Source organism: Lactonifactor sp. BIOML-A5 (assembly GCF_009677585.1).
Taxonomy (GTDB): domain Bacteria; phylum Bacillota; class Clostridia; order Lachnospirales; family Lachnospiraceae; genus Lactonifactor.
This window is the reverse complement of record NZ_WKYV01000007.1, coordinates 50,605-108,275: the sequence shown is the minus strand read 5'-3', so window position 1 is coordinate 108,275 and position 57,671 is coordinate 50,605. Positions and strand designations below refer to the sequence as shown.

The 57,671-nt window shown below is 47.2% G+C and carries 55 protein-coding genes (1 of these 55 running past the window's edge); 11 read left to right on the top strand and 44 right to left on the bottom strand.

Annotated features, from left to right (window positions below; translation table 11 throughout):
* From GKG41_RS07800 to GKG41_RS07770, 7 genes are all read right to left on the bottom strand, one after another.
* Nucleotides 1–1,266: the start of a DEAD/DEAH box helicase gene (locus tag GKG41_RS07800; protein ID WP_154257973.1), read on the bottom strand. Its footprint begins 2,028 nt before the window's first position; only the first 1,266 of its 3,294 coding nucleotides appear in the window; the start codon lies at nt 1,264–1,266; the stop codon falls past the left edge of the window.
* 97 nt (nt 1,267–1,363) lie between these two features.
* A complete protein-coding gene (gene ptsP / locus GKG41_RS07795; protein WP_154257972.1) occupies nt 1,364–2,992 on the bottom strand; it encodes a phosphoenolpyruvate--protein phosphotransferase in 1,629 nt (542 codons plus the stop codon).
* Between the two features lie 309 nt (nt 2,993–3,301).
* Complete coding sequence (gene asrC, locus GKG41_RS07790; protein WP_154257971.1) at nt 3,302–4,267, bottom strand: sulfite reductase subunit C; 966 nt, start codon at nt 4,265–4,267, stop codon at nt 3,302–3,304.
* A 12-nt stretch (nt 4,268–4,279) separates the two neighbouring features.
* Entirely contained in the window at nt 4,280–5,068 is a 789-nt protein-coding gene (asrB, locus tag GKG41_RS07785) for an anaerobic sulfite reductase subunit AsrB (protein WP_154257970.1), read from the bottom strand.
* Nucleotides 5,061–6,077 carry an anaerobic sulfite reductase subunit AsrA gene (asrA, locus tag GKG41_RS07780; protein WP_154257969.1) on the bottom strand — a complete coding sequence of 339 codons (1,017 nt, stop codon included), beginning with the start codon at nt 6,075–6,077 and terminating at the stop codon, nt 5,061–5,063. The genes asrB and asrA overlap by 8 nt, the downstream gene beginning before the upstream one ends.
* A gap of 54 nt (nt 6,078–6,131) precedes the next feature.
* A complete protein-coding gene (locus GKG41_RS07775) occupies nt 6,132–6,821 on the bottom strand; it encodes a Crp/Fnr family transcriptional regulator (protein WP_154257968.1) in 690 nt (229 codons plus the stop codon).
* A gap of 113 nt (nt 6,822–6,934) precedes the next feature.
* Nucleotides 6,935–7,504 (bottom strand): manganese efflux pump MntP family protein, encoded by a 570-nt coding sequence (locus GKG41_RS07770; RefSeq protein ID WP_154257967.1) that lies wholly within the window; start codon nt 7,502–7,504, stop codon nt 6,935–6,937.
* A 385-nt stretch (nt 7,505–7,889) separates the two neighbouring features.
* Here GKG41_RS07770 and GKG41_RS07765 point away from each other — a divergent pair, with 385 nt between their 5' ends.
* The gene (locus GKG41_RS07765; protein ID WP_154257966.1) at nt 7,890–8,303 is read left to right on the top strand and encodes a MerR family transcriptional regulator; all 414 of its coding nucleotides are present in this window, start codon (nt 7,890–7,892) and stop codon (nt 8,301–8,303) included.
* Nucleotides 8,304–8,367: 64 nt separating this feature from the next.
* Here the strand turns inward: GKG41_RS07765 and GKG41_RS07760 are convergent, their stop codons facing one another.
* Together GKG41_RS07760 and GKG41_RS07755 are read right to left on the bottom strand one after the other, a co-directional pair.
* Nucleotides 8,368–9,129 (bottom strand): N-acetylmuramoyl-L-alanine amidase, encoded by a 762-nt coding sequence (locus GKG41_RS07760; protein ID WP_154257965.1) that lies wholly within the window; start codon nt 9,127–9,129, stop codon nt 8,368–8,370.
* A gap of 66 nt (nt 9,130–9,195) precedes the next feature.
* Nucleotides 9,196–9,666, bottom strand: a complete 471-nt coding sequence (locus GKG41_RS07755) for a methylglyoxal synthase (protein WP_154257964.1) — start codon at nt 9,664–9,666, stop codon at nt 9,196–9,198.
* 133 nt (nt 9,667–9,799) lie between these two features.
* Between GKG41_RS07755 and GKG41_RS07750 the strand changes: the two genes are divergently transcribed.
* From GKG41_RS07750 to GKG41_RS07740, 3 genes are all read left to right on the top strand, one after another.
* A complete protein-coding gene (locus GKG41_RS07750; RefSeq protein WP_154257963.1) occupies nt 9,800–10,720 on the top strand; it encodes a diacylglycerol kinase family protein in 921 nt (306 codons plus the stop codon).
* Nucleotides 10,721–10,770: 50 nt separating this feature from the next.
* Nucleotides 10,771–11,586: a glycerophosphodiester phosphodiesterase family protein gene (locus GKG41_RS07745; protein ID WP_154257962.1), complete on the top strand. Its 816-nt coding sequence runs from the start codon at nt 10,771–10,773 to the stop codon at nt 11,584–11,586.
* Between the two features lie 253 nt (nt 11,587–11,839).
* Nucleotides 11,840–12,502 (top strand): phosphatase PAP2 family protein, encoded by a 663-nt coding sequence (locus GKG41_RS07740; protein WP_243140991.1) that lies wholly within the window; start codon nt 11,840–11,842, stop codon nt 12,500–12,502.
* A 43-nt stretch (nt 12,503–12,545) separates the two neighbouring features.
* Here the strand turns inward: GKG41_RS07740 and GKG41_RS07735 are convergent, their stop codons facing one another.
* From GKG41_RS07735 to sfsA, 3 genes are read right to left on the bottom strand one after another with little or no spacing between them, the layout of a single operon-like run.
* Nucleotides 12,546–13,562, bottom strand: coding sequence for a glycosyltransferase family 2 protein (locus tag GKG41_RS07735; protein ID WP_154257961.1), 1,017 nt, complete (start codon nt 13,560–13,562; stop codon nt 12,546–12,548).
* Complete coding sequence (gene mutY / locus GKG41_RS07730) at nt 13,563–14,618, bottom strand: A/G-specific adenine glycosylase (protein ID WP_154257960.1); 1,056 nt, start codon at nt 14,616–14,618, stop codon at nt 13,563–13,565.
* Between the two features lie 12 nt (nt 14,619–14,630).
* Complete coding sequence (sfsA, locus tag GKG41_RS07725; protein ID WP_154257959.1) at nt 14,631–15,323, bottom strand: DNA/RNA nuclease SfsA; 693 nt, start codon at nt 15,321–15,323, stop codon at nt 14,631–14,633.
* Between the two features lie 135 nt (nt 15,324–15,458).
* Here sfsA and GKG41_RS07720 point away from each other — a divergent pair, with 135 nt between their 5' ends.
* Both GKG41_RS07720 and GKG41_RS07715 read left to right on the top strand, forming a co-directional pair.
* The gene (locus GKG41_RS07720) at nt 15,459–16,091 is read left to right on the top strand and encodes an HAD family hydrolase (protein WP_154257958.1); all 633 of its coding nucleotides are present in this window, start codon (nt 15,459–15,461) and stop codon (nt 16,089–16,091) included.
* Nucleotides 16,092–16,301: 210 nt separating this feature from the next.
* The gene (locus GKG41_RS07715) at nt 16,302–18,536 is read left to right on the top strand and encodes a bacterial Ig-like domain-containing protein (RefSeq protein ID WP_173015536.1); all 2,235 of its coding nucleotides are present in this window, start codon (nt 16,302–16,304) and stop codon (nt 18,534–18,536) included.
* Nucleotides 18,537–18,623: 87 nt separating this feature from the next.
* Here GKG41_RS07715 and GKG41_RS23435 read toward each other — a convergent pair whose 3' ends face one another.
* From GKG41_RS23435 to GKG41_RS07650, 13 genes are all read right to left on the bottom strand, one after another.
* Complete coding sequence (locus GKG41_RS23435; protein WP_226903433.1) at nt 18,624–19,025, bottom strand: DUF4190 domain-containing protein; 402 nt, start codon at nt 19,023–19,025, stop codon at nt 18,624–18,626.
* 84 nt (nt 19,026–19,109) lie between these two features.
* A complete protein-coding gene (locus tag GKG41_RS07705) occupies nt 19,110–20,726 on the bottom strand; it encodes a L,D-transpeptidase family protein (protein ID WP_154257956.1) in 1,617 nt (538 codons plus the stop codon).
* Between the two features lie 158 nt (nt 20,727–20,884).
* Entirely contained in the window at nt 20,885–21,781 is an 897-nt protein-coding gene (locus GKG41_RS07700; RefSeq protein ID WP_154257955.1) for a CorA family divalent cation transporter, read from the bottom strand.
* 77 nt (nt 21,782–21,858) lie between these two features.
* The gene (locus tag GKG41_RS07695) at nt 21,859–22,011 is read right to left on the bottom strand and encodes a hypothetical protein (RefSeq protein WP_154257954.1); all 153 of its coding nucleotides are present in this window, start codon (nt 22,009–22,011) and stop codon (nt 21,859–21,861) included.
* A 124-nt stretch (nt 22,012–22,135) separates the two neighbouring features.
* A complete protein-coding gene (locus GKG41_RS07690; protein ID WP_154257953.1) occupies nt 22,136–23,428 on the bottom strand; it encodes a homoserine dehydrogenase in 1,293 nt (430 codons plus the stop codon).
* Nucleotides 23,429–23,463: 35 nt separating this feature from the next.
* Nucleotides 23,464–24,252, bottom strand: coding sequence for a PHP domain-containing protein (locus tag GKG41_RS07685; protein ID WP_154257952.1), 789 nt, complete (start codon nt 24,250–24,252; stop codon nt 23,464–23,466).
* A 48-nt stretch (nt 24,253–24,300) separates the two neighbouring features.
* Nucleotides 24,301–24,990, bottom strand: coding sequence for an MBL fold metallo-hydrolase (locus GKG41_RS07680; protein ID WP_154257951.1), 690 nt, complete (start codon nt 24,988–24,990; stop codon nt 24,301–24,303).
* A gap of 10 nt (nt 24,991–25,000) precedes the next feature.
* Nucleotides 25,001–25,810: an amidohydrolase family protein gene (locus GKG41_RS07675; protein ID WP_154257950.1), complete on the bottom strand. Its 810-nt coding sequence runs from the start codon at nt 25,808–25,810 to the stop codon at nt 25,001–25,003.
* A 9-nt stretch (nt 25,811–25,819) separates the two neighbouring features.
* Nucleotides 25,820–26,617 carry an SseB family protein gene (locus GKG41_RS07670; protein WP_154257949.1) on the bottom strand — a complete coding sequence of 266 codons (798 nt, stop codon included), beginning with the start codon at nt 26,615–26,617 and terminating at the stop codon, nt 25,820–25,822.
* 70 nt (nt 26,618–26,687) lie between these two features.
* Complete coding sequence (locus GKG41_RS07665) at nt 26,688–27,317, bottom strand: DUF4203 domain-containing protein (protein WP_154257948.1); 630 nt, start codon at nt 27,315–27,317, stop codon at nt 26,688–26,690.
* A gap of 5 nt (nt 27,318–27,322) precedes the next feature.
* A complete protein-coding gene (locus tag GKG41_RS07660) occupies nt 27,323–27,730 on the bottom strand; it encodes a zinc ribbon domain-containing protein (RefSeq protein ID WP_347563282.1) in 408 nt (135 codons plus the stop codon).
* A 181-nt stretch (nt 27,731–27,911) separates the two neighbouring features.
* Nucleotides 27,912–30,443 (bottom strand): immunoglobulin-like domain-containing protein, encoded by a 2,532-nt coding sequence (locus GKG41_RS07655; RefSeq protein ID WP_173015537.1) that lies wholly within the window; start codon nt 30,441–30,443, stop codon nt 27,912–27,914.
* Between the two features lie 35 nt (nt 30,444–30,478).
* Complete coding sequence (locus GKG41_RS07650) at nt 30,479–33,532, bottom strand: LamG-like jellyroll fold domain-containing protein (protein ID WP_154257946.1); 3,054 nt, start codon at nt 33,530–33,532, stop codon at nt 30,479–30,481.
* Between the two features lie 364 nt (nt 33,533–33,896).
* On the opposite strand from GKG41_RS07650, the gene GKG41_RS07645 reads away from it, so the two are divergent.
* The gene (locus tag GKG41_RS07645) at nt 33,897–34,841 is read left to right on the top strand and encodes a sugar kinase (RefSeq protein ID WP_154257945.1); all 945 of its coding nucleotides are present in this window, start codon (nt 33,897–33,899) and stop codon (nt 34,839–34,841) included.
* A gap of 82 nt (nt 34,842–34,923) precedes the next feature.
* On the opposite strand, the gene GKG41_RS07640 is transcribed toward GKG41_RS07645, so the two are convergent.
* From GKG41_RS07640 to GKG41_RS07610, 7 genes are all read right to left on the bottom strand, one after another.
* Nucleotides 34,924–36,090 (bottom strand): amidohydrolase, encoded by a 1,167-nt coding sequence (locus tag GKG41_RS07640; RefSeq protein WP_173015538.1) that lies wholly within the window; start codon nt 36,088–36,090, stop codon nt 34,924–34,926.
* A gap of 23 nt (nt 36,091–36,113) precedes the next feature.
* Complete coding sequence (locus GKG41_RS07635) at nt 36,114–36,779, bottom strand: DUF1028 domain-containing protein (protein ID WP_154257943.1); 666 nt, start codon at nt 36,777–36,779, stop codon at nt 36,114–36,116.
* Nucleotides 36,769–37,761, bottom strand: a complete 993-nt coding sequence (locus GKG41_RS07630; RefSeq protein WP_279233615.1) for an oligopeptide/dipeptide ABC transporter ATP-binding protein — start codon at nt 37,759–37,761, stop codon at nt 36,769–36,771. The genes GKG41_RS07635 and GKG41_RS07630 overlap by 11 nt, the downstream gene beginning before the upstream one ends.
* Nucleotides 37,754–38,740 carry an ABC transporter ATP-binding protein gene (locus GKG41_RS07625; protein WP_347563283.1) on the bottom strand — a complete coding sequence of 329 codons (987 nt, stop codon included), beginning with the start codon at nt 38,738–38,740 and terminating at the stop codon, nt 37,754–37,756. The genes GKG41_RS07630 and GKG41_RS07625 overlap by 8 nt, the downstream gene beginning before the upstream one ends.
* Nucleotides 38,741–38,755: 15 nt before the next feature.
* Complete coding sequence (locus tag GKG41_RS07620; RefSeq protein ID WP_154257942.1) at nt 38,756–39,595, bottom strand: ABC transporter permease; 840 nt, start codon at nt 39,593–39,595, stop codon at nt 38,756–38,758.
* A gap of 10 nt (nt 39,596–39,605) precedes the next feature.
* Nucleotides 39,606–40,547 carry an ABC transporter permease gene (locus GKG41_RS07615; RefSeq protein ID WP_154257941.1) on the bottom strand — a complete coding sequence of 314 codons (942 nt, stop codon included), beginning with the start codon at nt 40,545–40,547 and terminating at the stop codon, nt 39,606–39,608.
* Between the two features lie 75 nt (nt 40,548–40,622).
* Nucleotides 40,623–42,227, bottom strand: coding sequence for an ABC transporter substrate-binding protein (locus GKG41_RS07610; RefSeq protein WP_154257940.1), 1,605 nt, complete (start codon nt 42,225–42,227; stop codon nt 40,623–40,625).
* Nucleotides 42,228–42,605: 378 nt separating this feature from the next.
* Between GKG41_RS07610 and GKG41_RS07605 the strand changes: the two genes are divergently transcribed.
* Entirely contained in the window at nt 42,606–43,052 is a 447-nt protein-coding gene (locus GKG41_RS07605; protein WP_154257939.1) for an Lrp/AsnC family transcriptional regulator, read from the top strand.
* A 39-nt stretch (nt 43,053–43,091) separates the two neighbouring features.
* Here the strand turns inward: GKG41_RS07605 and GKG41_RS07600 are convergent, their stop codons facing one another.
* The 9 genes from GKG41_RS07600 to GKG41_RS07560 form a co-directional block, all read right to left on the bottom strand.
* The gene (locus GKG41_RS07600; RefSeq protein WP_154257938.1) at nt 43,092–43,604 is read right to left on the bottom strand and encodes a hypothetical protein; all 513 of its coding nucleotides are present in this window, start codon (nt 43,602–43,604) and stop codon (nt 43,092–43,094) included.
* A 21-nt stretch (nt 43,605–43,625) separates the two neighbouring features.
* Nucleotides 43,626–44,165, bottom strand: coding sequence for a DUF2284 domain-containing protein (locus GKG41_RS07595; RefSeq protein WP_173015539.1), 540 nt, complete (start codon nt 44,163–44,165; stop codon nt 43,626–43,628).
* A gap of 10 nt (nt 44,166–44,175) precedes the next feature.
* Nucleotides 44,176–44,721 carry a M48 family metallopeptidase gene (locus GKG41_RS07590; protein ID WP_154257936.1) on the bottom strand — a complete coding sequence of 182 codons (546 nt, stop codon included), beginning with the start codon at nt 44,719–44,721 and terminating at the stop codon, nt 44,176–44,178.
* Between the two features lie 64 nt (nt 44,722–44,785).
* The gene (locus GKG41_RS07585; protein ID WP_154257935.1) at nt 44,786–45,679 is read right to left on the bottom strand and encodes an HD domain-containing protein; all 894 of its coding nucleotides are present in this window, start codon (nt 45,677–45,679) and stop codon (nt 44,786–44,788) included.
* A 101-nt stretch (nt 45,680–45,780) separates the two neighbouring features.
* A complete protein-coding gene (locus tag GKG41_RS07580; protein ID WP_154257934.1) occupies nt 45,781–46,620 on the bottom strand; it encodes a Cof-type HAD-IIB family hydrolase in 840 nt (279 codons plus the stop codon).
* Entirely contained in the window at nt 46,617–48,140 is a 1,524-nt protein-coding gene (locus tag GKG41_RS07575; RefSeq protein ID WP_154257933.1) for an AAA family ATPase, read from the bottom strand. Before GKG41_RS07575 ends, GKG41_RS07580 begins: the two co-directional genes overlap by 4 nt.
* 19 nt (nt 48,141–48,159) lie before the next feature.
* The gene (locus GKG41_RS07570; protein ID WP_154257932.1) at nt 48,160–49,500 is read right to left on the bottom strand and encodes a VWA-like domain-containing protein; all 1,341 of its coding nucleotides are present in this window, start codon (nt 49,498–49,500) and stop codon (nt 48,160–48,162) included.
* A gap of 21 nt (nt 49,501–49,521) precedes the next feature.
* Nucleotides 49,522–50,496, bottom strand: coding sequence for a leucine-rich repeat domain-containing protein (locus GKG41_RS07565; RefSeq protein WP_154257931.1), 975 nt, complete (start codon nt 50,494–50,496; stop codon nt 49,522–49,524).
* A complete protein-coding gene (locus tag GKG41_RS07560) occupies nt 50,486–51,286 on the bottom strand; it encodes an HAD family hydrolase (protein ID WP_173015540.1) in 801 nt (266 codons plus the stop codon). Before GKG41_RS07560 ends, GKG41_RS07565 begins: the two co-directional genes overlap by 11 nt.
* A gap of 539 nt (nt 51,287–51,825) precedes the next feature.
* Between GKG41_RS07560 and GKG41_RS07555 the strand changes: the two genes are divergently transcribed.
* Nucleotides 51,826–52,155 carry a hypothetical protein gene (locus tag GKG41_RS07555; RefSeq protein ID WP_154257929.1) on the top strand — a complete coding sequence of 110 codons (330 nt, stop codon included), beginning with the start codon at nt 51,826–51,828 and terminating at the stop codon, nt 52,153–52,155.
* Between the two features lie 104 nt (nt 52,156–52,259).
* On the opposite strand, the gene GKG41_RS07550 is transcribed toward GKG41_RS07555, so the two are convergent.
* Genes GKG41_RS07550 through GKG41_RS07540 form a run of 3 tightly spaced genes read right to left on the bottom strand, consistent with a single transcriptional unit; the run spans nt 52,260 to nt 55,789 of the window.
* Nucleotides 52,260–53,015, bottom strand: coding sequence for a glucose 1-dehydrogenase (locus GKG41_RS07550; protein WP_154257928.1), 756 nt, complete (start codon nt 53,013–53,015; stop codon nt 52,260–52,262).
* Nucleotides 53,016–53,034: 19 nt separating this feature from the next.
* Nucleotides 53,035–53,823: an acetoacetate decarboxylase family protein gene (locus GKG41_RS07545; RefSeq protein ID WP_154257927.1), complete on the bottom strand. Its 789-nt coding sequence runs from the start codon at nt 53,821–53,823 to the stop codon at nt 53,035–53,037.
* A 25-nt stretch (nt 53,824–53,848) separates the two neighbouring features.
* Nucleotides 53,849–55,789: an FAD-dependent oxidoreductase gene (locus GKG41_RS07540; RefSeq protein ID WP_154257926.1), complete on the bottom strand. Its 1,941-nt coding sequence runs from the start codon at nt 55,787–55,789 to the stop codon at nt 53,849–53,851.
* Nucleotides 55,790–55,961: 172 nt separating this feature from the next.
* Here GKG41_RS07540 and GKG41_RS07535 point away from each other — a divergent pair, with 172 nt between their 5' ends.
* A complete protein-coding gene (locus GKG41_RS07535) occupies nt 55,962–57,206 on the top strand; it encodes a helix-turn-helix domain-containing protein (protein WP_173015541.1) in 1,245 nt (414 codons plus the stop codon).
* A complete protein-coding gene (locus tag GKG41_RS23730) occupies nt 57,203–57,334 on the top strand; it encodes a hypothetical protein (RefSeq protein ID WP_279233614.1) in 132 nt (43 codons plus the stop codon). Before GKG41_RS07535 ends, GKG41_RS23730 begins: the two co-directional genes overlap by 4 nt.
* The last annotated feature ends 337 nt before the right edge of the window (nt 57,335–57,671 follow it).

Below are 57,671 nucleotides of genomic sequence, written 5' to 3'. Positions count from 1 at the left end.
CAGCATATTAAAGCTCTTGTCCCCATATTCTGACTCCAGGCGGCAGGTAAGCTTCTCCCTTTCCAGATCCAGATAGATGCGTATCTGCACCTCTTCAGGCATATAGGCACCGATATCCCCTTGTAGTTTCACCTCTGCATGCTCCCTGAGCACCGGATATATGGTACTGCAGAATGCGTTCATATCTTTCACAGCGATTTCCAGATGGGCACATTCCCTCCAGTTCCCATACTGACACACCTCTTTCATATCCCTGGCAAAGTCTTCCGAGCAGCAGTACACAGCTTCCCCCATCCGTACAAACAGAGATTCATCCGAGGAGAATACCTCAAGCCGGGGAAGTACCATAAAGCACCCGTCGTCCCGGGCGGTAATTTCAATCACAAGAGGGGGATTGCCCTCAACAACAGACAGTTCGCTGCTGCCCTCAGCGCTGTCCAAAAGGCGGCATTTCTTTCCTCTCATCAGGAGAAAAAACTCTGCCGCCTCTCTTTCTGTGAGATTCAGCTCCTGGGGATTACTCCTGTATCTCTCCCCGGAATAGTAATAAGTTTCCGTTCTAAGTTCCTCTCTGTCTTTATACGCCCGCTCCAAAAAGGAAATAAATTCCCGTGCCTGAGGGGTAAAGGCACTTCTCTCATGTATAAAGGACAGTTTTTTTCCGTATGTTACCTTTTCCCCATTTTCCACTGCTTCAAGAAAGTCTCCGATATTTTTCAGGGCATATTTATAATCCATACCGATGCGCAATGTCAGCTTCCACGTCTGGGAATACTTCTTCAGCGCCGGTTCCAGCTCAACCTTTCCTGCCACAGACGGCTGAAAAAACCTGGCCTTTTCTCTCATAGAATACCGGTAAATTAAGCTTGTAATCTCCGGAGACGACACCCTTGTCCCGGAACCGGCGGGCAGTTCCTCCGGCGCCTGTCCGATGATATCCTTTTGCTTCTGCTCCTGAAGAATAGATTCCCTCCAATAGTGCAGGGCAGCGGCGACGCAATGACTGCACATTCCTTTGTGAATCAGGCTGTCTTCACATTCACAGCTGTAATCTGTGATCTTGTCATTGGCCTCGTCCACGGTAAGCTCTACCATGTATAGCTCCTCATCTTTGCCCAGAACCTCTGCCTTAACTGTAGAGACCCCCTCCCCCTCCCATTCACAGGAACGGCAGGTGATCACCTGTTGATTCGTATAGAGGGTATTTCCCCTTGTGTAAGAGGCAGGGTAAGATTCCTGCCGGATCGCCTTTAACGTAATTGCCATGCTCACTCTTCCTTTCAGCAGATGCGGATACAGACTGCATACCTCTATTATACTGATTTCCGCCGAAAACACAATGTAAAAGGGGTGCTGTCACTGCCTATGGTTTTATTTTGGTCTCCCGAATCTTTTTTCTGAGTCCCAGAATCTCGGAGGGAGATACGGATAATTCATCAACCCCCATAGCGAGAAAGGTCTCCGTCAGTTCCAGATCTGAGGCAAGCTCTCCGCAGATTCCAGCCCAGATTCCATGTTTGTGAGCACTCTCCACTGTCATCTGAATCATCCGCAGCACCCCAGGGTGATGGGCGTCATAATATCTGTCCAGTTTGGCGTTCCCGCGGTCTATGGCCAGTGTATACTGCGTGAGATCGTTAGTACCTATGCTGAAAAAGTCAACCTTTTTTGCCAGTTCATCGCTTACCATAACTGCTGCGGGGGTCTCAATCATTATCCCCAGCTCTGCCTCCCCCATGGCAATTTCTTCCTCCCTCAGCTCTTTTTTTACCTCTTCCACAATCTCAAGGATCTCATCCACCTCCTTTACAGAAATGATCATGGGGAACATAATGGAAAGATTGCCAAAAGCTGAGGCCCGGTATAGTGCCCGCAGCTGCGTTTTAAAAATATCTTTCCTCTCCAGACAGATTCGGATGGCCCGGCAGCCCATAGCGGGATTCTCCTCTTTCTCCATATGGAAATAGTCAACCTGCTTGTCCGCTCCAATATCCAGGGTACGGATAATCACCTTTTTGCCCCCCATATTTTCCAGGGCGGTCTTATATGCGGCAAACTGCTCATCCTCTGTTGGACAGTCCTCCTTCTCCAGATAGAGGAATTCACTTCTGAAAAGACCAATCCCCGACGCATCATTCTTCAGTACACCGGCAATGTCAGAGACACTTCCGATATTAGCATACAGCTTTATCTTTTTCCCATCCAGGGTAACCGTTTCCTTTCCCTTCAGTTCCTGGAGGAGTTCTTTTTTCTGCCGTTCTTCTTCCAGGCGCTTTTTCATTTCCTCCAGCACCTCCAAAGTGGGGTCCAGATATACGATTCCCCGAAATCCGTCCACAACCGCTTCTTTTCCGTCCAGATTTTGTTCCAGATCGATTCCAGTATTGATAATAGCGGGAATATTCATGGTTCTGGCCAGAATCGCCGTATGCGAATTGACAGATCCTCTGCGGGTGACAAAAGCAAGCACCTTGTCTTTGTCCAGCTGTACGGTTTCACTTGGTGCCAGATCGTCTGCCACCACAATCACTGGTTCCGTAAAGTCCCTGTCCCGGCTTCCCTTTCCGCTGAGATTTCGGATCACCCGCTCTGAGATATCCTTTACATCCGCTGCCCTCTCCTTCATATACGCATCATCAATGGCGGCAAACATATTCGCAAAATGATCTCCGGCAGTTCCCACTGCGTACTCCGCATTCACCTTCTGAGTCTGAATCATATGCAGGATAGAAGCCTGGTAATCCCCATCATCCAGCATCATCTGGTGCGCCTTAAAGATCATGGCGCCGGCCTCCCCCACTTCCCTCAGCGCCCTCTCATACAGCTTCTGAAGCTGGTCAGCGGTCTCTTCCTTTGCCTTCCGGAAACGATCGATTTCCCTTTCCGGCTCTTCGATGGGCCTTCTTCTAACCTGCTGTTCTTCTTTTTTATAAACTGCTATTTTCCCCACAGCAATGGCTGCGAATGCACTTTTTCCTCTGATTATTTCCATAAGGTACTCCCTTCCGGCCGGCGGTGCTGCACTTCCTTCTCAAGGATTGCGCTCAGCCTTTCTTTGCTCAGCATAGTAATCCTCCCTTTTTCCTTCCCGATTTATTTTGACTATTTTTGATTGTTTTACTTTGTTATGATAATATTACCGCCATTTTCTTTCATTGTAAATCATTTCCAGTCACGCCGCCCTCCAAAAAGCGGATGCAGCATTTAACACCGTTCTGCAAAAGGGCAGCAAAAAAAGCGGATATTACCGCAGTATCAGCTGCAATATCCGCCTTGCTGTTTTTGATTGTTATTGCCGGTTTTATCTGTAGTGAACACCGTTCCAGTAAACATGGTCCTTAACAATAGTCTCAGGGAGCAGTCTTACGCCCTCCAACGCCCATTTTTTGTATTCGGTAAAGCCTACCCGGTCGATAATATAGCCTACATGCTCCTTTCCGCCGGGTGCATTGGGATCAATGTATTCTTTCACAAACCGATAGGTATTCAGGATTACTTTAATGATCGTATCTTCATCCACCCACACCAGGAAGTCCTCCCCAAGTCTGGGATTCCTTTTTCCTGTTCTGCCCATGATGGTAAGACGATAGTATTTCTGTCTGCTTCTGGTAAATGCCCTGGTGGGACATTTGGTAATGCACACCCCGCAGCCCACACATTTCTCTTCATTGCGCACCACCTTATAGTTTTCCCGGCGAAGAGCGTTCACCGAAAGCTGATCGCACCCTTTTTCACAGGCCCCGCAGTTCACACAGCGGCTGGGATCGTACTGGGGCATAGTCATGCCGATGATTCCGAAATCATGCATCCTTGCTTTAATACAGTCATTGGGGCAGCCGGTCAAGGCTATCTTAAAATGAAGATCATTAGGAAAGATGGCATCCTCTATGCGCTTTGCAAATGCCGCCGTATTATAATTTCCAAAGGGACAGACACGGTTTCCGATACAGGCAGAAACATTTCTTGTTCCGGAAGCCGGATAACCGGTGCCGGGTATCTCCTGGTTGATACCCAGATTTTCAATCACGGGCTGCAGCATTTCATTTACTTTATCCATATCCTCCAGGGAGATTCCTTCAATCTCAAACCCCTGTCTGGTAGTCAGATGTACACTTCCGTTTCCATAGGTCTCTGCAATATCCTTGACCACGCCTAATACCTCTGCGCTGCATTTTCCTCCCGGAACCCGCACTCTGGAAGCTGTGATCCCTCTTTCTTTTGAAATACGGAAGGCATTCTTTTTTACCTTTTTCGTATTGATATCCATACAGTCTGCCTCCTAATCGAATAATTTCTTTCCCTTTGCATAGTTAAATACCGGTCCGTCCAGACAGATATATGTGTCATCCATCTTGCAGTGGCCGCATTTTCCAAGTCCGCAGCACATTTTTCTCTCCTGTGAGATCCAAATCTGCTCTTCCTTTAATCCCCGTTTCAGCAATTCTGCCACTGAAAATTTCATCATTACAGGAGGTCCTACCACAATTGCCGCTGCGTCCTTTAGATTCTCTATGGGAATCTTCGGAATATATGAGGTCACAAGCCCCGTCTTCCAGCCCGGTTCATCTGCCTGATCTACCGTGACCGTAAGATTCATCTGCTTTTCCCACCGCTTCATGCTGTCCTTGAACAGAATGTCCCCGGGGGATTTATAACCAGCAATGACAGAGAGACTTTTCACCTCTTCCCTGTGCTCACCGAAATAGTCTATTACCCCTTTTACCGGTGAAACCCCGGTGCCTCCGGCCACGATTATCAGCTCTTTCCCCCGGTAGAGCTCCAGAGAGAAGCCGTTGCCGTAGGGTCCTCTCATAAACAGGCTCTGGCCCACACGGTTTTCGAATATTTCATTCGTTACCTTACCCACCTTACGGATGGTAAGCTCTACGTCGTCTTCCCCAATTCCGCTCACTGAGATAGGCGCCTCCCCGAACTTGGGAATGGAAACCTGGAAAAACTGTCCCGGCTGTACGTCTCCCACATAAGACATACGGAAGCTGTATTCAATCTCCGTATGTTTCTGTACATCTTTAATCTGAGATAAAAAAGGGATATATTCATTACTCATTATCCTGTCCCTCCTTTGCCGCCCGGCCTAGTTTCTGAAGACAGGCCAGATAAGAGATATATTCCGGACATGCATCCTCGCAGCGGCCGCAGCCCACACACATGTGATATCCGAATCTTTTCTTATAGTCATATACCTTATGTAATACCTTGAAGCGCATTCTCTGCCCCTGATCCTGCCGGAAGCTGATATTTCCCGCTATATCTGTATAGCCGTCCACCTGGCAGGAAGCCCATACTCTGCGTCTCTCTCCCGTCCGGTCATTGTCCTTATAAAAAATATCCTGCATGGTAAAACAGGTACAGGTAGGACAGACAAAATTACAGCGTCCGCAGCCAATACACCTGCCGGTATACTCTTTCCACATATCATGATTCTGGATCCCTGCGGGCAATTCCTCCGGAATTTCGGTCTGAACCGGATTCTTCGTCACATATTCTACGGGTATTTCCGTTTCTTCTCCCTGAAATGCTTTCAGGATTCTGCCCAGCTCCTCATCTCTGCAATCCAGGTAAACCCCCTGTCCATCCATCCTCAGATAGGCATCGTAGTCTGTACTTTTATTGGTTCCCATAGATACACAGATGCAGGAGTCAAAGGATTCCGGGCATCCCATCAGGATAAACCTGGTATTCTCCCGTATCCTTTTATAATAATAATCCTCCGCGCCATTTTTCAAATAGATCTCATCCAGGCGCCTGACACTGTGAAGATCACAGCTCCTTACAAGTATCAGATTTCCTTTCTCCTCCTCTTTTGGAACCTTCATCTCATCTTCTGTGAAATAAAGAATTGTCTGAGAGATGGGAAGCAGCACCTCTTTAAAGCTGTAGTCTGACTTTTTATCCCATACAATCTCGTCCCACCCCTGAATCTCTCCGTACCGGATGCTGTCTGTGTCTGAGAAGCACCCTTCCATAGGAAATACCTTTGGGGCATAAACCCGGTAGGTTTCCCGCAGCCGCTCTAAGAATGCGTCTGCTGTCTCTCTCTGCAATAACGTACCCATTGTTTCCATCCTTTCTGAATATCAGCCATCTCTGCCTGTATCTGTGAGCCTGGATTAGGCCTTATAAAATCCGGCCAGTGCCTCAGGATCCGGAATCCAGAAATGTTTGTTTTTATAAACAATCAAATCCTGGCTGCTGAGGTTTTTACATGCTCTTGAGACATTTTCCCTGGGTGCCCCCACCAGATCCGCCATCAGATTCATAGTCATCTCTATGTCGACCTTCACACCAGCAGGAGTCTGCACACCGAAATCTCTGCCCAGCTTCCACAGCTTAGCTGCAATCTTCCGCTCCAGATACATATTGCCTGTGGTATTTTTCAGCTGATGGCTCAGCCTCCAGATGTACCGCTCATATTCTCTCATAACCGCGCACATCCAGGCAGGTTCCTGTTCCATCAATTTAACAAACAGGGTCTGAGGGATTTTCAGCACCGTCAGCCCACTTGCCGCCTCACAGAAGACTGACGCCTGGGTTTTGCTTATGATATTGTAGTTGAGAAGACTGCCCTTTCCCAGAATGAAAATGACTTTGCGGTTGCCGTGCTTAGTAATATTATAGACTACAGCCTCGCCGGCCAGCACAATATAGACAAATCCCACTGTTTCCTTTGCACGGTATATCATTTCCCTTTTTTCATAGTCAACCATCTGTGCCTGGTTCAGAATTGTCTGAATCAAACTATCCGGAACCTCCTGGAAAATCTTTAGCTTCTTTACTTCATTTCTTACAATATCTCTCATACGGTACACTCTAACTACCCTTTCCTGTCCCGCTTCTTACATCAGTAATTATAACGGATCCAATGCTTATGTTCGGTGACGTTTATCACATTTTCCCTACTTTTTCTTTTTTCTTACAGGAATCCCAGATGTTCCAGAAGAATCTTTCCTCCGATGAGTATCAATATGACTCCGCCGGCCAGCTCTGCTTTTGCTTTATACCTGGTCCCGAAAATATTTCCGACTTTCACACCAACCGCCGAGAGGGCAAATGTCACAATGCCTATGAAGGAAATTGCCCGGATAATGTGCACCTCAAGGAATGCAAAGGTAATGCCTACCGCCAGAGCGTCAACGCTGGTAGCCACTGCCAAAAGAAACATTGTTTTTACATCCAGGGATGCATCTGTATCACCGCACTCTGTACATTCCCCGGACAGGGCTTCCCTAACCATATTCCCACCGATTAAGGCCAGAAGTACAAATGCAATCCAGTGATCCACGGCAGTGATCTTTTCCTTAAACTGCACTCCCAGCACATATCCCAGCAAAGGCATCAGAGCCTGAAATCCCCCGAACCAGAGTCCAACGATTCCGGCTCTCTTTACCGTAATCTTCTGCATAGCCAGCCCCTTACAGACGGACACCGCAAAGGCATCCATAGACAATCCCACTGCCAGCAAAAACAATTCCATTATTCCCATATTCCATCCTCCTGTATTATCCTAGTGTGCCGCCACTGCCATTTTCAGCTTTTGCATGATATTCACACACGAAGGGGCAGATTTTTCAGCAGCGCGCATCCAGCCCGGAGAGCTTTTCTGTGTAATAAAAAAAGACGCATGTACAGTGGGCACCATACATGAGTCTCATTAATTAAGATAAGCCAGGCCGTCACGGCCAGTATGTTGACTTACCACGTATCCACGCCAATTACTCCCTCACGAATTGATAACATTTTATCATCAAGCGGCAGGGATTTCAAGAAATATTTACCTGCTTTTCCAAACTTACTTGACCAGCCCCCGCCTTCAGATGGTATGATATAAGTAAGTAACTAAATGCATTGGTAAAAAGGAGAGATTCCCTATGACGATAACAGAAGTAAGCAAAAAATTCGGTCTTTCGGCAGACACCCTTCGCTATTATGAACGGATCGGACTGATCCCCCCTGTTCCCAGGACTAAAAGCGGCATCCGGGATTATGGAGAAGAATCCTGCGCCTGGATCGAGCTTATGAAGTGCATGCGAAAGTCTGGGGTTCAGATTGACGCCCTGATTGAATACGTAAGTCTTTTTCAGCAGGGAGATTCCACGCTGGAGGCAAGAAAGACATTGTTAGCGGAACAGAGGGACCAGCTTCTGGTGCGTATGAATGATATGCAGGCCTCCCTGGATCGGCTGAATCAGAAAATCGAGCATTATGAGCAGGGGCTGATGCGTGTGGAAAAGAAACTTCTGGATATGAAAGCAGCGAGGAACGGAGAAGAAGCTGTAGGATAGATCAACATACTGAAAACACCTGAGGCCCACAGGCAAATCTGCTGCCTGCGGGCCTCAGCCCCTGTTACGTTGTAATTAAAGTACTGTATCCATCCCTGCGCAGTCTCTGCTCCATCTTGATGGCATTATCCAGCTGTCTGAAGGCACCTACCTGCACCTTATAGTATCCGTCCTCATCCAGCATAAACGCAGGATAGCCTTTATCCAGCAATTCGTACAGCAGATTATCTGCATTGCTCTTTACCCGGAAAAGACCTACCTGTACCCGGTACAGGGAAGGTTCCTCCACGGTCTCCTCATCTAAGGTTCCCATAATAGCTGCAGCAATTGCCTGTGCTATCTCATCAAACTGTGCATCGAACCTCTGATTGTCTTCGTCTGTATTGATAAATCCTGTCTCAATGAGCACCGCAGGCATCTTTGTTCTTCTCAAAACCACAAGCCCCGGTCTGGCCGTCACCCCCAGCTCATTGAATCCCAGTTCTCCAAGAGCGCCGTTGATATTCTCAGCCATATCCAGCTTTTCTCCTGATTTATCGTATACCAGCGTCTCCACTCCGGAATACTGGTTGGGCCGGGGACTGGAATTACGGTGAAATGAAATAAAAAAATCAGCTCCGGACTCATTTGCTATCGTAGCTTTTTCAAAGGGTGTCTGATACACATCTGTGGTTCTGGTATATACTACATCTACTCCGTTATCTTCCAGAATCTGGCCTACCGCAAGTGCCAGGCGAAGATTATCGTCCTTTTCCTGCCGTCCCTGATAAACCGCACCCGGATCCGTGCCTCCGTGTCCGGCATCGATTACTATCTTATATGCCAATTTTAGACTCCTTGCATTGCTTTATAATTAGTGTATGCAGACTGCTGGAATCCGGGCACATAAGATTTACATAGTCTCCGCCCGGTCGTCTACGCTTTTCTTAAAATTAATCACTTCATGGTCATATTCTTCCGCCATATATCTGGAATTCAGCATAAAATCAGCCGTAGCCTTATTAATGGCCATAGGGATATCATAGACCTGGGCAATCCTCATCAGGGCCTTCACATCAGGATCGTGGGGCTGGGCAGTCAGCGGATCTGAGAAAAATACCACAAAATCAATAACTCCTTCTACAATCTTCGCTCCAATCTGCTGGTCACCGCCCAGGGGACCGCTGTTATATCCCTTCACAGACAAGCCCGCTTTATCGGTAATCATCCTCGCCGTTGTGCCGGTTCCGTAGAGAGAATGCTCTTTTAATATCTCATAATTATCTTTACACCATTGGATTAATTTTGGTTTTTCATTATCATGGGCAATCAATGCAATATTTTTTTTCTTACGAATGGTAAATGTCACAAAATCTTCGTTCATGCTTTTCTCCTCTTTCTTAGGCTTTTGTATTTCCTTTTTCATAGTATCACACTTTCCGGCAAATGCAAATTCATTTTTCCTTGTTCTGTATGCATCAAACTGCTACAATAGGAATAGGATAAGGAGAACTATTATGTACTATTTTATAATCAATCCCCGCTCACGCTCCGGGTATGGTGCGGTAATTTGGGATAGGATCCAGCAGGAGCTTGATCCCCGGGGGATTCCCTATGAAGCTTATTTTACGCTATATAAAAAACACGCTGCCCGCCTGGCCCATGAACTGGAAGACAGGCACCACACATGCACCGTCATCGTCGTTGGAGGGGACGGAACTGTCAATGAAGTTCTGAACGGTTTTTCCCACCCTGCCCGCATTACCTTAGGTTACATACCTACCGGCTCAGGGAACGACTTTGCCCGGGGAATGGGCATCCCCTTCGATCCCGGGGAGGCGCTTTCTCTCATACTTTCTTCCCACACCATTGCAAGGATGGACATCGGTACCCTGAAAACCCGTTATCACACCAGATGCTTTGGCGTCAGTGCAGGAATCGGCTTTGATGCAGCCATCTGCCATGAGGCACTTTCCTCCCCCATCAAGGATACATTGAATCACCTGGGACTGGGCAAGCTCACCTACGTGGGGATAGCCCTTCGGCAGCTTCTTTTATTCAAGCCCTGTCAGGCCCGCATATGCCTGGATAAAAAGCGGACACTGCATTTCCCCAGACTTTATTTTACCGCAGTCATGAACCAAAAATACGAAGGCGGAGGATTTCAGTTTGCCCCCGGAGCGAAAAGCAATGACGGAAAGCTTCATATCTGTGTTGTGGGAGATCTGAGCAAACCCAAAATTCTTCTGATGCTCCCCACAGCTTTTTGGGGAAAGCATATCCATCTGAGAGGGATACATATGTTTTCCTGCAGGCAGATAGATATTCATACAGATCGCCCCCTCCCGGTACACAGTGACGGGGAATCCTGCGGTTATGCAGATTCCATTTCCCTGTCCATATCCAGGGAACAGATTTCTGTCATTACCCCAGGCTGAGTCTCCACCCATGATACGGCATTATGACAGAGAGAAAGGTCTGAATAATCATGAAAATACTGACATGCTTACTAATCCTGTTCCTTCTTTACATATTCTGTATTCTTCCAAGGTTTACCCACCGAAGAGAGAGCAGAAGCTTCCGCCATATTCTGTTTGCCCACAGAGGGCTGTTTTCCAATGAAAACGGAATTCCGGAGAATTCTCTTCCTGCGTTTTCCCGGGCGGTAAGCAAAGGCTATGGAATTGAACTGGATGTGCAGCTCACCAAGGACCAGCAGCTGGTAGTCTTCCACGACAGCACACTGAGCCGCATGTGCGGTCTGGATATCCATGTAAGAGAGAAAACTTATGAGCAGCTAAAAGAGCTTACTCTGCTGCATACCAAAGAACAGATTCCTTTGTTCTCCCAGGTTCTGAAGCTGGTGGACGGACAGGTGCCGCTCCTGATAGAGATTAAGCTGCCCTGTTTCAGCACCTCTACCTGTGCGCTTGTAGATCAAGCGATGGCCGGCTACAAAGGCAGCTACTGCATTGAATCCTTTAATTCCCTGGCTCTTTTCTGGTATCGGCTGCACCGTCCGGATGTTGTGAGAGGACAGCTGTCCAGCAACCTCACAAAACCGGTGGCAGAGGGCGGATACCTGTTAAGCTTCCTGGTCAAGAATCTGCTCACCAACGTGCTGAGCCGCCCGGACTTTATTTCTTACTGCTATAAAGACACTAAAAATATAAGCTTTTGCATCCTGCGCCGCCTGCTGGGGACTATGACCATGGTGTGGACTATACGATCTCAGAAGGTATATGAGCGCTGCCTGAACCGGTACGATTCCCTGATCTTTGACAGCTTCATACCCAATTCATAATTCAAGTACGCCTCGGCGTACCTGCTGTGAGCCGCCGGAGGCTTTATCTTGGAAGGAGATTGGACTCCCACCAAAACGATTTTGTTATTTACTCACCACCTATAGCGGCGGGAGTCTTATCTGCTTACAAGATAAATAGCCAGTTTGTGAACGTTTTCTTAAATATAAATGAACTGCATTGTTATCCTCAGATCCCTGTGCTATAATGCAGTTGATTAAAAATATTCACCAATAAATTAAAGAGGTGACCCCTTTGAATATCATTAAAAAATACAAACACGCTTGGATAATTCCTGTTTTCGGCATACTATACATGATGGGATTTACGTACCTGGAGCAGCGGAATAATGTACGTTTTCATATTATCCATATGAAAATTGATGATGCAATTCCCTTTTGCGAATACTTTATTGTACCATACTTCTTATGGTTTGCCTTCATAGCGGCAACCGTATTTTATTTCACCTTTATCAACAAGAATAAAGCCGATTATTACAGGCTCATCACAGCCCTTGGAATCGGCATGACACTGTTTCTGGTAATCTCTTATGTCTACCCCAATGCCCAGGATCTCCGGCCTGTAGTATTCGCCCGGAATAATCTCTTTGTGGATATGGTGAAGCATCTTTACCGGATAGATACGCCGACTAATATACTGCCCAGCATCCATGTTTTTAATTCTGTGGCGGCATGTACGGCCATATTCAAGTGCGAAGGGCTGAAAAAACACAGAGCGGTCAGAGGCGGCACTCTGGTTCTCACAGTGCTGATTGTACTGGCAACCGTGTTTTTGAAACAGCATACGCTTTTGGATGTTATTACGGCCTTTGCCTTATATTTTATCTGCTATCAGGTAATATACAAGCCCAGAACGGCTCCCCAGAAAGCCAAAGCTGCAGAAGCTGCAGCCAAATGAAACTGTTAAAGGTTCCTTCCGATTATCGGCAGGAACCTTTTTATTAGTTAAATCCATAAAACTTCTGTACCATTCGGTAAACGGCAACCGATACTTCCCGGCCGCTCCTGCCCGGAAGATTGACGCACCGCCCCAGCAGTCCGAACCGTAGTCTGCGGTAGAGATGGGCATCTGCCGTCTTCAAATATTTCCAGAGTTCTTTCTTCTTTTCAAAGTTTTCATCAGTCCCGGATCGGATCAGCATAATAGATGAAACCGCCGTGATAATATCCAGGTAGTTCAGCATATATTGACGCATTCTTTTATTGTCGAGACGTTTCAATGCAATAGATTCTATCATAAGCTTATTTACTTTTATCTGCTGATCAATTCTTCGGATCATCACGTCTTCATGGACAGACTGATCTTCCCTCCCTATAAAATAACGGTAAAAATTAACGTTAAGATAATACATTGTCCTTACACTGGGCAGCGGCTGGTATACAAACAGATTATCTACATAAAATGTATGCATGGGAAGCTCCAGTCCGCACTCCCGAAGCAGCTTTGTTCGGTAAATCACCGAATGCATCAAAATGTACTTGCCTGTCCCCATATGTCTCATATCCTCCCAGGTGAAGATACGGTCCTGGGGCAGATACTTGGTGTACTTCATCACCTTCTTCCTCTTGGCACCCTGCTTTTCATATACAAAATTACTGATCAGCATGTCCAGAGTATAAGGTCCCCCTGCAATATCCTTGATGGTGTCAAGGATCTTTTGATATGCCTCCAGATTCACCCAGTCGTCGCTGTCCACGACCTTGAAATACAATCCGGTAGCATTCTTAATTCCCGTATTGACTGCAGCGCCGTGTCCTCCATTTTCCTGATGTACCGTCTTTACAATGTCCGGATATTTCTCTGCGTATTCATCTGCGATCCCGGCAGTACTGTCTGCAGATCCATCATCTACGATTATGATCTCTACCTGCTCTCCTCCCGGCAGCAGGGAATCAATGCACTTGCGCATATAAGCTTCTGAATTGTAGCACGGAACCGCTATTGATAGTAATTTCATCTATATATCCTCCTCAAGATATTTTCTGTAAGCTGCAAAGGCAGCCGGGATGGGGTACTTTCCCTTTGTCTCTCTTTTGTTCACAAAAAGGAGACCATCTGCATTTCTCTTATCCCTGGGCTCTATCAGTACCCGGTACCCCTCCATCTCCCACTCCACATGAGAGAATATATGCTTTGCCTGTGACAGCGGCTGGATGCGCACAGGCTGACAGGACAGTCCCCTGACATACTCCAGAACCTCTTCCTGGCTCTTGTAACCTTCCAGATTGGGGAATTCGTACATACCGGCCAGCAGGCCTTTTTTCTCCCGCTTGCGTATGGCAAAGTCTTCCCCGTCCTGTATAAGCAGGACAGTCCTCTTCTCCAGCCTTCTTTGTTTCTTTTCCGCTTTTTTCGGCAGCTCCATGACCCTGTCATGCTTTCTCGCGAGACACAGCTCTGCCAGAGGACATTCTCCGCATTTGGCCATACCGTTGGGAATGCATATGAGGGCCCCCAGCTCCATCAGACTCTGGTTAAAATCTCCCGGGGCATCCTTCGGCATAATCTCTGCCAGTTCCCTCTCTGTCTTAGTCTTTACCGATTGCCTTAAAATATCCTCTTCATTTTCCGTAATTCTTGCAATTACCCGCAGAACATTGCCGTCTACGGCAGGTCTTGAGATGCCGAAAGCGATAGACGCCACGGCACCTGCCGTATAGCTTCCGATTCCGGGAAGCCCCAAAAGCTTTTCGTAATCCGGGGGAAGCGCTCCCCCGTAATGCTCCACCACTACCCTGGCTGCCTTCTGCATGTTTCTCACTCTGTTATAGTAGCCCAGACCTTCCCAAAGCTTCAACAGACGGGTTTCCGGACAGGCGGCCAGATCTTCAATCTCCGGGAGTGCCTCCAAAAATCTATGATAATATCCTTTCACTGCCTCCACTCTGGTCTGTTGCAGCATAATCTCCGACAGCCATACATGGTAAGCCGAAGGCTCCTTCCTCCAGGGCAGGTCCCTCCTGTTTTCATAAAACCAGCCAAGCAGCGGCTGTACAATCTCTCTCGGTATCATTCTTTTGCCTTTCTATTCCGGTCTCTCCAGGGATACAGGCACAGCATCCATAATCTCAATTCTGTCTGCTTCCACCAGACAGTCATAAGCCAGAATATGGACTCCCTGATCCCGGGCTTTTATCAGCGCTTCTCCAAACTCCGGGTGCGTATCCCAGTTAGGCATCATCTTCCTTACTCCCTTCATCTGAATCACAAAGAGCAGATAAGCCTCGTACCCTGCCTGTACGCACTCTCCTAACTCTAACACATGCTTCACGCCCCGTAAAGTAGGTGCGTCGGGAAATTTGGCAGTTTTCTCATCCTCCAAAGTAACACCTTTTACCTCCAGAAAAGCTTTCCTTCCTCTGTCCTCCACATAAAAATCAAACCTGGAATTGCCGTATTTTGTCTCCGGGCGTATGAGGGCACTGCCGGAAAAGAGGTTCCCTTTGGCAAGCCACTCTCCCGCTGCCTTGTTGGGAACCTGAGAATCCATATTAATCAGAAGGTTCCCCTTTTCTACACCTATCACATCAAATTTTGTTTTCCGGTTGGGATTGCTGCTCTTTTCCAGGTAAACTTTAACTCCGGGAATCAGAAGCTCTTTGCATCTGCCTGTATTCTTCACATGGCAGATCTCCTCTTTTCCCTCAGTGATCACATGGGCGATAAACCGGTTGGGACGTCTTATAAAAATCCCTTCCTGTACACTGCTGTATCTCATATTATACCTCTTATCTAATATTTCTTGCTTTTTTATATGAGTTTCTTTACAATATTCTCATGCGCCGGCGTTCTGCTGTATCTGCATACAGGCCGTCCGGTCACAGGACTTATTATACTACAAAGGAGAACTATTATGAAACCAATAGATAGTATTATTTTTGATGTGGACGGAACCCTGTGGGATTCCACTCATTTGGTAGCGGAAGCATGGAACCAGATTCTGATCCGGGAGGAGGTATCCATTCCCCGTCTCACAGCGGAGACTCTCAAATCTTTGTTTGGCCGTACGCTTCCGGATATTGCCAGGGCTATCTTTCCCAATGAATGTCCCGCCCGGCAGCTGGAACTAATACATCTGTGCTGTGAGAGAGAACATGAGGTACTGCTCCAGGCTCAGGTTCCTCTGTATCCTGATCTGGAACATACGCTTCAGCAGCTGTCAGCGGTCTATCCCCTGTACATTGTCAGCAACTGCCAGGGGGGATATATAGAAGTATTTCTTGAGAATACCGGTTTTGGGCACTACTTTCAGGATCATCTCTGTCCGGGGGATACAGGCTGCGCCAAGGCCTCTAATATCAAAGAAATCATTTGCCGTCACCGTCTGCAGTCTCCAGTCTATGTAGGGGATACAGACGGTGACCACAGTGCCTCCAGGGAAGCTGGGATACCCTTTGTATTTGCCTCCTATGGTTTCGGCACCACCAGGGATCCCGATTACAGCATTTCCGGTCTTAGGGATCTGAGCCGCTTATTTCTTTCCTGAATTTCTCTAAAAAAACGCCTCCAATTTCAGCAATTATTACCTAAGATATTAAACAAAATTCATTGAATCTTAATTTACTTTCGTCAAAATAAATTATATAATACTTATATAAATACAGACTATTTATGTTCTTCTTCTACACTTTTCAGAATTAGCCAGGCAGGCAGCGGATGGTGCGCTGTGCCCATTATGGATTGGAGGCGAATGGATATGAAGAAAACCAGGAAATGTATTTTATCTATTTTTCTAACTTTACTGTTAACGGCAGGCAGTGTGCCTGTCACTGCATGGGCCAAAGATGCTGCAGACGTTCTGGCCTTCGCAAAGGATTATATGAAAAACGGGGCCACATTTACGTACGGTACAGGCAAAACATCGGAAGCGCTTGACGGAACAGCCACTGCCAAAGACGGAAGCTCCGTCGTCTACCAGTGGTATACTTCCTCGGAGGGAAAACTCACACCGCTGAAGAATGCTTCCAGTGCAGTCTATACTCCCGGCACTGAAAAAGCCGGAACTACCGTCTATGTTGTGGAAGCCAAACTTGCGGCGTCCCCGGAAACGGCACTGAAAAGCAAAGAAATCAAAGTAATTGTTAAATCAGCTCCCGAAAAAATTACGGTAACATCCCCTCCTAAAAAGACCGAATACAAAGAAGGGGAGTCATTTGCCCCTGACGGCATGGCAGTGACAGCCGTATATAAAAAGGACAGTCAGGTTCCCTCTGAGGTACTCTCCGGTTCCGACTATACCATTGCTCCCAAAGGCAAGCTGACTCCTGCAGATACGGAGATAACCATTTCTTATCTGGGACTCACAGCCGTTCAGCCCATAACCGTTGTGCGGGAGCAGAAGCCAAAGGAAGATCCCCCTCCTGTTCTGACTGAACTCAGGCTCACGCCTCCGGACCGTACAGAATATGAGGAAGGGGACAGCCTTGATACTACGGGACTTACCGTCACAGCTGTGTACGACAAAGGAGAACCAAAGGTTCTCTCCCCCGGAGAATATACCATATCACCTACCGATAATCTGAAGCCATCTGACACACTGGTTACCGTAAGCTACAGCCAAATGACAGCCAGCTTCCCTATTCATGTAACACCTGCAGTTACACTGGAGCGGATCGAAGTGACCAGGCAGCCAGATAAACTTTCCTACACAGAGGGAGAGACGTTTGACCCGGCAGGTATGGAAGTCTCCGCCTTTTTTACCGTAGGGGAACCGAAAATCATCAGCCATCAGGAATTGTCTATGACTCCTGACCGGCCTTTGACCGCCAGTGACACCTCTGTAACCATTACCTATCAGGGAAAATCCGCTTCACTTTCTGTCACCGTACAGCCGGCTGTCACCCTCACAGGTATTGAGGTAACTCACCAGCCGGATAAACTGACCTATGAGGAAGGGGAACTCTTTGATCCCTCAGGTATGGAGGTAAGTGCTGTCTTCAGTAATCTTACAAAAAAAGCGCTGGATACGAAAGATGTAGGATATTCCCCTGAGGTAGGCCTGACCCCTCAGGATACAAAAATCACTCTGAGCTACAAGGGCAAGACAGCCACTCTGGATATCAAAGTACTGCCTGTTCTAACTATGGAAAGTATCCAGATTACTGCTCCCCCTCAGAAAGTAAATTATACAGAGGGTGAAAGCTTTGACCCCGCAGGAATGGAGGTATTTGCAGTTTTCAGTGACAATTCCAGAAAAGCTTTAGATACTAAAGATCTGACCTACACGCCTGACGGCGCCTTGAAGACCACTGATACAAAGGTTATTGTCTCTTACAAAGGCAAAACTGCAGAACAGAAGATTCAGGTCCTGGCTGCTGTCACCCTGGAGAAGATTACCATTACCACCCCTCCGGATAAAACAAAATACATTGAAGGAGAAACATTCAGCACAAAGGGAATGGAAGTAACCGCTGTCTTCAGCGATTCTTCCAAACTGGCAATTGACAACAAAGACCTCTCCATTTCTCCTGACAGAGCGCTGAAAACCAGTGACAAAATGATCACTGTAACCTATAAAGGCAAAACTGCAGAGCAGAAGATAAGTGTATCAGAAAAAACCTATAAGATTACAGTGAAAGACCCGTCAAACGGAACGGTCACCGTTTCTAAGACAACTGCAAAAGAAGGAGATAAGATCACAGTTACTGCAAAGGCAAACAAAGGATATAAATTAAAAAATATACTTGTGAATAAAAAAGCGATAAAAGGCAGTTCCTTTACCATGCCGGCAGAAGATGTCACCGTTACTGCCACCTTTGTGAAGACCGTCTCCTCTTCCAATGACTCTGACAACAAAACAAAAACTTTAAAAGCAGCCAAAACCGGAGATACCGCCCCCATACTTATGCTGTCTTTGATGGCGGCCGTATCTGCCGGGGCAGCAGCGCTGCTGCTCAGGAAAAGGTTTTTTGGAATGGCTTCTAAAAAATAAGTAAAAAATGCGCCCCCTTTCTTCTAATCCTAAAAAGGGTGATGCCGCGGTTTGTTAAGCCGCGGCATCACTCTTTTTATCATAACATCAACTGGGTATTGCCAATATCACTGCAAATACCAAAAAGAAAAGGACAATTCCTATGGCCGATGTTACTATCCCGGCAACTGCCATTCCTTTCCCCGGCTTATCCTTGGCAATGGAGATAATTCCCAGAATCAATCCCACAATACCAGGCAGTATTCCGATGAACAGACAGGTCAGTACAATAGAAACGATTCCCAGAACCATAGAAGCTATAGCCAAACCGGTTCCGCCCGTCTGCTCCGGCCTTTCCTCGTAAACGGACCCATAGGGAGGCTCATATTGAGAAATATCACTCTCCGGTTCATAATAGCCGCTTCCATCCAGAATATAGTCACAGACCGGACATTTTCTGGTATTATCAGGAAACTGAGAGCCACATTGGGGACATTTAATTAGTTCCATTCTTATCCTCCTAAACACTATGTATTCTAATGATAACTGCGCCCCGGTGTTTCTGTTCCGGGGCGTCTTTGATAGATATCCTACTTAATAAAAGCAGACAATCGGCACATCCTTTTCGATATTTTCGTACAGCACCTGTGCTTTGCTTCTTGGCAGGTTAATGCAGCCATGAGAACCGCTGGTCTTATAGATATTCCCGCCGAAATTGCTTCTCCAGGAAGCGTCATGAAGTCCCACTCCTCCATTAAAAGGCATCCAGTACTTAACCGGTGATTCATATTCATAAGTTCCATCAGGATTCTTCTTTCCTCTCAGGGTTTTGTCTCTCTGCTTATAGTAGAGAGAATATACCCCGGAGGGAGTTACACGGTCCTTATATGACATATTTCCGGATACAAAGTCTGAGTCTACAATCAGCTGTCCGTCTTTATAAAACCACATATGCTGATTTCCCAGGTCGACTTCCACATACGTATTGCCTATTTCATTGCCCTCTCTGGATACGGCGGTTGACGAATAGATCGGTTCTCTTGTGGTGACTGTACCAGCCTTAATCTCCTCGATCAGCTGTGCCACCTCTTTTTTCTGATTTATTTTCCAGCCATAAGAGCCGCCCTTTACTGTAATGTCTGCATCCGCTGCGGTACTGTGGAAGGAGCGTTCTTTCCCCACAGTGTCATATTTGGCAGCCAGAGACTTCACATATTCTTTAGCATTTGCCTTAAAAGTATCTTCATTTTCAATTATATTACCGTTCTCGTCATAATCGAACCAGTCTTTTATAATAGAACCGTCCAGCAGTTCTGTCTGTTCTCCGAACGTATAGGTAATGCTTGCCTTGGCATAAGTATTCAGCATATCTCTCTGGGCAATAAGATCTGGATTATCCTTTGTAACGGAGGGTGCGGCATAGGCACCTGCCTCTTCAGCTGAGACATCCGGTCTGCTCTCAGAGACTGCCGTCTTTACTGCCTCAAACATCGTATTTTCGTCAATGGTTGTGCCCTGTACCTCATCCACTATAACAAACTCCGTCTCCTGGAAGGTAACATAGGCATCCTGGGGCGCCTCCTGGTTCTCGGCTATCATACTGTCCAGGGAATCCAGTTTGGTTCTCAGCTGATTCTCATCAAAAGATATATTCTTGGCCGCCTCGTATTTTTCCGGCTTAAAATAGCCTCTAATCCACAGCAGCGGATTCTGCTCTTTTAGAATCTTTTCTGCGTCTCCATTGGATACATACTGATAACCAATATCACTTCCCAGAATCTCCTGAGCCTGGTCTCCCCTGAACTGAACAGTTATCTTATAATCCTCTACCTGCCTGCGGATCAGATCTTCTGTCTCCTCCACAGTCATATTCTCACAGTTAATTCCGTTAATCTCTGTTCCTTTGAAGAACTTGTCGTGATAGTAGTAAGCGCCGACCCCATAAGCTGCACCAGCCAGCAAAACAATCACACCTGCAACGATACCAGTCACCTTTAACGCCGTATTTTTACTCTTTTTTTTCTTCATCTTAGACTTTTGGCCAGAGGCCTTTGTAGCCTTTCTATTCTTTTTTTTCTTAGGCTGGTCATATACGGTATCATTGCCTATGGTGTCCTGAACGATCTTGGCCATTGCTTCGTCAATTCGAGGATCCACGGCACCTGCTGCTTCTACCTGATTCTCCTGTAGCTTCTTTTTTTTCTTCGACATCTCTATTTACACTCCTACTCTCTTCACAATAACGCTAACATTATAGCATAATTTTTTTTCTGATAGCAGAGGAAAACAAAGATCTTAACAAAAATTAAGATTTTTGTCACACTTTGTCAATGAAAGAAAAAAAGCTGGAATATTCCCGCCTTCTTCCTTTATTTTAACCACCTTTTCCTTATAAAATACCAGATCTCCAGCAATATGATGAAAAGGCTGAGAAAGGCGATCAGAGGGTATCCATATTTCCAATGAAGCTCCGGCATTTTATCAAAATTCATTCCATACCACCCGGTGATAAGGGTGAGAGGCATAAAGACCGTGGTAACAATGGTAAGAAACGACATGATGCGGTTCTGCCTGATGTCAATCTGGGACTGGTACATTTCCCGAATCTGCATGGTATATTCTTTCAAGGCCTGAGTGTTGGAATACAGCCTGGACGCCCGGTCACCGAACAGGGAAAACAGATAACAGTCTTTTTCATCCAAAAATCCATTGTGGTTCTCCACCAAAGTCTCACTCATATCTGCAAGCTGTTCGTAGTAGGAATTCAGCCGCAAAAGCTCTTTGCGGCATTGCAGAATTGCCCGGTTCACATTGTCCAATCCTTTGTCCAGCAGTTCTTCCTCCATAGTAGTAAGCTTCTCCTCATACTTTTGGAGGAAAAGGACATCGTCCCTAATCATGTATTCCATAAACTGAAAAAGCAGGTGTACCAGTGACGTCTTTTCGGAACTTTTCTCTTCTGCTATGCTGTCCATAAGTGACTGAGCAAAGCCAGTGTCATCAATAAATAGCAGCCGTTTCCGATCCAGGTAAAAGCAAAAGCCACTTTTATCTCCCAGCAGTGCTTCCTTTCTGGGAATCAAAAAGGTTCCGAAGATTGCCTGATCCAGCCAGTCTGCTTTGCAGTAATGAATGTGATGAAGATTTCTCTCAAAGATCAGCTCCTGGGAAACCCTCTCCTGAGAATTTCTGTACTCCTCCATGGTCATAACCTGAACCAGAGGACAGTCCTCGGGAATTTTATCGTCTTCTAAAGAATGGTTCATGTAGTTTTCTCCTTTCCCGGTTCCGGAAGCGGAACCGTCTGGGACATACAAAAATAGGAAGAGGTTTCAGCCTCTTCCTATTTTTGCTGCAGTATGTAACGGTCCAGCATCCTGTTTATGGTCCGGTTTTTTACCGCAATTGTTTTTTTTAGAACAATAATACTTTCTTTTAATATACTGTTCTCCTGCTGCAGTCTCTCTAACTCATTCTTTAATACTGCTTCATTCATCCCTGACCTTCCTTTCCTTTGCCGACTCACGTACTTCTATATAGAAATCATTATAAAGGGCAGTGTAAGGTGCCGGTAGTTAAGATGTGTTAAGATTTACTGCATTATTCGGCATAAAACGGCATTATTCACCATATACACGGATTACGGAAGAGATTTTTCTTATCACAGACATTCCCTGAAAGATTGCCAGAGAGTCATTAAAATGTCTTTCTTCCACAGAATCTGTGATCACCACTATCTCTGCGGCCTCTGAACTTTTTGCTTTCTGTATGACCTGTGCAATACTCACAGAGTTGTTAGCCAGCACACTGGCCACACTGGCCAGCACTCCCGGCTTGTCGTCCACCTGCATGCGAAGAAAATACCTGCTTCGAATGTCCCCGATCTGTTTGATGGGCAGTTCTTTATAGCAGGTACAGCTGATTCTTCCGCTGCACTGATACCGGATGTTTCTGGCTATATCAAAGACATCGCCCACAATGGCGCTTGCTGTCGGCATCTCACCTGCCCCACTTCCATAGAACATCGTATCCCCTACGGCGTCCCCGTGAACAAAGACTGCGTTAAATGCATCTTTTACTGAGGCTAAGGGGTGAGCACTTGGAATCAGCATAGGATGTACCCGCACTTCGATCCCGGTATCCGTATTTCTGGCGACCCCCAAAAGCTTTATATCACAGCCCATCTCTCTTGCGTATTTAATATCCTTGGCAGTGATTTTGGCTATGCCCTCGGTATAGACGTCGTCAAAAGTAACTCTTGAGTTAAAGGCAATGGAAGCCATAATGGCAAGCTTTCGGCCCGCATCATACCCTTCAATGTCCGCAGTGGGATCGGCTTCCGCATACCCCAGCTCGGTGGCCAGAGCCAATGCTTCCTCGAATTCCATTCCCTCTTCTGTCATCTTAGTCAGAATAAAATTCGTGGTGCCGTTGATGATGCCCATAACTTCCGTAATATGATTGCCCGCCAGGCATTGTTTCAGCGGGCGGATAATGGGAATTCCTCCCGCTACCGCCGCTTCAAATAGCAGATCACTGTGATGGGTTCCTGCCATGTCCAACAGTTCTTTGCCGTCTACTGCTATGAGGTCTTTGTTTGCTGTCACCACGTGCTTCCCTGCTGCCAGCGCTTCCATGATATAGGTGCGGGCCGGTTCCATTCCTCCCATCACCTCAATCACAATAGATATATCATCGTCATGGACAATGTCTTCCCAGCGATTTGTAAGTACAGCATCATCCTCTACCTTTTTTGCCGCCTTCTCAAGATTGCGTACCAAAATTTTTTTTATTTCCACCTCAGCTCCAAGCTTAGAGAGCATCTCCTCCCTTTGGTTTTGGAGTACCTTATAAACCCCCGTGCCCACAGTTCCCAGGCCCAGAAGAGCTACCTGAATTGTTTTCTTTTCCATACTTATATCCTCACATCCGGGATGTTCCTTCCCTTTTATAATTCTTTTTCTGAATACTCTGATTTCAGTTTTTCGTTCCTCTTATGCGCTTTTGACAGACCGGCAACCTTATTGTATACCCAGAAGGAATATACCAGCACTTTGTTAGCCTTTCCCATCTTTTCCTTTGTTGTCTTATTATAATAGCTTCCACCCACTTCAAAGGGAGTGTCTTTCATTACACAGGCAATCAAATCGGATTCGCTTTTTACTCCGTCAGGAACCTCTGTGTAGGCTTTTCCCACACACTCTATTTTATGGGCATCACTTCCTCCAAAGCAGGGCTTTCCGTACTTTTCTGCAAGCTTCGCCGCAGACGCATTGGATTCTTCGGATTCGCAGGCATTGAATGCCTCAATAAAATCAAATCTTCGGATAATCCTTGGGTCTTTGTAATATGACTTTGTGTTCGTAATACTTAGATACTTTTCTCCGCAGGGATGGGCAGGACCAATAATCCCTCCGCAGGCATGAACGATAGAGATCAGCAGATGTGCCGGCAGGCCCCTCAGTTCCAGAATACGCAGTTTAATTGTCTCGGGCATAATCACCAGCATGTGTCCTGCCCCAAACGTATCATACTCGATTCCTTTTAACACGAGAAAGTCCGTATGCCTCTTGCCCTTAATATATTTTTTCCAATGACGGTAACCGTGGTATGAATTATGGTCTGTTACCAGCATCCCGCCGAATCCTTCAGATTTCAGCTTTTCAATATATTCCTCGATGGGGACCTTTCCATCAAGGGAACCCTCTTTTGTATGGCAATGCATGTCAATCTTCATGACAAGCGCTCCTTCCTATCGTGTTCTATATAAATATTGTATCTAATTTTAGTCCGTTTTAAAAGGGCTTTTTACTATAATCCTATCTGCATATTCCCGGGAACAAGGCAGCTCCTTTAGTTTCCCTGTGACAGTTTCATCCTCCCAGCAGTGCATAGGATATACCCACTCCACGGATACATGCTTCATAAACCAGTCGAAACCATCGGCGAAATATCTTTCCTGCCTTGGATCTAAAGGCAAAAACGCCAGTTCTATTTTCTTATCCCTTAACTTCTGTATCTCACTGCGGTATTGTTCTCTGTATGAGCGGTTTACCTTCTCAGGCTCTCCTTCCCACTGCCAGTCGTTCAGGTCTCCAGCGTGGTAGATGACATGGTTCCCCACAGTCACAAGAAATGCAACACCTTCATCCGTAGACTTTAATGTCTCTGCCTCCAGTACCCCGAAACTTTGCTTTTCTCCCGGCCCCAGAAAAACGGTCTCATCCTTTTTATCCCCAGGAACTCTCTTCTTCCAGATATCATCGGAAAGAATGTAGGTTACTTTCCGTCCTTCCCCAGCGGGAAGGCGGAATATCTCCTCGGAAAAATGGTCCGGATGTCTGTGACTTGCAAAAACAAACAGAGGTTTCCGGGAATCAAGCACAGGAATATCCCCCTTAAAATAGTCAAACAGCAAATATGCTTCTTCCGTCTCCACCAGAAAGCTGCTGTGATAAATAAAATAAACAGTCATATCTAATCCTCTACACTTTCAGAAGTCTGACAGCATTGCCGCTGAACACAGCTTCCTCTTCCTCTGGTTTCAGCTTCAGTCTTCTGATGCATTCTATATTTTCCTTTTGGCCGCTCCACGGACTGTCTGTGGCAAACAATATCTTATCTGTGCCATGCTCTCTGGCAATTCTCAGAAACTGGTCGTCAGGCATAATACCCAGAGAATACCCTGTATCAAAATAAAGCTTCCGCCCTACCAGGTATTCCTCCACCTCATCCCAGCAGTCATACCCACCCATGTGGGCGATTACCAGCTTATCCGGATCTAACTGTTTCAGAAGATTCTGAACACGCCTGGGTGTACAGTGGATTTCTCCGGGGAGCCCCACATCTCTGCCTCCATGAACGCTGATGATCAAACCTTTTTCAGCAGCCCGGTCTATAATCCTCAGATATTTGATATCATCTATAAACAGCTTTTGGTAATCGGGATGGAGTTTTATGCCCTTTAGTCCCATTGCCGCAATGTCATCAATCTCCTGCTTATAATTGCCCGTCTCCGGATGGATACCCCCAAAAGATATCAGGTTTGGTTCTCCCCCGAAAAACTCCCGGGCGGTGATCTCCTCGGCAAAGCGGTTCACAGACTGAAACTGCCCCGGCCGGGTAACCACAGGAAGAATTACAGAGAGATCCACATGAGCTTCTCTCATGGAAGCCACAAGTGAATCTCTGGTACCGTCTGTATAGGCCTTGGCATCAGAATTCACCGCCAATGTATCTATGGTAGGTTTTGCAATTTTGTCCGGAAATATGTGCGTATGAAAATCTATTATCATTGCTGCCTTTTACTCCTGTTCAAATCTCTTCACGAACGCCGGAATCTGCTCTTTTAAAATAATGAGATTAAATCCAAGAGGATTTACCACGATCCCTTTGCTCTGCTCCATAAGAATACTTTGGAGCTTATCAAAGTTCATCACTACTCCCTTTAGATTCTTCTCCCTGTTAAATTTATTAAATTCACCCACATCTGTAAATACCGGCTGAAAGATCTCTCCATTGTTATTTTTTACAAAGGGCACCTGTACCTCTGATTTTTTGCCCCCCTCCACTTCCTCGTCATCCTTTTCATTAACCCGCATGGAGACGATATAACGGGCCTTCACCAGGTTGGCCGCCATCTCCTCTTCAAGCTCCGGAAGATTCTTTTTTTCCTCATTGTCCACTTTTCTGCGCAGCTCCTGCATAAAATAAAGACCAGTAAGCTGAAGCTGGGGATTGGAAAGGGGTCTTTTTTCTTCCGGCAGCTGGGAATAGTCCGGGGGCTGCACCAACTCCAGCAATTCCAGTTCCACAGTTTCCTCACCCTCAGTATATACGATGGCATTTACTCCCATTGTAAACAGGCTGGTATAAAAATTCAAAAATTGATCATTTTTAAACTTTACGCCCATAAGGGGAATACTCTTAGCAGTATATTCTTTGGCGAAAACCTGTACATCCTTTTCTTCTCTGAATATAAATATCTGATCGTTATACGTCTCCTCATCGCAGACAATAAATGGCATATTTGTTGCTCTTGCATATGGTACGTACATAACCTCCATCATCTGCAGCTTCTTTAACACTTGGTTCTTGTCCATTGTCTTTCCATGATCCTTTCTGATAAAAGCCCCACTCAGCAGAGTGCGGCCTTCTATGTAGTATTTTCTCTCATCGCTCTTCTATTGTATCATCAATTCCATCTTCTTGAAAAGTATTTTCTTCCATTTCTTCTTCCCGGAGCCTGCGCCTCCATCCAAGCCACTGAATTAAAATTCCCAGAATGGCAAACAGTACTCCCAGGGCGTATCCCATCCCCTTTTCCCTGGCATGAAGAAGATTGCCTATGCAGGTTCCTGCCATAATTCCTCCCTGCAGGCTGGTGCTGATAATAATAACGGGTTCCACAAACTTCAGCGCCAGAGCGCCAACCCCGGCTCCTGCCATCAGGCAGACAAAAAAACTGCCCGAAGATGTAGGATGAATCAGCAGATAACACACTGCTGTACCCATCAAAAAGCACAGAAGAAAGATTCCCCACCGGTAGATACAATATGCCAGAGTTGCCAGCAGAATCCCCCCTATCAGAGCACAGATCACAGCGATTGCTATGGTATTGCCAAAATGCATGCCCAGCATATAACCGCCTGTCATGCCAATGCCAAATCCAATCATACTTACCCACATTTTTAGAAGACGGAGTCCGAAGAAGCAGTTTATCAGTCCCAGCACCGTACATATAAGCAGTGCCGGTGCGGCAGCTTCATGCACAATTTCTCCCAATCTTGCTATATATTCCATGTTTATCACTCCTCAAGTCTTTTCCCGCACTTTGGGCAGTATACAAAATCCTTCTCCCCCTCATATCCGCAGTCAGAACATATCCTGGTCCCTTTGGCGGCCTCATTCGTCCACCCCAAAAAGCTTCCCTGTCCCCGTTTGATACGAATCAGATCCTCTTCCCTCAGCTCTACAGCATCTCCCCGCATAATCTGCCGGCCTATTTCCGGTGTAATCTCATACAAGGTATGGCAGCAGGTAGTCTCGGCATAGTAATGCCTGTCCCATTTGAATAAAGGAATAAAAAATAAACTGAAGCAGGAATACGTCATATAGACTTCATATCGCCCATATTTTCCGCAGCTGCTGCAGATAACTGTTTTAACATATTCAATATTTTTTCTTCCCTGGCTGATTCCCATTATAAAAAACACTGGTATACTTCCCTTCTGCGCATGATTCTCTGATACCTGTCCGGAGAGCATACAGAAACGGGTGCCCCCGGGTATACTAAGGATACCACATTTTATTGGCACATGAAAGGATAAAATCTTATCCCCGCTTCCTTTTCAACTGAAAAGGGCGCGTTCCTCTGCGGGATTGCGCCCCTTCGTCTTACCTGGTTTTGGTCCAGGCTCCACTGGCATTTACATAGTATTTTCCAATCCACTGGCTGGACGCCATGGCTCCGCTGTCCTTCAGATAATACCAGGTATTCCCCAGTTTCAGCCACCCTGTGGCCATCGCTCCGCTGTCCTTCAGATAATACCAGGTGTTCCCCAGCCTCAGCCACCCTGTGGCCATCGCTCCGCTGTCCTTCAGATAGTACCAGGTATTCCCCAGTTTCAGCCACCCTGTGGCCATCGCTCCGCTGTCCTTCAGATAGTACCAGGTGTTCCCCAGCTTCAGCCACCCTGTGGCCATCGCTCCGCTGTCCTTCAGGTAATACCAGGTGTTCCCCAGCCTCAGCCACCCTGTGGCCATCGCTCCGCTGTCCTTCAGGTAATACCAGGTGTTTTCAATGAGCTGCCATCCTGTAGCCATAGCCCCGTTTCCTTTTAGATAATACCAGGTATTTCCAAGCTTCAGCCACCCTGTGGCCATCACCCCGTCATCCTTCAGGTAATACCAGGTATCCAGAAGCTTCAGCCAGCCTTTGGCCTTCTCTCCTGCTTCATTGTAATAATACCAGTTTCCATCTTCATAGCTCCAGGTATTTAACTTTTCAGGTTTTACCTCTCCCATCAGGTTTTTGGCGTTTGTCACTACCTGACTGATTTTTTCGAAAGAAACCGTGGAATCCTCTGCATAAGACTCTCCCAGACTTTTCCAGTTTTTCATTTTCTGAATCTTGGCCGCTGTATAATGTTCTGTATCCCTGATCGCCTCATCCAGCTGTCCTAGAACCTCTTCCAGTTCTCTTTTATCCACGGAGATATAGCTGAGTGCATGATAATTGTCCACACCGGCATCGCTGTTATAGGTATCCAGGAGGGTATTGTATTCTTCCAGTGTAACAGGAATCATTCCCCCATGGCATCCCACATCACCGCCGGTTCTTCCGTAACCGTCGGAAACCTTTCGGATACTGTCTGGCTGGGAAAGGTCATATGTCACATATGGCTCATAGCGCACACTGTTTTTTCCGTAGTAGTCGATCATGACACACCATTCATCCCGGTCAAAGAACTTGAACATGGTGGCTCCTTCATAGGCACCGGAGTACTTCTCCATACCTGCCTGGTCAATTTTTTGGAAATGGTTGCCTGCAGACTCATTTCTGAACCAATTCCACACTACGTCCGCCCTCTGATAGTCGTTATATCCTGCCCCATTCAGTTCTTCCAGTGTAGTAAACAGGGTGCCGTCCTTTTCATAAGGAGTAATTCTTCCGGGATCACTGCTGTCATAATCCACATTGGGATCCAGAACAGAGTCCGCGCTCATCAGTTCTATGTGGTTGTCCGTCTCATCCTTGACCACCCGATAGACCGTACCGTAAGGATCTCCGGTCTCTGTGTCTGCCACCCAGAGCTGGGAAGTATCAATGTTGCCATATCCGTCATTGGCATTCACCAGCTTGCCCCAGTTCTTATAAAAAGCTTCCTGCTCATACATTTTTGTAGGACCAAATGTTACAAAATCGTCTGTTTCATTGCAGTAAATACGGTTTCTGGAATATCCATCTGTAGCGACACGGCAGGACCAGTATATCAGGTAATTGTCTTTCTCCGGATTGTATATGGCTTCCGGAGCCCATGCAGCTCCTGCTTCTATTTCCGATCCAACGTCTACCCAGCGCCTTGTCCAGTTTACAAAATCCTCTGTCTCATAGATGAAAAGGCTGGTACTGCCATCGTGTGACATAGTGCCCCAGTTTCCTCCGTATTGGGGGGCCATGGTATTGAGATCCGTTGCCAGAATCCATACTTTATCAGAGTCACTGCCATCTGCCTTAGCTCCCCGCAGCATATATGGATCCCGGATTCCCTGATCCTCACCCTCGAAGGGGAACAAGACAGAGGCATCCCCTGCAGTGGTCTCTTCGATGTTAGTCTCCTCTGCCACCGCATAATTTACATTGTCTGTTTTATACACCCTGTCCGTATAATCGCTGCCTGCAAGGAACGCTGGATTACAGCCGTTAAGCGCTGTCCAGTTCAGACCATCTTCACTGAGAAAAAAGTGAATCTGCTGCACGTCGCTTCCCCCTTTGTTGGCAAAGCATACGTACAGATATCCCGCATAAGAGTCGTCCTTATCTCCCTCTCTAATGGTCATGGGAAATTCCTTTACACAGCTGGCATCATTTGCCGCCACAGTTGCTGTCAGAGTAAAATCATAATTTCCCTGCCCCGCATAGGGACGGGTAATTTTAAGAGTATTCCCTTCCACCTTCACATAAGGGGCGTCCTCCTCTGCCACACTGTACTGTATAGAAGCTCCGTCCAGTCCTTCGACTGTATCCGGAAGAATCAGATCCCCTGTCAGCTGCTGGCGAATCTGGGATTCTTTAATATTTAGATTTGACTCTACAACGGATGAGATGTCAGACGCAGCCAGGACCTCTGCAGGGGGAACTGCCGATACAAGCATAATGCCGCATAATCCACCGGCTAAGATACGTTTTGCACTTGATAACTTCATATTTTCTCCTTTCCATATACCTGCTTCTCCTGTCTTCAGGAGGTCTGCCTTGTTCTTGACCATACTCCGCTGCCGTTTACATAATAACTGCCTACCCATTCACTGACCGCCATGGCTCCGCTATTTTTCAGATAATACCACTTGCTGCCCAACTGCAGCCAGCCTGTGGCCATCGCTCCATTGCTCTTCAGGTAATACCAAGTTTTTCCATCCAGCAGCCAGCCCGTTGCCATGGCTCCGCTGCTTCTCAGATAATACCAGGTTTTTCCGTCCAGCAGCCAGCCCGTTGCCATCGCTCCGCTGCTTCTCAGATAATACCAGGTATTCCCATTCAGCAGCCAGCCTGTGGCCATGGCTCCTGTGTCCCTCAGGTAGTACCAGGTTCCCCCCAGCTGTATCCAGCCGGTAGCCATCGCCCCATTGCTCTTCAGGTAATACCAGGTTTTTCCGTCCAGCAGCCAGCCCGTTGCCATCGCCCCGTTACTCTTCAGATAATACCAGGTTCTTCCGTCCAGCAGCCAGCCTGTGGCCATGGCTCCGGTATCCTCCTGAAGATAAAACCAGCTCCTGTAGGCAGTGTCATAGATCCAGCCTGTTTTTTTCTTCCCGTCTTCGTAGTAGTACCACTTGTCACCAGACAGCTTCCAGCCAGGTTTCAGCTGCGGCTCTGGTTTTTCACTTACAATCACGTATGTTGTGTATTCCATGGTGAATCCGCTGCTCTTTGCCTCAATTTTCGTAGTCAGCATTGCGGTCCCGTTTGCAACTGCAGTTACTGTGCCATCTTTGTAAACTGCCACTGCTTCATTGTCGGATGCATACGTCACATTCACCGCGCCCTTTACCGCCTCAGGAACTGTATAGAGCTTCTCTGAGGTGCCGGCTTTATACACTGCCTCCTCTTTTGGCGCACTGGCGTCAATTACCCCCCATGGATCCTGATATTCCGGCTTAAACACAAGCTTTTGCACCGTCCGGTCTATCTTGGCAATCCCGGCGTCTGCTTCTGTCTGGGTCTGTGCTCTGGAGGCCGCCGCCACAGCATCCCGCAGGGCGTTGGCTGACATTTCTGTGAAGTTGCTCAGATCCAGCGCATTTGCCTGCTCCAGCTTTTGCTTCAGGGCTGTTGCATCGAATGCCTTAACCGTAATGATAAATTGCTTTTCCGCTTTCAGTGTGCCCGCGGTAACGGTTGCCGTGAGCGTTACCTCCCGGTCAGTATCCCCGTTATATATCTTTCCGGTTGCAGCTATGAGATCACTATCCGCCGACCAGCTTACATCCAGACCGTCTAACTTTGAAGGAAGACCGAGATCGTAGCTTACGTTATCAAGTCCGGTATTTTTATTTCCCAGAATCTTTTCTTCTGTCAGAGATGCGTCCACCTTTGCCTGCAGTGCCTCCTGATACGCAGGATCCCCCTGCTGTATCTCTTCCTCGCTCAGGGCCTTGTCGTAGATTTTAAAGGAATCAATCTTTCCCACAAAATTACTGTCTGCACTCCAGCAGGATTTGCCCAGGTATCCCAGGATTCCGTCCTTGGTCCCTGCAGATACAATCTCTTCCATACGAAAGCCGGTATCCAACGCAGGTCCCGCCTCTATCCCATCGATAAACAGAGATACTTTCCCATTTTCAAAAACCATGTCTACGGTGTAGTACTCATCATTGGACAACACCAGGGATGAATTTATCAGATTTTCGGAAGACGCGTTCTTAATTCCTGCCCGGATACTGTTGCCGCTGTATTGGAAGTATGGGGCATAGAACATATAGTTTGTTCCTGTACTCTGGGGAATTGAGCCAATGCAGAAGAGCCAGGAAGCTGCTCCTGATTTTGAACTCCTTGCGTACGTAGCCTCCACTGTAAACGCTTCTTTATCCGTAAGACTCTCGTAGATTTTCGACGGGAGAGTAATATAGCTTTTATTGCCGGTGATTTCCATCACATCCCTGTCTCCGTCTCCTATGAATTTCACTGTCTCCGGATTTACAATGGAGGCGTCATTCCCAAGACCGGAAGCGTCAGGAATTACGCCGTTTATGGACGCTGTCATTGTATAGTCAGCCACCACGCCCTCTTCCCGCTCTGTAGGATTTTTTACTACAGTCACCGCTGTGTCCCTTGTCTGTGTGACAGTTCCCACAGACACCGTGGATGTCACCATTGTCTTGCCCTCTTTCAGCCCCAGTACGGTACCGTCTTCAGATGCAGAAGCTATGGTGCCATCCCAAACCTCAAAAGATATCTCAGCGTTTTCCTCTGTCACGCCGCCCGGCAGATTCACCTGGATCTGCTGGGAGCTTCCCTCATACATCGTAATTCTCTCGTCAGCCGTAAATCCCTCTTCCTCAAAGATTTCCTCTTCACTTCTGGAGTCATACAGCTGGTAAACCTGGGAGGGCGTCAAAGCCTGATCGTATACCTGTACCTCGTCAATCAGTCCCTTGTATAAATCATCCCAGTTATTAACCCCAATGCTGATGTCGTTGCTCTCTGCCGTCAGCGCCCTGGCCGCCTGTCCAGAGCCTGCCGGACTACCATTTAGATACAGGGTAAAATCATAGCCAGACTGGGTTACTGTGACCAAAGTCCAATGATTTTTCTCCAGATTTACATTAGAGATGGGTGTTTTGTATCCAAACTCACCGGTCACCTTATCATTTGTCCAAACTTTGAGAACTTGATTATTATCTCCAGCCACAGATACCCACTGTTCTGTTGCACCCAGGGCAGAACCTATATACAGCAGGGAGCCATTTACCGGCACCGCCTGTGAGGGGTTGACCCACATAGATACTGTGTATTCCTCTCCCGTATAGGGATGATTCAGCTTCAGACCATAGTCTCCAAGTCTGACAGCCTGTCCTTCATGCCCTTCGGCATAGGCAGCCTCACCCGTATACTCCGCCATCTTTTTCCCGTACATGGAACTGCCGTCCAGTTGATTCTCAAAGGAATAGGTTTTTACAGGCTGAGGCAATCCCTGTTCATTTCCCTCTGCGCTTACGATTGTGCTGTTTGCCGTTATCGCAGAAAGTGCCATCACACCTGCCAAAAAACCTGACATCAGTTTCTTTTGCTTCATCCTCTTACTCCTCCTTCTTTCTATTCATTTCCCAATATCAAACCAAATGCTGTGTGTTTTATCCCTCCCTTCTGTTCCATACCGTATCCTGACCTCCTTTCCCTTGAAATCGACCTCCTGTTTTATACAATTATAACAACCGATTTCCTCTGTTTTTGTAACTTTATTATGCAAAGTGTACATTTTCTTTCTGTACTTCTGCTGTAAATAGGTTTTTATAGGAACTTTGTACGTTTTCGTATTTTTCCCTGTCTGTCCGCAGAATCCGTTTGGACTTATTGACTTTCTCTCTTTTGTGAGATAGTATTTTAGAAACAGGAAATCTACTGATTCTTGTGATATTTCCCACTTAGGAGGCATTCACATGCTAAAAACGTTCGACGCTGCCATCATCGGCGCTGCCATTATAGATATCCCGGCCGGCCCGGTAGACGCATCTGTCTTTGAAACTGGTTCCCATCCCGTGCCGTCTGTCACCATGTCTCTGGGCGGCGATGCTATGAATGAGGCAGCACTGCTGGCTAATCTGGGACACTCGGTAGAACTCATCAGCAAAATAGGCGCTGATCTACCCGGTCAAATGATACTGGACTACTGCCATCAGACATTTATCAATACAGAGCATGTCATCCGGGATAAATCTATCTCCACGGGCATTAATCTGGTACTGGTAGATTCTGACGGTGAGAGAAGCTTTATCACCAGTCAAAAAGGCAGTCTGCGCAAATTAACTCTTGAGGATATCCCTCTGGATATTTTCTCCGATACGAGTCTGATATCCTTTGCAAGCATCTTTGTCTTTCCTTATCTTAGGGCACCGGAACTGACAGTCATTTTTCAGGCAGCAAAAAAGAGCGGCGCCATCCTGTGCGCAGATATGACAAAACGTAAAAACCAAGAGACTATCGATGATATGAGGCCTTATCTGCCCTATGTGGATTACCTCTTCCCCAATCTGGAGGAAGCCAGGCTTGTGACAGGTTTAAAGGATCCGGAACAGATAGCAGAGGCTTTTCTTCAGGCTGGGGTTGGCCATATTGTCCTTAAACTGGGGGCCAGGGGATGTCTGTGTGCCTCTGCCAGGGAACGTTTTTATACCAGAGCCTATCCCTATGCCCGCTGTGTGGATACCACAGGCGCCGGGGACGCTTTCGCAGGGGGATTTATCCATGGAATACTGAATCATCGGGGGCTGAAGGAATGTGCAAGATATGCCAATGCTGCCGCATCCATCGCGGTGGAACGCCCGGGATCCCTGCAGGGGGAGATTCATTTGGAAGAGATCCTAAAAAGAGCAGATGAAATATAAAAGACAGGAAAGCGGTACCCTGCACGCTTATAAGCATACGGGATACCGCTTTCCTGTCTTTTAAATTCTATTTTGATACTGTTTACTCTATGCCAAAATATTCCCATACATACTGTATATACATTGCCATACAGATGGGCAGGCAGTCTTCGTCAATATCAAAGGTTCCGTGATGATGAGGGGAGGCTATTCCTTTTTCTTCATTTCTGGAGCCTATATTCATATAGGTTACCGGGGCTGTCTCCAGATATTCCGCAAAGTCCTCGGCTCCCAGGCTAAGCTCCTGTTCTTTTACAGCCTCCGCCCCCAATATTTTAGATGCTGCACAGATAGCTGTGTCTGTCATTCTATGATCGTTGAAAACTACTTTCGCGGTGATTTCAAAGTCAACGGACGCCTGGCATTTGTAAGCAGTGGCTGTAGCTGCTGCGATTCTGCGTATGGCATTTCTGTTTACCGCTCTTTGGCACTCTTCCAGCACCCGGATACTGCCTTCAATATAAGCATCCTCCGGAAGGATATTGAAGGCGGTACCGCTCTGGAAAATCCCAACAGTCATTACCGTTGGCTTCAGGGGATCGCTCTCCCTGGTAATCACACTCTGCAGGGACTGAACGAGAGATGCCCCTGCCAGCAGAGCGTCCGCACCGTTTTGCGGCGCGGAACCGTGACAGCCTCTTCCCTTGATCCAGATACGGAACTTATCATTGGCAGAGGACATCACCCCTTTTCGTATGGTTGCCTCTCCTATAGGAAGAGAATTAGAGACATGGAGCCCAAATACACCGTCCACGTCCTTCACTGCGCCGCTTTCCACTACCGTCCTGGCACCCTGGCCGTTTTCCTCTCCCGGCTGGAAAATCAGTTTTATCTTTCCCGGAATTCTATCCCTGTGCTCCTGCAAAAAGGCGGCAGCACCCAAGAGGGCAGCCGTATGTCCGTCATGTCCGCAGGCATGCATCAGACCGGGGTGTTTCGACGCATAGCTGCACTGATTCAGCTCTGTCATTTCCAGAGCATCGATATCTCCTCTCAGGCCCAGGATTCTGCCCCGGCTGTTTCCCTCTATAATGCCCACGGTTCCTGTTTTTCCGGCCTCTAACCAGGGAATCCCCATCTCGTCCAGCCTCCGCCGAACATATTCTGCCGTCTCATATTCCTGCATACTCGCCTCAGGGTGCTGATGAAGATATCTTCTGGTGGAAACCAGCTCCTCCCGCTGCTTCTTTGCCTCATCTAAAATGTCCATTTTATTCTCCTCACACATAATCGTTATCCTTTAATCCCTTTTCTCACATTATCTACCCAGCTGTCATAAGTCTCAAAAATATGCTCCTTATTCTTCTGATAGATTTGATTCAGCTTTGATACTGCCTCCGGATCATCATCTACCCGGAAATCTATATAGGGAAACCCCTGGATCTTATCTACCCGGATAACAGCGGCCTGTTTTCCCCTGCGGTCTCCGCCGCTCCGATCTGCCGCAGTCAGCGCATTCATCAGCCGGTCTGCCAGATTTCCTCTGGTCTTTAGAAAAGCCTCTTCCATCTCCTGGAGCACCTCTTTACCTGTGAGAATATTGCCGGCTATCACATACCCGTCTCCCCGGAGATGTAGCTTTACCGGATCGTTCTCACTCCCTGTAAATGCCGCTGTGTTACCTTTATAGTCTACCACAGATATCTGTCTCAGTTCCTTTCCCTTATCTTCCTGTAGTGCCTTGTGCAGTGCCTCCTCCGCGGACGCTCCCCGCTGGATTCTGCCCATAACGTCCTCGTTCAGGAAGGGATTTACCCATCCTTGGGAAGCTATGATCCCGTGTGAGATTCTGATGAAAGGGGAAAACGCCCCCAGCCCCGGAAAACAGGAGGCTGCTGCGCCCCCCATACACCCAGTCTCTCTGCACACGGCAATAATAGAATATGTATTAAATTTCATGGATTACCTCCGCACTTTTATATTTGTCACAGGCCACATAATGGCCAGGCTCTGCCTCTGTAAGTTCCGGAACTTTTCCGGCACATGCCTCGTCCCCATAGGGACATCTCATCCTGAACGCGCATCCCCGGGGCAGATGAATGGGACTTGGAACCTCCCCTGTCAGCCTCTTTCTCTCCATCCCAGCGCCGGGCACCGGTATGGGAATCGCAGAGATCAGGGCCTGGGTATAGGGATGCAGCGGCCGTTCATACAAAGCATCTGATGGGGCAATCTCTACAATTCTTCCAAGATACATGACCGCTACCCTGTGGCTCACGTACTGGACCGATGCCAGATTGTGAGAGATAAAGATCATGGTCATCTGAAATTTTTCCTGCAGCTCCTTCAGCAGATTTAGTATCTGTGCCTGTATGGATACATCCAGAGCTGACACCGGCTCATCTGCTATGATAACCTTAGGATTCAGCAGAATTGCCCTTGCTATACTGATCCGCTGGCGCTGTCCCCCTGAGAATTCATGGGGATATCGTTTCAAAGCATCCAAAGGAATCCCTGTCATTTCCAGCATACGGGTAATTCTTTCCTCCCACTGTTCTTTTGGAATGCCGTGCGTCCGCAGAGGCTCCTCCAGAATTGCCTTTATGCTCATTCTGGGATCAAATGCAGCATAAGGATCCTGAAAAATCATCTGAAAGTCTTTTCTGTGTCTCCGAAGTTTCTGGGAGGAGAGATCCATCAGATTTTCTCCTTCCAGTACCACACTTCCACAGGTAGGCTCAATCAGACGCATAATCAGTCTTCCAAGCGTGGATTTCCCGCAGCCCGACTCGCCCACAATCCCCAAGGTCTCCCCCTTTTCAAGGGTTAAAGTAACGTTCTGCACTGCTTTGAGCATTTCCTTTTTATAGGGAAACATTCTTCCCTTGACTGCAAACTCTTTGGACAGGCCGCTGATTTCTAGTATTATTTCTCTATCCAATCCTGCCCACCTCCTTGCAAGAAACATAATGTCCGGAAGCAATCTCCAAAAGAGAGGTGTCCCGGCTGCACTCCGGCTTCCGATCTGGACATCGTTCTGCGAATTGGCATCCTGCCTTCTCTTCATATAATTTGGGCGGTTGTCCGGGAATAGGAATCAGCTTTTCTTTTCTCCCCAGAACCGGAACGCAGGCCATAAGCCCTTTGGTATAGGGGTGCAGGGGATGTTCAAACAATTCTTTTACCGGAGCCTTCTCCACAATCTCTCCCGCATACATTACAGCCACTGTATCACACACTTCCGCTACCACACCCAAATCATGGGTGATCAGAAGAATAGCAACTCCGAAGGTATCTCTGAGTTCCCTCAAAAGGTCCAGAATCTGTGCCTGTATGGTAACATCCAAGGCTGTGGTAGGTTCATCCGCAATCAGAATCTCCGGCTGACACATGAGAGAAGCGGCGATGATAGCCCGCTGACGCATTCCCCCTGAAAACTGAAAGGGATAGTCCTCCGCCCGCTCTTTTGCTGAGGGGATTCCCACTTTCTGAAGCTGGATAATTGCCTCCTCTAAGGCATCCTGTTTCTTTTTCTTTCGGTGAATCTCCAAAACCTCTCCCACCTGTCTTCCCACTTTCAGAACAGGATTCAGTGAAGTCATGGGATCCTGGAAAATCATGGCGATCTTGTTTCCCCGCAGCTTCTGCTGCTCTTTTTCCGGCTTATCCAGTATGTTTTCTCCGTGAAACCAGGCCTCACCCCTTACTATTTCATGTTTTTTCTTTCCCACCAATCCCAGAAGAGAATTGGCTGTCACAGATTTTCCGCATCCGGACTCTCCTACCAGTCCCAGGATTTCTCCTTTTTTCAGAGAGAAGTTCACGCCCCGGACCGCATGCATATGTCCCTGTCTGGTGGCGAATTCTACCTGCAGATTCCTAACCTCCAGAAGGTTCTCATTACTATTTGCTTCTTTCACAGCAGTTCCCCCTCTCTAATTTTCCACATTCCTGAGACGGGGATCCAGAACATCCCGAAGCCCATCCCCAAGTATATTAAATCCCAGCACAGCCAGGGCTATGGCGATTCCCGGAAATACGCCCACCCACCAGGCAATCTCAATCCATGATTTACCGTTGTTCAGCATAATTCCCCAGGAAGGAATGTCCGGCTCCACGCCAATTCCCAAAAAACTTAAGGCTGCCTCTGACAGGATTGCAAAGGCCAGAGACAAGGTAATCTGCACCAGGATAGGGGCCAGCACATTGGGAAGAATATGACGCACTATAATAGAGAAGTCAGATACCCCTATGGATCGGGCTGCCTCCACATGGAGGGATTCCTTTACCGTGAGGACAGCTCCCCTTGTTATTCTGGCAAAAATAGGAGTATAGACAATCCCGATGGCAATCATAATATTATTCAGGCTTGGCCCCAGAATAGCCATGATTAACAGTGCCAGCAAGACCTCAGGAAAAGCAAACATAATCTCAATCACTCTGGAAATAATCCCGTCCGTAAGTTTGCCGAAGTATCCGGCCAGCACCCCCAGGCATACACCTGCTGCCGTGGCAATGCTGACAGAGACAAGAGACACCTGAAGGGAGATTCTGGAACCATAGATGATTCTGGACAGAATATCTCTCCCCATATTGTCCGTCCCCAGAAGATGCTTCCCCCCCGGCGGCATCAGCACCGCTGTGCTGTCCATATAGTAAGGGTCAAAAGGAGCAATCACAGGGGCCAGAACAGCTGACAGGATAAACAGCAGCAGGATAAGGCTTCCAGCCACAGCCAGCTTGTTATGTATAAAACGATGCATAAACTCTTTCATACCAGCCCTCCTAATAACGAATCTGAGGATTTACCACACAATACAGCAAATCCACGATCAGATTAATCAATACAAACATAACGGCAATAAACAATACGGTTCCCTGGAGCACCAGATAATCTCTGTTATTAATCGCCTGCAAGGCGAGGGAGCCAATGCCCGGGAGTGAAAATATTTGCTCTATTACCACAGATCCTCCTAAGAGAGATCCTGTCTGGAGACCTAAAATAGTCAGCACCTGAATCATTGTATTCTTAACGCCGTGTTTTAAGATCAGCCTGGTTTGAGAGAGCCCCTTTGCCTTCCCCATCTTCATATATTCCTGATCTACTACCTCAATCATCGCTGACCGGGAAGAACGCATAACCACAGCGCTCACCGCCACTCCCAGAGCAAGAGCCGGCAGAAACATACATCTCAGGTTTGCCAGTATCCCCTCAGAAAGAGGGACAAATCCCCCGGAGGGGAACCACTTTAAGGTCAGGGAAAAGAACAAGACCAGCATGGTCCCCAGCCAGAACCCCGGGATAGAGATCCCAAGAAGTCCCAGCACGGTAACCGCAGAATCGGGCATACGGTTTCTCTTGCAGGCTGCCCAGTAGCCCATGGGAATTCCCACCAATACAGCCATCAGCAGGCTGAAGAGGGTAAGTTCCAGCGTAACCGGCACCCGGGAAAACAAAAGCAGGGCTACCGGCTGATTGGAAATATAGGAAAATCCAAAATCACCGGTCAGAATTCCCTTAAGCCATATAAAATACTGGGTGATTATGGACTGATCCAATCCATATCTCTGCCGCAGAGCCGCCGCAGCTTCTTCCGTGTACTGGGTTCCCAGAGTAACCGTGGCATAATCACCCGGAATCAGCCGCACGGCAAAAAAGACTACCACAGAGATTCCCAGCAGCACGGGAATGATACTAACCAACCGTTTCAGAATATATCGAAGCATTCTCTTCTCCTTTCACAGATATGCAAAATACAGGAAAGAGCCTGACGCATCAGACTCTTTCCGGAATTTCATAATTTACTCAAAATAAACGTCCTTCAGGAAAATGGTAGTAGCGGTTGGATGCACCGTATAACCCTTAACATTATCCCGCATGGCAACGGTAAAATTGTTCATGTACAAAAACGCCATGGGGGCATCTTCTGCAATTACTTTCTGTGCTTCTTTGTAAATCGCCATTCTCTCTTCCTTGTCCAGAGTGGAACGGCCCTGTTCCAACAGCTCGTCTACCGCAGGGTTAGAGTACTTCTGCTGGTTATACGCACCGCCTGTGGTAAACAGGTTATATAAATATTCGTCAGCGTCTACAAAACCTGACCAACCGCAAATTGTCAGGTCAAAGTCTCCCTGATTCAGACCGTCAAAATACACCCCTGACTCCAGTGCGGAAATCTCTGACTCAATGCCTGCCTCTGCCAGCTGCTGCTTCACCATCTGCGCGGCATCTACCTGATACTGCCAGTCAGAACCGACAGTGATTTTTAATGTTATCTCGCCCTCCTCATATCCGGCTTCTTTTAACAGGGCTTTTGCCTTTTCCAAATCTCTTGCAGGATAAACTTCATCACCGCCGTAGTACTCATGTGTGGATGGAATATTAGCCTCTTTCAGTACTTCGGCATTTCCCATTTTTACAGCCGTATTAATGGCATCCCTGTCAACTGCATTGGCAACGGCCTGTCTTACTTTTACATCCTTCAGATATTCTGACTCACAGTTCATGCCCACATATTCCCAGAAGGTACCCGGAACAGATTCCATGGTTACCCCTTCTGCGTCCTTCAAAACTGCAATTTCCTGATCTATGGCATCGATAATCATATGAATCTCGCCGTTTCTCAGGGCAGTGGCGCGTGCCGTGGCATCTGCAATTGTCTTTAAAACAAGGCTGTTTACTTTTGGAAGCCCCTCCTCCCAGTATTCAGGGAATGCTGTCAGGTTCAGACTGCTGCCCTCTGTCCACTGTTCCAGTTTGTATGGGCCTGACCCTGCGTCTGCATTGGCAAGGCTCCCTCCGTTTTCCTCCACCACTGCCTTCTCCACTATTGCATTTAATGAATTGGCAAGATAGGTAAGAAACGGTGCGTACTGGGAGGAAAGTGTAATTACAACGGTGTTCTCGTCCGGAGTTTCGATGGACGAAACCTTGTCAAACTGGGAAGCCCGTGCCCCCCCATTCATAATTCTCTCGAGAGAATATTTTACGTCCTCACTGGTCATAGTATTCCCGCTGTGAAACTTAACCCCCTCCTGAAGATGAAGGGTATACACAAGCTCATCCTCAGAAACCTCATAGGATTCGGCCAGAGAGGGCGCCACCTCCCCATAAGCCTCCGTATATGTAAATAACGTATTGTACATGTTCTCAATGCAGATCCCAGCCGCCTTATCGGTCACCATATGGGGATCCAGTCCGCTGGGGTCAGACTGAATGGCCACAATCAACTGATCCCCATCTGTCTCTTTGGACGTATCCTGCACACCTGATGAAGCAGCCTCCGAGGTATCCGATTCCCCGCTCCCTTTGGAATCACCGTACTCCGCAGGGGCATCTGAACATCCTGACAGCACAAGCGCCGCTGACAATATCAGGGCTGACAGCAAACTAATTCTTTTTTTCATACCATTGCCTCCATAATCTTTTGTAAATTACCTTGCACTCATTCCTCTAGGCTGCTGTATTCACCGGTTAATTCTGGTTTTCTTACAGTGTGTTCTTTATAAAATAAAGTACATTCGGAAAAAATATTTATTATATAAAGTTTTATCGCCTAAATAGTATGTTTTAGTAATTCCATTAGGGAAATCTTAGCAGAAATTAGTTGCTTTGTCAACCGCCAATTAATGCTTTGCCTTTGAAGAAGACAAAAAAGAAAATTTTGTTAATTTCTTAAAATAATACTAACAACAGCAGAGTATCTTATGGTATCATATACATGCAGAAAATCATTCCCTGCTTCAGAATGTGTCAAGCAGGGAAACCATAGGCGGGGAATATTCATGGACAAATTAGATAAAGAAATACTTAAAATATTAAGCCAGAATGGGAGAACTTCTTTTAAACAGATTTCTGAGGCTGTGGGACTCACCTCCCCTGCTGTCAAAACAAGAATAGAGAAAATGGAAAAAGATAATATTATCAAGGGCTATTCTGTCAATCTGGACAATAAAGCTGTGGGATTTATGGTGACAGCCTTTATCAGTGTGGCTGTGGAAACTGCCTCCAGAGATGAGTTCTATTCTTATGTGCAGTCCTGTCCCAACGTAATTGAGTGTCATGGGATTACAGGACAATATTTTGCTTTGCTGAAAGTACTTTTCAAGAGCACCATGGATCTGGATAACTTCCTGAACAAGATTCAGAAATTCGGAGAAACCAGTACTAATATCGTTCTCTCAACCTATAAAGAGCCGCACAATATAAATCTGATGGACGAAGAGATTTAAAAAAGAGAAAGCCGTATTTTGCTACAGCTTTCTCTTTTTTTATTCTAAGAGCAGTGTCTCTCTGTAATTGTATACCTCTCGTTTCCTCCAGAGCAGAAACTTCCGCTTTAGAAAAGGCTCTCCGTTCCTTTTGGCCTGGTCCTGGTCCCTGATTTCATATTCTCCGTTCGTCACAACTATGATAAGTTTGGACCTGGCATAATACATTTTCAGATATCCCGCCAGTTTTTCCAGAGTCTTTTTCTCTTTCACAGGTTCAAATCCCTGGTAAAAAGCTGACATCATCAGACGGGGCATAGCCGCCACGGTGGATTCCACTCTTCCATCCGCCTTCCACCAAAGTACATTCAGCCTCACATTGCGGAACACTTGGCCGTGGCCCTTCAGGGTTTTTACAAGCTCTATAACGGTATCCTCTAATTCTTCTTTTTCCATTGCGCAATCCAGTACCAGCGCCATCTCCAGTATTTCCTTGGTAAAGTTACCCGGTACATGGAGTACACGCTCTACCTGCTGCAGCAATTTCTGACGTTGTACAATAGTAATTGCCATTCTCTCTTCCTTTCCTGTTGTCTAGTGATATAAGAACAGACTGAAATAAGATATCTGTCTGCCGTTTCCCCAGTATGTCATATCACATGCCTCTGCCATTTTATCCGCCTGTACACAGTAGGCAGACAGGCAGGAGCTGATCTGTTCCGGATAGGCACACTCCTCCCCTTTTTCTCTTCTGCAGGGCCGGCACAGATCGCAGGGGCCAGCCAGCATAGGCAGTCCGGTAAGTCCCGCCTCTTTCAGTCTCCTGATAAAAGCTCTGGATCTCTTATTATGTTCCTTTTTCAAACGGGCCAGCTCTTCCTGGGAATTCATGTCTTCCACCTCACAGACAGTCTGAAATACCAGGGCATTTTCATATTCTCTGGCCCTGGCCTCCATCTGTTCCGGTGAACCACAGTCCGGAGGGCAGGAATAATTGTCCCCGTAATTGCCGCAGAGGTTCTCCTCACAGTAGCGCCGGAAATCGGCGTTGAATACCAGCTGTTCCGCTTTTATCACTTTAGCCTTTGTAAACCCTGCCTCAGCAGCCATATCTTCTATTAAATACTCTTCCATACGAACCTCCTTATGATCTTTCCCACAGTTCCCTTCCATGCTCTTTCAGCCACCTCTGATATATTCTGTAGTCCGGCATGGCATCCTCCACAACCTGATAAAACCCAGGGGAATGATTCATCTCCTTCCGGTGGGCAAGTTCGTGTATCACCACATAATCCAGCACCTTTTCGGGGGCCAGAATCAGCCGCCAGTTAAAATTCAGGCTGCCTTTTGCACTGCAGCTTCCCCAGCGGGTTTTCTGTTCCCGAATGGTAATCCGTGTAAAGGTAACCCCCATGATTTTGGAGTAGACCCGCACCTTATCTCCAATCTTTTTCCCCGCCATCTCAATCAGGTGCTGCTTTTCCTTGGGGGAGTAGGGTGGGACCGCCTTTTTCTTAAGTTCTGCCCTTCTCCCGGCAATTTTCTTTTGAATCCAAGGTTCTTTGGCAGCCACAAATTCTTCTATTATTTTCTTCGGGCACCCATAGGGTGCCCTCACCAGCAGTTCTGCCTTCTCTGTAATTTGTATGCACAGCGTCTTTCTTCCGCTGTACAGGATGTCATAGTTCATAGCAGACCCCTCTCATTTTCTACCCCTTCCAATGGATTCATTCCCTTGTTCCTATCCGGCCCTTCTATCCTTCTGACTGTTCATGCCCGAAAATCACCCTGCACAGATACATGTATTCCTGATAAGCCTGCGTATCCTCCAACTCTGACAGGATTTCGCCAATTGTCGTATAATACCACCGATGCATCCCTGGATCCGTGACATTAAACCTCTGCCATATAGCTTCGCCTTCTTTGTCATAGCCCCTTTTGGTGGCCCTCATATTGGACAGCTTATCCGCAAGTACTATTTTTTTTAACTCCGCGGGTTCTTTCTTAATCTGGCTGATCATCTCCATTTTTCTGATTTTCCAGGAATCTTTTGCCGGAAGATGCCGTCTCTTATCTTCGGTCTCTTTCTTCACCAGTTTCAGCACCCTCTGCCCGAACCTCTGTTCCAGTTCTAGCTCCCCGCTGGGGGTATCTTCCAGAACGTCGTGGAGTACCCCTGCCATAAGAATATCCGGATCCTCTGTCATCCCTCTTAAGATTGAAAGAACCTCCATGGGATGCACAATATATGGAATGCCGGTCCCCTTCCGAACCTGCCTTTTGTGGGCCTCTGCTGCAAACTGCAGCGCCTGTTCTATGGACTCCTCTGTCTTTTCCCTCTTTAAAATATAATCAGGAAACACCGGCACCAGACCGGCACCTATCAGACCGTCCGCATACTTTTTCCACTGATTGGGTGTACGGCAGTCTGTCCTCTCCTGCCACGGGAAATCATAATATCGGCAGACAGGCTGTCCGTTCCCGTCTCTCCCAGTAAAACAGGGACAATAGCTGCAGTATACCGGATTCTCTAACACTGCATTGGCAGCTCTGCAGTACAGTCTGCCTTCACGGTCACAGGCCGCGCTGTGGGGTATGCATCTGTAAGCATACTCCTTATTATGTATTGCCTCTTCCTCTTTTGTCATGACAAAAGCCCCCCTTGTAATCCCTTTATCCGTAATTGGAAACCGGGCTGCACGCTCCCGTATCACCCGCATATCTTCATTATAACAAAAACCTGCAGTTTTTATAGATACTCTTTTAAGATTTCCCAGATTCCTTCTTCATCGTTGGATGCCGTCACGGTATCAGCCACCGCCTTTAGCACAGGGTTCCCATTGGCCATGGCAACTCCCAGGCCGGCTGCCTCAAGCATTTCCCTGTCATTCTCACCGTCTCCAAACGCAATCATATGCTCTTTTTTCAGCCCCAGCCTTAAAAGAAGCTCCTCCAGAGTTCTGCCCTTTCCTGCCCCTGCCGGTCCGAATTCCAGATACCGGTCCAGGGAAGAAGTTACATAGAGGTCCGGAATCTGTTCCGCCCGGCTCCGCAGTTCCCTTTTCAGCTCTGGATCCGAAACTACCAAATCCATTCCCTCTATCCTTCCAAGGTTCTCTCTTATAAATCCTTTTATATCTTTGACAGGCTTCCTGGTTTTCTGCACATAGGCCGCGCTTTCCGGGGACACACGGTATGCCCCGGGGTTTTCCACGTAGGATCTGGAAGCGTATGCCTGTCCTTCCATAAACACCTCCACCGGACACGGACAGGAGAGTAAAAGTTCAGTCAATTCCTCCACCGTGCGGCGCTCCATATCGCGCCCGTAGACGCGCATCTGATCCTTCAGGGAAAACAAACTGCTGCCGTTGGAGGTAATCACATACTCCATGATCCCCCATTTACTCACTGCCGTGGGAAGTGCAGTAAAAGCTCTTCCGGTGGCTGCCACTATATGAATCCCCTGAGCTGCTGCCTTTTCCAGAATCTCCTTTGTTTTTGGCATCACCTGTTTATGAGAATTCAACAGCGTTCCGTCAATGTCCATGGCTATCAATTTTACCTGTCTTGCTTCATCTCTTCTATTCATATACTGTTAATCCTCTCAAGAAGATCTCTGTTAGCTTCCTCAAACAACAGCTGCTTATTATACCTGTAATATCTCTCACACTCATATTCCTGAAGGAATTTCACACTGTAAACATTGGCGTTCAGTTCTGTCATAAAGATTACCATCTCCTGGCTCTCTCCGAAGGCCGCCTCCATAAAGTCAAAGACATGCTCCAGTCTGTCCTCTGACTTCTTCTGGAAGGCTTCCAGCTTTTCCGTTTCCTCAAGAAACAATTCCTGAAGCCGCTCAACTGCTGTCTCCGGATCCCCGGCCTTCTCAGTGCGAAGAACTGACCGGTAAGCTTCCAGTGTATTGATTGTCCATACCAATGTCTTCTTCTCTTCCCTCCCCAGAATCTCTGCTTTCTTCTTGTTTTCCAATTCCTGTTCTAACAGGGAGATCCCCTGTGTAAGAACCTCCTCTGGTGCAGCTGCAGCTTCTTCCTGTGCAATATTTTCCTCCAGATGCTTTTTTATTCTCTTCAGCTGCTGGTAAAGCCGCTCTACATAAGCCTCCATCTCCTGTTCCTTCCGGAAAGAGGTACTCAGGCGTTCCAAAAACAGACCGATCACACTGAGACGCTCATCAAAGGATGCATGGGACAGTTTCTTTAGGAGCAGGCTGTCAATCTTCCCCTGCAGCACCTGCTCCACCTGGTAATCCGCCTGATACATATAGTACAGTTCCAGATAATTAGCGAAGTCTTTAGCTATCCTGGGATGCTGAATGTATTGAATGACAACTTCCCGATCCACTTTTTTCTTCAGTGTCTCATAGACTGCTATCAGCCTGGATAGATCCTCCCAGCCTCTGGGGGTGGCAAAAATCTTTCCGTCCACTGTTGTCTCCATCTGATAAAAATTCCCTGGTTTTGTATTCAGATAGGAAATCACGGCCCCATGTATATTTTCTCTGTAAGCGTACTCCTTCCAGGCCTGATATTCTGGCTCAACCTGGATCTTTTTTACCCGGTCCATAGTTACCACATCAAACTCCCTTACGGATTTGTTATACTCCGGAGGATTCCCCGCTGCAACTATCAGCCAGCCCCTGGGGATGGCATGATTTCCGAATGTTTTGCACTGGAGGAACTGGAGCATGGCAGGAGCCAGTGTTTCAGACACACAGTTGATCTCGTCGATGAAAAGAATTCCCTCTTTTCGCCCTGTCTCTTCGATTTTCTCGTAGACAGATGCCACAATTTCACTCATGGTATACTCTGTCACAGAATACGGCCTGCCGTCAAACTCCTTCTCGGAGATAAAAGGAAGGCCGACAGCACTTTGCCTGGTATGATGGGTGATGGTGTAAGAAACCAGTCCAATCCGGCACTCCTTCGCAATTTGCTCCATAATCTGCGTCTTTCCGATGCCCGGGGCACCCAGGAGAAGCACAGGTCTTTGCCGGATTTCCGGGATAACATATTCCCCTTCCTCATCCTTCAGCAGATAAGCCTCAATAGAATTCTTGATTTCTTCTTTTGCCCTTTTGATATTCATGTATATCTCCTTTTATTTCTCAATCCACTTCTATCCTTGGGTTCTCCAGATCCTCCGGTTCCAGTATCAGCTTGATGGCCCAGGGAGGCACATCCACATCCTGAAAGTCCTCTTTCAGAAAGACAAAGGCAGTTTCATACAAAGGCATGGCCGCAGGATAGGTACCATAACCGTCCGTAAAATAAATCAGGCCTTTCAGCTTTTCAAACGTTCCTTGTTCCACCAGTGTATTCACATAGGCAAAGGCCGGCCTGAAATCCGTTCCCCCCTGCCCAATGATCTGAAAATGGCTCATATATTCTTCCAGCTCTTCCCTGTTTGTGATTACCTTATCCTGCTGAATCCGGTCATCACACTGGATAATATGAATCTTTGCCTTCTGAAAGAAGCTCTCTGTCCCGCTGAGCACAGAGTAAGTCTCCTCCAGAAATTTCTTCACAAGCTCTCCCTTGCAGGACATAGAAGTGTCGATTACAATCACAAAATCCTGTATCTTTTTTATCTCCTTTGTCTCCTGCGGCTCTATGAGAGGCATATTCCCGTAAAGGGACATCCCATAGTGGTAAAAAATGTAATCAAAGGTATCCATATCCACCCTGATTTCCTCCCTCATCACAGAGAATTTTCTGAGAAAGTCTTTATAATCGTATCTCTGACGGTTTTCAGCCTGCACCTGCTCTGCCAGACTTTTAGAATCCTCCGATGCCTCCTTGGAGAATGTCTCCATCTCTGTCTGCATCCTGTCTCTGATGTCATCCCACCGCTGCTGCATCTGCTGCTGTCTGGGGTCCTTTTGGTTTTGCTTCCACTTGCTGTGGTCGTCTGCGTAGAATTCAGCTTCCCAGTGGGCAAGGCGGGCCATTCCATCCTCCCCGGGAAACATGTCCTCCAGTATTTTGTAGATTCCCTGGGCAGTCACTACCTTCAGCCGGCTCTGACAGATTTGGTATACTTTCTTCCTCAGCATATCTTGTCTGCGCCGTATACTTTTCTGCAGAAATCCGTCAATGGCATATTCTGCAGCTATGTCACAGGCGAGATGCCATCTTCGGACCTCCCGTTCCTTGCTTCCCCAGATGTGGCGAAACAGGCAGTGAAAAATCATATGAAGATAGGCCCGGTTCACCCAGACCCTTCCCTCTTTGTATCTTTCCAAAAGAGCTTGGGGGTGAAAAAACAGGCATCTTCCGTCGCAGCCTACCCCATCTACCTCCTCCTCAGGGGTGAAGGCAAGGGAGGACAGAGCCACATCCAGAAACCGCATGCCCAGATACAGCTCATTTCTGGCATTTCTGAGGATCTCTTTTCCAAGTTCTTGTTCCTTTACTTGTCGTTCTTCCTGTTTCTGCAGCGCATTCATAAGGTCTCCTTTTTTCTTCTACTATAACACAAAACGCCTTCTCACGGAGGGATACATGGTATGGCTGAAATCTAAAAGAAAGCTGCCGGCCTGGGCATACCCATCGGCTCCTGCCTTCTCTGTCAGAGTATGCAACGTCTCTCTGCCTTTTTGACCCCCAGGGAGACAGTTCTTAACCAGAAATTCCAGCTGATTCAGCTCTTTATTCTCTATAAGAGAGCACCCTACGCTACCGGCATTCTCTCTCAGATATTCTATATACCTTTCTTCTGCCTCCTTTGTCAGTCTTAAGGGGTACAGAAGCCTTCCCAAAGCAATCCGGGCCGCCAGCTGGATATTCTCCTGGGCTTTTGCCAGATAAAACAGGGAATCATATTCTTCAAACTGGAACTCCTTCTCCAAAAAACAATTGCGGTAATGAAGTCCCGTGCCGTGCACATGTGTCTCCAGAATACGGGCAGGTGTATTCTCCACCCCCTCCTCGTAATATTCCGGAAACCACAGACAGGCATCCTCCTCCCCGTGATAGCAGACACACAGGACTTCCGTCAGCTCAGTCAACAGTTCCTTCAGCCCTGCCGCGTCCTGGCCACATACGGTAAAGTCCAGAGTTCTTACCCGGTGACACCCGGTAAAGGCACCAGCCCCTATGTCCCTCGTCCTGCTGTAAAACCGAATGCTTTCCAGACTGCTGCAGTTGTAAAAAGTATAACGTCCGATTCTCTCCAGTGTTTCCGGGAGAGAAATCTCCTTCAGCCGCACTCCGCAGAGTGCCTGAGGGGGACTTAGCCGGTCAGCACTCCTTGCGGCATCTATCTTTTCCTTTATTGTTCCATCCATATGCTCAGAAAATGCATAGGAAGCAAGCTCCGCTACAGGTTTTCCTTCTATCTCCCCGGGAATCCCCGCATATTCTCCAAAGGAAAAACAGCGTAAAATTTTTACGCCGTCTCCTGTGACCTCATATGCGAACTCCCCGTTCCATTTAATTTCCATCTGTCTTCACCAGTTTTCTTAATACTTTTAATACCCCATCATTTCTGCTGGTGTCCGCAATGTGTTTCGCTGCCTTTTTTACTTCTTCCCTGGCGTTTCCGATGGCATAGCTTTCTTCTGCATTTGCCAGCATTCCCAAATCGTTTCCATTGTCACCAAACGCCATAGTTTCCGAGCGGTCTATCAGAAGTGATTTCTGAATACTCTGTATCGCCTTCCCCTTGTCTGCACTGTAGTCTGCGAAGTCAATCCAGATCCGGCCGGCCAGCATGGTGCGGAAGGTGCCTTCCCACCGGGTTTTCACTCCCTGACTTATACCGTCCACGCCGTCTCTGCAGTAAATAGATACCTTAATCATGGGGATATCCTCTTTTAAAACATCCTCAACCACCTTTACCTGATTGTGGTACCCATTTACCAGCAGATCATAAAGGCCTGTATCTGCCCGTTCGATATACATGGCATCTTTTGCTGCAACAGCGACCTCACATCCCTTCATCCTGCGGATCTCCTGCACCAGTTCTGCCGCTTTGGTCCTGTCCATCATCACTTCCAGCATATCCACATCCCGGCACACAACATACGCTCCGTTCTCCGCAATAAAAATCATATCATGAGCAACAGGATCAAAGAGTCTTCGGATGCTGGCATACTGCCGTCCGCTGGCTGCTGCAAATATAATTCCTTTTTCTTTTAAATCTCTGACTATATCAAACAATTCCGGATTCAATCTGTCTGTCCCCTCGTCCAGAAGTGTTCCGTCAATATCGGTGGCCACTAATTTTATCATAACGTTCTCCTCTGAATCTTGATAAAATACTATGATGTTGGGGGCAAAAGGTATTTTGTCCCCAACTGATGCCCACGGATTGTTCCGTTGCTTCGCAACTCCCACAATCCTGCAAACATTCGGAATCCGCTGATTTACTGCATAAATCGCTGCTTCCTCATGTTTGGCGGATCCAAAGTTCAAATGCCTTATCATGCAAGCATGAACGGCATTTCGACCTTTTGATCCTGGTATCATACTATATATTCATGTTTGTTATTTTGTCAATCCCTATTATATTTGATTTTAGTTCTTATATCTACACTTTTTATTTTCTTATTATAATTATTTAAGATTTCCTTTTCACTTCAAGCCCTGCAACATGCCTTGAAAGGTACATGGTACAGGGACTGTCTCTCAGCCAAGACTCTGATTGCTTCTGAGCGTTTTTAGGTGTATGATGTGCATAAGGGAGAAGAAATACGGCGAACGCCGTGCCCCGCCTTCAGAATAAATACAGGAGGGTCCCGCAGTATGATGTATATTTGGGAGGATAAGCTATGACGAAAGTAAGAATCAAACCTGGAATCTGTAATTTTGTAACCACTGTAATCGCCGAGTGTTCTGACGAAGAAGAAACCGAGGTAACCGTAAAAGTAAAAAGCGGCTGTCCAAGTGTCAAAAAAATGATGGAGGTGCTGGGCGATACCTTTGACGCCTATGAGGTCTGTCTTGTAAAACCGGGGGAGGGTCCCTTCTTTGAGTATGCGAAAACTAATTTTCCCGTTCACGCCGGATGTCCCATACTGGCCGGAATTACGAAATGTATCGAGGCAGAACAGCAGCTGGCTTTAAAGAAGGATGCTTCCATAGAATTTATAGAAGAATAAGCCGGTTCTTTGGCTTCGGAATCTCAAAAGACAGAAAACAGATCTAGCCGGCGCCGGGAAATTTCCCAATGCCGGCTAGATCTGTTTTTCTTTTTCCCTGCTGGTTAAAAAATGGTGTATCCCCCATCCACTGCAAGCCCTGTACCATAGATAAAGGAAGATTCGTCACTGGCCAGAAAGAGAATTGCTTTTGCCACTTCCTCCGGCTGTCCCGGACGTCCTGCTGGATCCATTTTAATTTTCATGGATACAGGATGCTGAGGCATCTGAAGAATTCGGGCGATCATCTGCGTATCAATGGGTCCCGGAAGCACTGCGTTGATGCGGACCCCTTTGGGGCCATGATCCATTGCCATCTGCCTGGTCAGTCCAAGAAGCCCGTGCTTTGCTGTGGTATAAGCAAGACCTCCTCTTCCTGCTGCGGTGGATGCCATGGAAGCAACATTCACAATATTTCCTCCTCCCTGTTTTTCCATAATAGGAATTACCCTTTTGCACAGGGAGAAGGGCGCTGTGAGATTAACCGCCAGAACCTTATTCCACTCCTCATAGGTAATGTCATCCATGTTCGCCAGACTTCCGCCCACACCCGCATTATTCACCAGAATGTCAATCCGGCCATAGGTTTCAAGGCATGCCTTCACCAGTCTGTCAAGCTCCTCTTCAGAGGCCACATTTGTTTTCTGATAAAAGGCCTCGTGGCCTGCTGCCTTAATTTCTTCCACACAGGAGTTCCCGGCCTCTTCGCTGGTTCCCACTACCACTACCTTTGCGCCTTCCTCCGCAAAGAGCCTGGCAGCTGCCCTTCCGATTCCCTTGGTTGATCCTGTGATTACTGCTACCTTACCCTCTAATCTCATATAATTAAACCTCCTCTTTTTATTTCAGCCACCAGTCCCAGCGGATGTAGGAATACGGCAGGAATTCCATAGGATTTATCTGTCCCAGATTTTCACCGGATTCCAGCACATTGTCACCCACCGTAAAGATTCCTCCGAGCATCTTAACCACCTCAAGCTCAGCCCACGGGTCATGAGGGGAATCTGTAAGCGCCATCTGGCATACTGCCATGTCTTTTTCCTTATTGTTATAGACCAGCCTCTGCCGTACAAGGGTTGGTGGAAGGTCAAATCCACTGCCGTCCACTGCCTTGGAGTACTTAATGTTATACATAGGAACACCGTCACCAATCTGGGTGTCCACCACATCTCTTCCTTCCTCCGCATTCATTTTCCCGGTAATCTCTGCATCAATGTGAAAGAATTCAATGCCGTTTCTGGCAATGCTGCCAGTCAGACTTTTTCCCTCACAGTTCATCTGGATATCCGCAGGTTTTTTTGGCAGTCCGCAGATTTCCCGCCCCATAGCCATGGCCATACCGTCGGTTATAGGCATATCCAGGCAGTAGTTTCCCAGTACTCCGTCTTTTTCCGCCAGCACAAAGATACCGGCCTCTTTATATGGAGGGCAGAAACTGGTTCTGGGATAGTCTGCAATAAATGCGTTTACCAGAGGCACCGGCCCTGGTTTCAGACATTTCGGCAAGATTTTTTCAATAATTTCCGGTTTTGTCTCCCAATATACGGTCAGCATCCGGGCATCAAAAAATATGGTTTTCCCCCCAGCTGTCTGCTGTAACTGTTCCATCGTTTTAATAAAGCTACCCATACAATTACCTCCTTTAATCACCTGATTATCTCAAACCACTGGCTGCCTCATAACCTGCCTGTACGGCCTGCGCGATCCGCCCTACCTTTGACGCGTCTCCCAGGATACATACCCGCTCAAAATTCTCTCTGAGCACTCTGCTGAACGTAGGATCATTTTTTACTCCCAGAGAAAGTACGATCTGATCCGCCGGTATCTCTACAGCGGCATGGTCCTTCATGTTCTCTGCCCTTACTCCGGCCTTGGTCACTTCACAGAGTTTGCAGGATGGGATCAATGTCACCCCATATTTTTTCAGCCTGGTAACAATATCAATAAGGTTAGGTGTGTACATGCCTGGCCCGATATTGGGAAGCATCTCTATTACTGTCACCTTGTTTTTCTGCTCTGCCAGGAATTCTGCTGTTTCCAGTCCTGTCATACCGCTTCCCACCATCACCACATTTTTTTCTGTTACTGTTACCTTCTTTCTCAAAATATCAGTTACTGTACATACATTCTCTCCCTGAATTCCCGGAAGCGGAGGTATGATATTTGTGCCCCCAACTGCGGAAAATACAGCATAGGGCTCCAAGGCCTTAATCTCCTCCACATCCGGCTCCCGCTCCAGGTGAATCTCTGCACCCAGGGTCCTGATCTCGTGCTCCAGATACTCCAGGTACCAGCTGATTTTTTCTTTTAACGGGGGAACTGCCGCCAGCCGTGCGCTTCCTCCTAATACCGGCTGTTTTTCAAAGAGCACGGGTATAAATCCACGTATAGCCAGAACTCTGGCTGCTTCCATGCCAGCCGGTCCTCCACCAAGAATAACGACCCGTCTGCCCGCTCCGTCCTTTGACAGCCCGGTCAGCTCAGTCTCACGGCCACACCTGGCATTCACAGCACACTTGATCATTTTTCCGTTCAGTACATCTTCAATGCAGTACAGACAGGAAATGCAGGGACGAATTTCTTCCTCTTTACCCTCCCTGGCTTTATTTCCCCACTGAGGATCTGCCAGCTGTGCTCTTCCCAAAGCCACAAAATCCTGAATACCTTCCTCCAGAAGCTGCTCCGCAAAATCAGGTTTTCTGATCACGTCACAGGCAATCACTGGTATATGTACGGCCTTTTTCACGGCTGCTGCCAGGTGCTTTTTCCATCCCTGAGGATAAGATGTGGGCTCAATAATAGTATTAACCGTTTCATAAGTCCCTGCGCTCACGTTGATGACATCAACCCCCAGCTGTTCCAGAGCTGCCGCTGTCTTTACCGCATCCTCAAGCCCAAATCCGCCCGGCACAAATTCATCTCCGTCGATTCTCACAGACACAGGAAACTTTTTTCCGCAGGAGGCTTTAATACCCCCGACAATCTCTGCCAGAAAACGGAATCGGTTGTCAAAGCTTCCCCCGTATTTATCTGTTCGGATATTACTTTGGGGGCTCAAAAAAGATCCTACCAGATATCCATGGGCAGCGTGAATCTCCACCCCATCCATGCCAGCCGCCTTAGCGATATTCGCCCCTATAATGAATTTTTTTACCATTCCCTCCACTTCTTCTGTGGTCATCTCTCTTGGCATCTCCCCGATGGCGCTGCTCATAATCGGGCTTGGACCTGCAATCTGCCTTCCGTCTATAAATTTGGAGCGGTTTTCTCTTCCGGGGTGATGCAGCTGAAGAAAAATCCTGGTGTCATATCTGTGAATCCGCCTGGCCAGACGCTCCAGACCGGGGATATAACGGATATGGTTTGCACACAGCTGACAGGGTGTGCCGATCCCAGTCTCATCATCCACTCTGGTAATCTCTGTGATAATCAGACCACAGCCGCCCTCCGCCCGCTCTTCATAGTAACGGATAATTTCCTCATTAACCTCACCATTGCATCCGGGAAGATTGGTGCCCATTGCCGGCATCACAATCCGGTTCTTTGTCTCCAGGCACCCAATCTGTCCCCTCTCAAATAATCTCTGATACTTCATTGCCGCACCCATCCTTTCTGACGATATTCTCTCTTTCCCCTCATTGCCTTATCAATTTCTCTGTGTTATAGTTGAATTATAGTCAATATATCAACAAATTCCTATGTTAACCAGTGCCAAAAATACCTACACCAATGGTGCACTGTGCATAATCATATTGAGGAGACTGCCTATGGAACTCACACAGATTCCCTCCCGGGATCATATCTATGCCAGACTGTTTGAAGCCTACGTAAATGGTGAAAGCCTCCAGGCCTTAATCCAGCTGACCGCGGATCTGCTGCTAAATCCTATTATAGTCATTAATGTCAGCTACCAGATTATCGGGCACTCTAATATCCTGGAGATCGCAGATTCTTTCTGGCTGGATCATATTAAAAATGGATTCTGTCCCTACGAATTCATCGTAAAAGTAAATACGCTTCCCTGTGTAAAAGAAGGAAAGCGCAAAGAGAATACATATGAGGTTTGGTGCGAAGAAAGCCAAAATAAAAAGCTGGTATCTAAATTGAAGAATAAAGATATTCCCATCGGAAATGTAATCATGATGGGATGCAAAAGAGACATCCGTCCGGAAGATTATACCATTTTGGAAAAGATTGCCGCCCTGTACAGCATGAAATTGTCGGAGTATCAGAGGCCCACCCATCAGCGCCCCCAGTCTGTGTACTACGAAAACCTGCTCCTGGATTTAATTGAAAGAAAGCATCTGTCCGGAGAGGAGATTCTGTCCTATCTGGAACTGGGGAAGCTTACCTTCCCCTCCCGGATGTACGTCCTGTCCATGAATCCGGGAAACTTTAACAGCAGTGACTGTTCTCTGGATGATATCCGGGATAACTGCAGCTACCTGTTTCACCGTTTTCCCGCAGTCTATTACCGCGAACATTTTATTGCTGTCTGCGACGGGGATAAATTAGAGGAACAGCTCAGCAAAATTCAGGAATTTTTATACACAAATCACATTTATGTAGGCATCAGCCGGTGCTTCCGGAGGATAGAGGATTTCTATAAATTCTACCAGCAGTCTCTGAAAGCCATCACCCTGGGCCGCTGCGCCTGTCCGGGCGAATATATCATTTACTATTCCAGGGTACAGTATTTCGAATTCCTGGAAATGGCAGATTATCCCCTGGACAGTGACAGTCTGTGCCACCCTTATCTTCTCACACTGAAGGAGTATGATAAAGCCCACAACAATAACCTTTTTGATACACTTTACCAGTACATTATTAATGACGGAAATATGCAGAAAACTGCTGCAGATTTATTTATACACAGGAATACCGTGCGGTACCGGATGGATAAGATACAAGAACTGGTGCCCATTGATTTCTCCAATATTGCTGAAATATCGAATGTGTTTATCTCTTATCGAATCATGAATTATTTGGGGGAGAAGGAAAGGCATAAATGATAGTTTTGTGTAATAGTTTTGTGTATGTGAAGTTCGGGGTTATGCAGTCGGCGAGCAAGGCGTTGCAGACGGACGGATATAGAAGGGAGCACCGGGGAGACAGGGCCAGGCCAGGGGCCGGGGTATAGGGGCAGGTCAGCTCGAGGCTCCGTTCCCCTCAGCTAAGTCCTACCAGCTGCTAAGCTCGTCAGGAGAGCCTTCCTCGCTAATCAGCTGGTGGCCTGGATCTTCGGCTCACTCCGCTTGACCTCCCTGACCTGCCCCTATACCCCGGCCCCTGGCCTGGCCCTGTCTCCCCGGTGCTCCCTTCTATATCCTGGCAGAGACTCACTTCACATTCACGGAAAACGGGTGGGGAAGGTCGAGAGTTGTACACTTTTCCTCTGGTTTCACACTATTGATAACTCGATATTTTGGATAAATAGCCAACCCCCTGGAACTTCCCCATACCCAGGTGAGAGGAAT

What these genes read in the sequence shown, in the direction of transcription:
- ptsP (WP_154257972.1), bottom strand. Translation starts at nt 2,992, where the DNA reads ATGGAAATAATCAGAGGAAAAAGTGCATTCGCAGCCATTGCTGTGGGG.
- GKG41_RS07670 (WP_154257949.1), bottom strand. Translation starts at nt 26,617, where the DNA reads ATGGACAAGAACCAAGTGTTAAAGAAGCTGCAGATGATGGAGGTTATG.
- GKG41_RS07655 (WP_173015537.1), bottom strand. Translation starts at nt 30,443, where the DNA reads ATGAAGTTATCAAGTGCAAAACGTATCTTAGCCGGTGGATTATGCGGC.
- GKG41_RS07750 (WP_154257963.1), top strand. Translation starts at nt 9,800, where the DNA reads ATGTACTATTTTATAATCAATCCCCGCTCACGCTCCGGGTATGGTGCG.
- GKG41_RS07685 (WP_154257952.1), bottom strand. Translation starts at nt 24,252, where the DNA reads ATGAAGATTGACATGCATTGCCATACAAAAGAGGGTTCCCTTGATGGA.
- GKG41_RS07755 (WP_154257964.1), bottom strand. Translation starts at nt 9,666, where the DNA reads ATGAACGAAGATTTTGTGACATTTACCATTCGTAAGAAAAAAAATATT.
- GKG41_RS07775 (WP_154257968.1), bottom strand. Translation starts at nt 6,821, where the DNA reads ATGAGAGATATTGTAAGAAATGAAGTAAAGAAGCTAAAGATTTTCCAG.
- asrC (WP_154257971.1), bottom strand. Translation starts at nt 4,267, where the DNA reads ATGGATATCAATACGAAAAAGGTAAAAAAGAATGCCTTCCGTATTTCA.
- asrA (WP_154257969.1), bottom strand. Translation starts at nt 6,077, where the DNA reads ATGGGTACGTTATTGCAGAGAGAGACAGCAGACGCATTCTTAGAGCGG.
- GKG41_RS07540 (WP_154257926.1), bottom strand. Translation starts at nt 55,789, where the DNA reads ATGAAGTATCAGAGATTATTTGAGAGGGGACAGATTGGGTGCCTGGAG.
- GKG41_RS07585 (WP_154257935.1), bottom strand. Translation starts at nt 45,679, where the DNA reads ATGACAAAAGAGGAAGAGGCAATACATAATAAGGAGTATGCTTACAGA.
- GKG41_RS07555 (WP_154257929.1), top strand. Translation starts at nt 51,826, where the DNA reads ATGACGAAAGTAAGAATCAAACCTGGAATCTGTAATTTTGTAACCACT.
- GKG41_RS07600 (WP_154257938.1), bottom strand. Translation starts at nt 43,604, where the DNA reads ATGGCAATTACTATTGTACAACGTCAGAAATTGCTGCAGCAGGTAGAG.
- GKG41_RS07650 (WP_154257946.1), bottom strand. Translation starts at nt 33,532, where the DNA reads ATGAAGCAAAAGAAACTGATGTCAGGTTTTTTGGCAGGTGTGATGGCA.
- GKG41_RS07745 (WP_154257962.1), top strand. Translation starts at nt 10,771, where the DNA reads ATGAAAATACTGACATGCTTACTAATCCTGTTCCTTCTTTACATATTC.
- GKG41_RS07695 (WP_154257954.1), bottom strand. Translation starts at nt 22,011, where the DNA reads ATGAATGAAGCAGTATTAAAGAATGAGTTAGAGAGACTGCAGCAGGAG.
- GKG41_RS07680 (WP_154257951.1), bottom strand. Translation starts at nt 24,990, where the DNA reads ATGACTGTTTATTTTATTTATCACAGCAGCTTTCTGGTGGAGACGGAA.
- GKG41_RS07640 (WP_173015538.1), bottom strand. Translation starts at nt 36,090, where the DNA reads ATGGACATTTTAGATGAGGCAAAGAAGCAGCGGGAGGAGCTGGTTTCC.
- GKG41_RS07665 (WP_154257948.1), bottom strand. Translation starts at nt 27,317, where the DNA reads ATGGAATATATAGCAAGATTGGGAGAAATTGTGCATGAAGCTGCCGCA.
- GKG41_RS07735 (WP_154257961.1), bottom strand. Translation starts at nt 13,562, where the DNA reads ATGAAATTACTATCAATAGCGGTTCCGTGCTACAATTCAGAAGCTTAT.
- GKG41_RS07595 (WP_173015539.1), bottom strand. Translation starts at nt 44,165, where the DNA reads ATGGAAGAGTATTTAATAGAAGATATGGCTGCTGAGGCAGGGTTTACA.
- GKG41_RS07635 (WP_154257943.1), bottom strand. Translation starts at nt 36,779, where the DNA reads ATGAAATTTAATACATATTCTATTATTGCCGTGTGCAGAGAGACTGGG.
- GKG41_RS23730 (WP_279233614.1), top strand. Translation starts at nt 57,203, where the DNA reads ATGATAGTTTTGTGTAATAGTTTTGTGTATGTGAAGTTCGGGGTTATG.
- GKG41_RS07705 (WP_154257956.1), bottom strand. Translation starts at nt 20,726, where the DNA reads ATGTCGAAGAAAAAAAAGAAGCTACAGGAGAATCAGGTAGAAGCAGCA.
- GKG41_RS07565 (WP_154257931.1), bottom strand. Translation starts at nt 50,496, where the DNA reads ATGGAAATTAAATGGAACGGGGAGTTCGCATATGAGGTCACAGGAGAC.
- GKG41_RS07765 (WP_154257966.1), top strand. Translation starts at nt 7,890, where the DNA reads ATGACGATAACAGAAGTAAGCAAAAAATTCGGTCTTTCGGCAGACACC.
- GKG41_RS07720 (WP_154257958.1), top strand. Translation starts at nt 15,459, where the DNA reads ATGAAACCAATAGATAGTATTATTTTTGATGTGGACGGAACCCTGTGG.
- GKG41_RS07675 (WP_154257950.1), bottom strand. Translation starts at nt 25,810, where the DNA reads ATGATAATAGATTTTCATACGCACATATTTCCGGACAAAATTGCAAAA.
- GKG41_RS07615 (WP_154257941.1), bottom strand. Translation starts at nt 40,547, where the DNA reads ATGCTTCGATATATTCTGAAACGGTTGGTTAGTATCATTCCCGTGCTG.
- GKG41_RS07580 (WP_154257934.1), bottom strand. Translation starts at nt 46,620, where the DNA reads ATGAATAGAAGAGATGAAGCAAGACAGGTAAAATTGATAGCCATGGAC.
- sfsA (WP_154257959.1), bottom strand. Translation starts at nt 15,323, where the DNA reads ATGAGATACAGCAGTGTACAGGAAGGGATTTTTATAAGACGTCCCAAC.
- asrB (WP_154257970.1), bottom strand. Translation starts at nt 5,068, where the DNA reads ATGAGTAATGAATATATCCCTTTTTTATCTCAGATTAAAGATGTACAG.
- mutY (WP_154257960.1), bottom strand. Translation starts at nt 14,618, where the DNA reads ATGATACCGAGAGAGATTGTACAGCCGCTGCTTGGCTGGTTTTATGAA.
- GKG41_RS07700 (WP_154257955.1), bottom strand. Translation starts at nt 21,781, where the DNA reads ATGAACCATTCTTTAGAAGACGATAAAATTCCCGAGGACTGTCCTCTG.
- GKG41_RS07545 (WP_154257927.1), bottom strand. Translation starts at nt 53,823, where the DNA reads ATGGGTAGCTTTATTAAAACGATGGAACAGTTACAGCAGACAGCTGGG.
- GKG41_RS07690 (WP_154257953.1), bottom strand. Translation starts at nt 23,428, where the DNA reads ATGGAAAAGAAAACAATTCAGGTAGCTCTTCTGGGCCTGGGAACTGTG.
- GKG41_RS07715 (WP_173015536.1), top strand. Translation starts at nt 16,302, where the DNA reads ATGAAGAAAACCAGGAAATGTATTTTATCTATTTTTCTAACTTTACTG.
- GKG41_RS07590 (WP_154257936.1), bottom strand. Translation starts at nt 44,721, where the DNA reads ATGAACTATGACATCCTGTACAGCGGAAGAAAGACGCTGTGCATACAA.
- GKG41_RS07535 (WP_173015541.1), top strand. Translation starts at nt 55,962, where the DNA reads ATGGAACTCACACAGATTCCCTCCCGGGATCATATCTATGCCAGACTG.
- GKG41_RS07620 (WP_154257942.1), bottom strand. Translation starts at nt 39,595, where the DNA reads ATGAAAGAGTTTATGCATCGTTTTATACATAACAAGCTGGCTGTGGCT.
- GKG41_RS07770 (WP_154257967.1), bottom strand. Translation starts at nt 7,504, where the DNA reads ATGGGAATAATGGAATTGTTTTTGCTGGCAGTGGGATTGTCTATGGAT.
- GKG41_RS07570 (WP_154257932.1), bottom strand. Translation starts at nt 49,500, where the DNA reads ATGAATGCGCTGCAGAAACAGGAAGAACGACAAGTAAAGGAACAAGAA.
- GKG41_RS07560 (WP_173015540.1), bottom strand. Translation starts at nt 51,286, where the DNA reads ATGATAAAATTAGTGGCCACCGATATTGACGGAACACTTCTGGACGAG.
- GKG41_RS07610 (WP_154257940.1), bottom strand. Translation starts at nt 42,227, where the DNA reads ATGAAAAAAAGAATTAGTTTGCTGTCAGCCCTGATATTGTCAGCGGCG.
- GKG41_RS23435 (WP_226903433.1), bottom strand. Translation starts at nt 19,025, where the DNA reads ATGGAACTAATTAAATGTCCCCAATGTGGCTCTCAGTTTCCTGATAAT.
- GKG41_RS07550 (WP_154257928.1), bottom strand. Translation starts at nt 53,015, where the DNA reads ATGAGATTAGAGGGTAAGGTAGCAGTAATCACAGGATCAACCAAGGGA.
- GKG41_RS07645 (WP_154257945.1), top strand. Translation starts at nt 33,897, where the DNA reads ATGCTAAAAACGTTCGACGCTGCCATCATCGGCGCTGCCATTATAGAT.
- GKG41_RS07605 (WP_154257939.1), top strand. Translation starts at nt 42,606, where the DNA reads ATGGACAAATTAGATAAAGAAATACTTAAAATATTAAGCCAGAATGGG.
- GKG41_RS07575 (WP_154257933.1), bottom strand. Translation starts at nt 48,140, where the DNA reads ATGAATATCAAAAGGGCAAAAGAAGAAATCAAGAATTCTATTGAGGCT.